Source organism: Mariprofundus ferrooxydans PV-1 (assembly GCF_000153765.1).
In the GTDB taxonomy this organism is placed as follows: domain Bacteria; phylum Pseudomonadota; class Zetaproteobacteria; order Mariprofundales; family Mariprofundaceae; genus Mariprofundus; species Mariprofundus ferrooxydans.
In genome coordinates, this window is the sequence record NZ_DS022294.1 from 1,357,720 (window position 1) to 1,414,120 (window position 56,401).

At 53.9% G+C, this 56,401-nt stretch carries 55 protein-coding genes, 1 tRNA gene and 1 other RNA gene (2 of these 57 running past the window's edge); 25 read left to right on the forward strand and 32 right to left on the reverse strand.

Annotation, left to right across the window (positions count from 1 at the left end; genetic code table 11):
- The 5 genes from SPV1_RS06200 to rho all read left to right on the forward strand — a co-directional run.
- Positions 1–372, forward strand: the final stretch of a protein-coding gene (locus tag SPV1_RS06200; protein ID WP_009850287.1) for a sensor histidine kinase. 1,149 nt of this gene lie to the left of the window's left edge; 372 of the gene's 1,521 nt are visible here — the last part of the coding sequence; the start codon falls outside the window, past its left edge; its stop codon occupies positions 370–372.
- Entirely contained in the window at positions 365–1,750 is a 1,386-nt protein-coding gene (locus SPV1_RS06205) for a sigma-54-dependent transcriptional regulator (protein ID WP_009850288.1), read from the forward strand. The genes SPV1_RS06200 and SPV1_RS06205 overlap by 8 nt, the downstream gene beginning before the upstream one ends.
- Complete coding sequence (locus SPV1_RS06210; RefSeq protein ID WP_009850289.1) at positions 1,747–2,517, forward strand: prepilin peptidase; 771 nt, start codon at positions 1,747–1,749, stop codon at positions 2,515–2,517. Before SPV1_RS06205 ends, SPV1_RS06210 begins: the two co-directional genes overlap by 4 nt.
- Positions 2,514–3,110: a dephospho-CoA kinase gene (gene coaE / locus SPV1_RS06215; protein WP_009850290.1), complete on the forward strand. Its 597-nt coding sequence runs from the start codon at positions 2,514–2,516 to the stop codon at positions 3,108–3,110. Before SPV1_RS06210 ends, coaE begins: the two co-directional genes overlap by 4 nt.
- Before the next feature lie 154 nt (positions 3,111–3,264).
- Positions 3,265–5,184 carry a transcription termination factor Rho gene (gene rho, locus SPV1_RS06220; protein WP_009850291.1) on the forward strand — a complete coding sequence of 640 codons (1,920 nt, stop codon included), beginning with the start codon at positions 3,265–3,267 and terminating at the stop codon, positions 5,182–5,184.
- Positions 5,185–5,347: 163 nt separating this feature from the next.
- Here rho and SPV1_RS06225 read toward each other — a convergent pair whose 3' ends face one another.
- Positions 5,348–5,974: a pyrimidine 5'-nucleotidase gene (locus SPV1_RS06225; RefSeq protein WP_009850292.1), complete on the reverse strand. Its 627-nt coding sequence runs from the start codon at positions 5,972–5,974 to the stop codon at positions 5,348–5,350.
- Between the two features lie 180 nt (positions 5,975–6,154).
- Between SPV1_RS06225 and SPV1_RS06230 the strand changes: the two genes are divergently transcribed.
- Entirely contained in the window at positions 6,155–6,574 is a 420-nt protein-coding gene (locus SPV1_RS06230) for a hypothetical protein (RefSeq protein WP_009850293.1), read from the forward strand.
- Positions 6,575–6,635: 61 nt separating this feature from the next.
- On the opposite strand, the gene ffs is transcribed toward SPV1_RS06230, so the two are convergent.
- The 20 genes from ffs to SPV1_RS06325 form a co-directional block, all read right to left on the reverse strand.
- An RNA gene (gene ffs / locus SPV1_RS14155) (signal recognition particle sRNA small type) lies at positions 6,636–6,732 on the reverse strand.
- Between the two features lie 248 nt (positions 6,733–6,980).
- A tRNA-Ser gene (locus tag SPV1_RS06235) sits at positions 6,981–7,070 on the reverse strand.
- A gap of 66 nt (positions 7,071–7,136) precedes the next feature.
- Positions 7,137–9,077, reverse strand: coding sequence for a bifunctional diguanylate cyclase/phosphodiesterase (locus SPV1_RS06240; RefSeq protein ID WP_040881529.1), 1,941 nt, complete (start codon positions 9,075–9,077; stop codon positions 7,137–7,139).
- A gap of 9 nt (positions 9,078–9,086) precedes the next feature.
- Entirely contained in the window at positions 9,087–9,776 is a 690-nt protein-coding gene (locus SPV1_RS06245) for a transglutaminase-like cysteine peptidase (RefSeq protein ID WP_009850295.1), read from the reverse strand.
- 202 nt (positions 9,777–9,978) lie between these two features.
- Positions 9,979–11,382, reverse strand: coding sequence for a flagellar hook protein FlgE (locus SPV1_RS06250; protein WP_009850296.1), 1,404 nt, complete (start codon positions 11,380–11,382; stop codon positions 9,979–9,981).
- A 24-nt stretch (positions 11,383–11,406) separates the two neighbouring features.
- A complete protein-coding gene (locus tag SPV1_RS06255) occupies positions 11,407–12,072 on the reverse strand; it encodes a flagellar hook assembly protein FlgD (RefSeq protein ID WP_009850297.1) in 666 nt (221 codons plus the stop codon).
- A 10-nt stretch (positions 12,073–12,082) separates the two neighbouring features.
- A complete protein-coding gene (locus tag SPV1_RS06260) occupies positions 12,083–14,611 on the reverse strand; it encodes a flagellar hook-length control protein FliK (protein WP_009850298.1) in 2,529 nt (842 codons plus the stop codon).
- Positions 14,612–14,834: 223 nt separating this feature from the next.
- Positions 14,835–17,687: a hypothetical protein gene (locus tag SPV1_RS06265; protein ID WP_009850299.1), complete on the reverse strand. Its 2,853-nt coding sequence runs from the start codon at positions 17,685–17,687 to the stop codon at positions 14,835–14,837.
- Positions 17,688–17,821: 134 nt separating this feature from the next.
- On the reverse strand, positions 17,822–18,508 hold the full coding sequence (locus SPV1_RS06270) for a MotE family protein (RefSeq protein ID WP_009850300.1): 687 nt from the start codon (positions 18,506–18,508) through the stop codon (positions 17,822–17,824).
- Between the two features lie 3 nt (positions 18,509–18,511).
- Positions 18,512–18,964, reverse strand: coding sequence for a hypothetical protein (locus SPV1_RS06275; protein ID WP_231288304.1), 453 nt, complete (start codon positions 18,962–18,964; stop codon positions 18,512–18,514).
- Positions 18,909–20,324 carry a FliI/YscN family ATPase gene (locus tag SPV1_RS06280; RefSeq protein WP_009850302.1) on the reverse strand — a complete coding sequence of 472 codons (1,416 nt, stop codon included), beginning with the start codon at positions 20,322–20,324 and terminating at the stop codon, positions 18,909–18,911. The genes SPV1_RS06275 and SPV1_RS06280 overlap by 56 nt, the downstream gene beginning before the upstream one ends.
- On the reverse strand, positions 20,321–21,016 hold the full coding sequence (locus SPV1_RS06285; RefSeq protein WP_009850303.1) for a FliH/SctL family protein: 696 nt from the start codon (positions 21,014–21,016) through the stop codon (positions 20,321–20,323). Before SPV1_RS06285 ends, SPV1_RS06280 begins: the two co-directional genes overlap by 4 nt.
- 11 nt (positions 21,017–21,027) lie before the next feature.
- Positions 21,028–22,032, reverse strand: a complete 1,005-nt coding sequence (fliG, locus tag SPV1_RS06290) for a flagellar motor switch protein FliG (RefSeq protein ID WP_009850304.1) — start codon at positions 22,030–22,032, stop codon at positions 21,028–21,030.
- A complete protein-coding gene (fliF, locus tag SPV1_RS06295; protein ID WP_009850305.1) occupies positions 22,029–23,672 on the reverse strand; it encodes a flagellar basal-body MS-ring/collar protein FliF in 1,644 nt (547 codons plus the stop codon). The genes fliG and fliF overlap by 4 nt, the downstream gene beginning before the upstream one ends.
- Before the next feature lie 12 nt (positions 23,673–23,684).
- Positions 23,685–23,990 (reverse strand): flagellar hook-basal body complex protein FliE, encoded by a 306-nt coding sequence (gene fliE, locus SPV1_RS06300; RefSeq protein WP_009850306.1) that lies wholly within the window; start codon positions 23,988–23,990, stop codon positions 23,685–23,687.
- A 10-nt stretch (positions 23,991–24,000) separates the two neighbouring features.
- Positions 24,001–24,447, reverse strand: a complete 447-nt coding sequence (gene flgC, locus SPV1_RS06305) for a flagellar basal body rod protein FlgC (RefSeq protein WP_009850307.1) — start codon at positions 24,445–24,447, stop codon at positions 24,001–24,003.
- Complete coding sequence (gene flgB, locus SPV1_RS06310; protein WP_009850308.1) at positions 24,447–24,848, reverse strand: flagellar basal body rod protein FlgB; 402 nt, start codon at positions 24,846–24,848, stop codon at positions 24,447–24,449. The genes flgC and flgB overlap by 1 nt, the downstream gene beginning before the upstream one ends.
- Before the next feature lie 63 nt (positions 24,849–24,911).
- Positions 24,912–26,273 (reverse strand): sigma-54-dependent transcriptional regulator, encoded by a 1,362-nt coding sequence (locus tag SPV1_RS06315; protein WP_009850309.1) that lies wholly within the window; start codon positions 26,271–26,273, stop codon positions 24,912–24,914.
- On the reverse strand, positions 26,270–28,195 hold the full coding sequence (locus tag SPV1_RS06320; RefSeq protein WP_231288305.1) for a tetratricopeptide repeat protein: 1,926 nt from the start codon (positions 28,193–28,195) through the stop codon (positions 26,270–26,272). The genes SPV1_RS06315 and SPV1_RS06320 overlap by 4 nt, the downstream gene beginning before the upstream one ends.
- A gap of 122 nt (positions 28,196–28,317) precedes the next feature.
- A complete protein-coding gene (locus SPV1_RS06325; protein WP_009850311.1) occupies positions 28,318–29,709 on the reverse strand; it encodes a sigma-54-dependent transcriptional regulator in 1,392 nt (463 codons plus the stop codon).
- Positions 29,710–29,937: 228 nt separating this feature from the next.
- On the opposite strand from SPV1_RS06325, the gene SPV1_RS06330 reads away from it, so the two are divergent.
- From SPV1_RS06330 to SPV1_RS06345, 4 genes are read left to right on the forward strand one after another with little or no spacing between them, the layout of a single operon-like run.
- Complete coding sequence (locus tag SPV1_RS06330) at positions 29,938–30,195, forward strand: hypothetical protein (RefSeq protein WP_018294033.1); 258 nt, start codon at positions 29,938–29,940, stop codon at positions 30,193–30,195.
- A 2-nt stretch (positions 30,196–30,197) separates the two neighbouring features.
- Positions 30,198–30,686, forward strand: a complete 489-nt coding sequence (locus tag SPV1_RS06335) for a response regulator (protein ID WP_231288306.1) — start codon at positions 30,198–30,200, stop codon at positions 30,684–30,686.
- Positions 30,686–32,281: an HD domain-containing response regulator gene (locus SPV1_RS06340; protein ID WP_009850314.1), complete on the forward strand. Its 1,596-nt coding sequence runs from the start codon at positions 30,686–30,688 to the stop codon at positions 32,279–32,281. Before SPV1_RS06335 ends, SPV1_RS06340 begins: the two co-directional genes overlap by 1 nt.
- Positions 32,274–32,846: a PilZ domain-containing protein gene (locus tag SPV1_RS06345; protein ID WP_009850315.1), complete on the forward strand. Its 573-nt coding sequence runs from the start codon at positions 32,274–32,276 to the stop codon at positions 32,844–32,846. Before SPV1_RS06340 ends, SPV1_RS06345 begins: the two co-directional genes overlap by 8 nt.
- Positions 32,847–33,056: 210 nt before the next feature.
- On the opposite strand, the gene SPV1_RS06350 is transcribed toward SPV1_RS06345, so the two are convergent.
- The 4 genes from SPV1_RS06350 to yhbY all read right to left on the reverse strand — a co-directional run bounded on the left by SPV1_RS06350 (position 33,057) and on the right by yhbY (position 35,332).
- Positions 33,057–34,292: a GGDEF domain-containing protein gene (locus SPV1_RS06350; RefSeq protein ID WP_009850316.1), complete on the reverse strand. Its 1,236-nt coding sequence runs from the start codon at positions 34,290–34,292 to the stop codon at positions 33,057–33,059.
- Positions 34,293–34,299: 7 nt separating this feature from the next.
- A complete protein-coding gene (locus tag SPV1_RS06355) occupies positions 34,300–34,680 on the reverse strand; it encodes a hypothetical protein (protein WP_009850317.1) in 381 nt (126 codons plus the stop codon).
- A gap of 104 nt (positions 34,681–34,784) precedes the next feature.
- Positions 34,785–35,057, reverse strand: coding sequence for a BolA family protein (locus tag SPV1_RS06360; protein ID WP_009850318.1), 273 nt, complete (start codon positions 35,055–35,057; stop codon positions 34,785–34,787).
- Positions 35,054–35,332 (reverse strand): ribosome assembly RNA-binding protein YhbY, encoded by a 279-nt coding sequence (yhbY, locus tag SPV1_RS06365; protein ID WP_009850319.1) that lies wholly within the window; start codon positions 35,330–35,332, stop codon positions 35,054–35,056. The genes SPV1_RS06360 and yhbY overlap by 4 nt, the downstream gene beginning before the upstream one ends.
- A 129-nt stretch (positions 35,333–35,461) precedes the next feature.
- Here yhbY and SPV1_RS06370 point away from each other — a divergent pair, with 129 nt between their 5' ends.
- The 6 genes from SPV1_RS06370 to ffh all read left to right on the forward strand — a co-directional run bounded on the left by SPV1_RS06370 (position 35,462) and on the right by ffh (position 43,036).
- Positions 35,462–36,361: a GGDEF domain-containing protein gene (locus tag SPV1_RS06370; protein WP_231288307.1), complete on the forward strand. Its 900-nt coding sequence runs from the start codon at positions 35,462–35,464 to the stop codon at positions 36,359–36,361.
- Complete coding sequence (locus SPV1_RS06375) at positions 36,339–37,856, forward strand: adenylate/guanylate cyclase domain-containing protein (protein WP_231288308.1); 1,518 nt, start codon at positions 36,339–36,341, stop codon at positions 37,854–37,856. Before SPV1_RS06370 ends, SPV1_RS06375 begins: the two co-directional genes overlap by 23 nt.
- Positions 37,856–39,043 carry a hypothetical protein gene (locus SPV1_RS06380; protein ID WP_009850322.1) on the forward strand — a complete coding sequence of 396 codons (1,188 nt, stop codon included), beginning with the start codon at positions 37,856–37,858 and terminating at the stop codon, positions 39,041–39,043. The genes SPV1_RS06375 and SPV1_RS06380 overlap by 1 nt, the downstream gene beginning before the upstream one ends.
- Position 39,044: 1 nt before the next feature.
- Positions 39,045–40,151, forward strand: a complete 1,107-nt coding sequence (gene ispG / locus SPV1_RS06385; protein WP_009850323.1) for a flavodoxin-dependent (E)-4-hydroxy-3-methylbut-2-enyl-diphosphate synthase — start codon at positions 39,045–39,047, stop codon at positions 40,149–40,151.
- A complete protein-coding gene (hisS, locus tag SPV1_RS06390) occupies positions 40,148–41,386 on the forward strand; it encodes a histidine--tRNA ligase (RefSeq protein ID WP_009850324.1) in 1,239 nt (412 codons plus the stop codon). Before ispG ends, hisS begins: the two co-directional genes overlap by 4 nt.
- A 294-nt stretch (positions 41,387–41,680) precedes the next feature.
- Positions 41,681–43,036, forward strand: a complete 1,356-nt coding sequence (gene ffh, locus SPV1_RS06395; RefSeq protein ID WP_009850325.1) for a signal recognition particle protein — start codon at positions 41,681–41,683, stop codon at positions 43,034–43,036.
- Positions 43,037–43,076: 40 nt separating this feature from the next.
- Here ffh and SPV1_RS06400 read toward each other — a convergent pair whose 3' ends face one another.
- Positions 43,077–43,505: an EamA family transporter gene (locus tag SPV1_RS06400; protein WP_407942743.1), complete on the reverse strand. Its 429-nt coding sequence runs from the start codon at positions 43,503–43,505 to the stop codon at positions 43,077–43,079.
- A gap of 209 nt (positions 43,506–43,714) precedes the next feature.
- Here SPV1_RS06400 and SPV1_RS06405 point away from each other — a divergent pair, with 209 nt between their 5' ends.
- A complete protein-coding gene (locus tag SPV1_RS06405; protein ID WP_009850327.1) occupies positions 43,715–44,212 on the forward strand; it encodes a F0F1 ATP synthase subunit B family protein in 498 nt (165 codons plus the stop codon).
- 31 nt (positions 44,213–44,243) lie between these two features.
- On the opposite strand, the gene SPV1_RS06410 is transcribed toward SPV1_RS06405, so the two are convergent.
- Entirely contained in the window at positions 44,244–45,275 is a 1,032-nt protein-coding gene (locus SPV1_RS06410) for a zinc-dependent alcohol dehydrogenase family protein (RefSeq protein ID WP_018294034.1), read from the reverse strand.
- 154 nt (positions 45,276–45,429) lie between these two features.
- Here SPV1_RS06410 and cimA point away from each other — a divergent pair, with 154 nt between their 5' ends.
- Positions 45,430–47,055, forward strand: a complete 1,626-nt coding sequence (gene cimA, locus SPV1_RS06415) for a citramalate synthase (RefSeq protein WP_018294035.1) — start codon at positions 45,430–45,432, stop codon at positions 47,053–47,055.
- 49 nt (positions 47,056–47,104) lie between these two features.
- A complete protein-coding gene (locus SPV1_RS06420; RefSeq protein ID WP_009850330.1) occupies positions 47,105–47,380 on the forward strand; it encodes a 4a-hydroxytetrahydrobiopterin dehydratase in 276 nt (91 codons plus the stop codon).
- A 49-nt stretch (positions 47,381–47,429) separates the two neighbouring features.
- On the opposite strand, the gene SPV1_RS06425 is transcribed toward SPV1_RS06420, so the two are convergent.
- Positions 47,430–49,748 carry a penicillin-binding protein 1A gene (locus SPV1_RS06425; protein ID WP_009850331.1) on the reverse strand — a complete coding sequence of 773 codons (2,319 nt, stop codon included), beginning with the start codon at positions 49,746–49,748 and terminating at the stop codon, positions 47,430–47,432.
- Positions 49,749–49,767: 19 nt separating this feature from the next.
- On the opposite strand from SPV1_RS06425, the gene SPV1_RS13915 reads away from it, so the two are divergent.
- Genes SPV1_RS13915 through SPV1_RS06445 form a run of 4 tightly spaced genes read left to right on the forward strand, consistent with a single transcriptional unit; the run spans position 49,768 to position 52,406 of the window.
- Positions 49,768–50,322, forward strand: a complete 555-nt coding sequence (locus SPV1_RS13915) for a GspH/FimT family pseudopilin (RefSeq protein WP_009850332.1) — start codon at positions 49,768–49,770, stop codon at positions 50,320–50,322.
- A gap of 1 nt (position 50,323) precedes the next feature.
- Positions 50,324–50,809, forward strand: a complete 486-nt coding sequence (locus SPV1_RS06435) for a prepilin-type N-terminal cleavage/methylation domain-containing protein (RefSeq protein WP_009850333.1) — start codon at positions 50,324–50,326, stop codon at positions 50,807–50,809.
- Positions 50,806–51,450 carry a PilW family protein gene (locus SPV1_RS06440; RefSeq protein WP_009850334.1) on the forward strand — a complete coding sequence of 215 codons (645 nt, stop codon included), beginning with the start codon at positions 50,806–50,808 and terminating at the stop codon, positions 51,448–51,450. Before SPV1_RS06435 ends, SPV1_RS06440 begins: the two co-directional genes overlap by 4 nt.
- The gene (locus tag SPV1_RS06445; protein WP_009850335.1) at positions 51,435–52,406 is read left to right on the forward strand and encodes a pilus assembly PilX family protein; all 972 of its coding nucleotides are present in this window, start codon (positions 51,435–51,437) and stop codon (positions 52,404–52,406) included. Before SPV1_RS06440 ends, SPV1_RS06445 begins: the two co-directional genes overlap by 16 nt.
- A gap of 5 nt (positions 52,407–52,411) precedes the next feature.
- On the opposite strand, the gene SPV1_RS14505 is transcribed toward SPV1_RS06445, so the two are convergent.
- Positions 52,412–52,894 carry a hypothetical protein gene (locus SPV1_RS14505; RefSeq protein WP_196795104.1) on the reverse strand — a complete coding sequence of 161 codons (483 nt, stop codon included), beginning with the start codon at positions 52,892–52,894 and terminating at the stop codon, positions 52,412–52,414.
- 314 nt (positions 52,895–53,208) lie between these two features.
- On the opposite strand from SPV1_RS14505, the gene SPV1_RS13920 reads away from it, so the two are divergent.
- Together SPV1_RS13920 and SPV1_RS06460 are read left to right on the forward strand one after the other, a co-directional pair.
- Positions 53,209–53,955: a hypothetical protein gene (locus SPV1_RS13920; RefSeq protein WP_050754714.1), complete on the forward strand. Its 747-nt coding sequence runs from the start codon at positions 53,209–53,211 to the stop codon at positions 53,953–53,955.
- Between the two features lie 185 nt (positions 53,956–54,140).
- Entirely contained in the window at positions 54,141–54,575 is a 435-nt protein-coding gene (locus SPV1_RS06460) for a hypothetical protein (protein WP_018294041.1), read from the forward strand.
- Positions 54,576–54,750: 175 nt separating this feature from the next.
- Here SPV1_RS06460 and SPV1_RS06465 read toward each other — a convergent pair whose 3' ends face one another.
- The 3 genes in view from SPV1_RS06465 to SPV1_RS14510 are tightly spaced (at most 55 nt apart) and all read right to left on the reverse strand, a layout consistent with a single transcriptional unit that may run on beyond the window.
- Positions 54,751–55,473 (reverse strand): competence/damage-inducible protein A, encoded by a 723-nt coding sequence (locus SPV1_RS06465; protein ID WP_009850338.1) that lies wholly within the window; start codon positions 55,471–55,473, stop codon positions 54,751–54,753.
- Positions 55,474–55,528: 55 nt separating this feature from the next.
- Positions 55,529–56,140, reverse strand: coding sequence for a zinc metalloprotease HtpX (locus tag SPV1_RS06470; RefSeq protein WP_009850339.1), 612 nt, complete (start codon positions 56,138–56,140; stop codon positions 55,529–55,531).
- Positions 56,112–56,401: the 3' portion of a M48 family metallopeptidase gene (locus tag SPV1_RS14510; RefSeq protein WP_009850340.1), read on the reverse strand. Its footprint extends 52 nt past the window's final position; the window shows 290 of its 342 coding nt (coding positions 53–342); the start codon falls outside the window, past its right edge; its stop codon occupies positions 56,112–56,114. Before SPV1_RS14510 ends, SPV1_RS06470 begins: the two co-directional genes overlap by 29 nt.

The following is a 56,401-nucleotide window of genomic DNA, read 5'->3' on the forward strand; positions in this document are numbered from 1 at the left end:
ACGCTGGAGCAGTTACTGCTGGATAGCGATCACTTTCGGCTGGTTCTGGATAACCTGCTGGCCAATGCTGTAGCGAATAGCCCGCCGGGGAGTCCTGTCGGTATCAATCTGGATGCTGTTGGCGATCAGTGGTGTTTGCGTGTATGCAATCAGGGCCATATCAGTGAAGAGATGCAGGAGAAACTCTTCGAGCCGTTTGTCAGCGGTCGCGCTACCGGGATCGGTCTGGGGTTGGCAACAGTTAAGCAGGTATGCGATGTGAATGGGTGGAGTGTGAGTGTGAGGCAGGAGGATGGGCTGGTCTGCTTTTGTGTGAGTGCAGTGATTGAGACTGCTGCAGATGAAACGGCTCGGGGGTTACTACATGGCTGACTTGCTTCTTGTTGAGGATGAAGCCAATGCCCGTCGTATTCTGGCGCTGGGGCTGGAGTTGCAGGGACACAGGGTTACAACATGCGCGTCGCCTGAAGAGGCTGAAGCATGCATGAAGTCGGCCACTTTTGATGTGGTGCTGACCGATTTGCGCATGGACGGACGCGATGCCGGGCTTGAAGTGATTCGTATGAGCCGGATCCTGCAGCCGGATGCGCGGGTACTGTTGCTGACAGCCTATGCCAGCGCGGAAACGGCGGTGTTGGCGATGAAGCAGGGGGCTTTCGATTATCTTACCAAACCGGTATCGGGTGAAGCTTTGGCGGCAGCGGTAGAGCGGGCGCTGTTTGATGCGGTGGATGATCGTGATGATACGGCTTTGGTTGCAACGCAGGCAGTACCTGTCGCAGATGGAGTTGATGACGACGGCATATTGATTGGCGAGTCCGAGGTGATGCAGCGCGTGCGTCAGCGGCTGCAGCGGGCGGGCCAGTCCCAGTTTACCGTGCTGGTAAGCGGTGAGTCGGGAACAGGCAAGGAGTTGGCCGCTCGTTATGTGCATGCTTGCTCGACACGCAGCACGGGCCCATTTACGCCCGTACACTGCGGCGCTATACCCGAAGGGCTGTTTGAATCCGAATTGTTCGGATATCGCAAGGGTGCGTTTACCGGCGCCGAAGCTGACCGGGTCGGACTGGTTGAGGGGACCAATGGCGGCACCCTGTTCCTGGATGAGATTGGAGACATGCCGTTATCGGCGCAGGTCAAGCTACTCAGGGTGCTGCAGGAACGTCGCATTCGCCGGGTGGGCGACGACCGTGAACGTGATGTCGATATTCGTGTGATTGCCGCGACCAATCGCGACCTGGAAGAGGATGTCAGGCAGGGGCATTTCCGCGAAGATCTGTTTTTCAGACTCAATGTGGTGCCTGTACACATGCCTGCACTGAGGCAGCGGCGAGAAGATATTCCGGCATTGGCCCGGGCGATTGTACGGCGTTGGAGCGAAGGGCGGGGACGCCTTAGTGACAGCTGCCTGAAGAGACTGATGACACTGCCGTTTATGGGCAATGTGCGCGAACTGGAAAATCTGTTGCAACGCATGCTGGCGCTGTCGGACGATTATGAGCTGGACGTACCCCTGCTCGATGAGATGTATTCCGGCCTGCAGGATAATCCCCAGATATCCCTGCAGGCAATGCATGACGCGGACTTGAATCTGGATACGTGGCTGGAGATAAATGAACGCCAGTTGATCGATCAGGCGCTGTTGAAAACCGGCGGCAATATTACGCGTGCGGCGGAAGAGCTGGGCATCAGCTTTCGCTCGCTGCGTTATCGCCTGAAAAAAACCGGACAGGGAGAAGATCAGGAGTGATAGCCCTGATACTGTTATCAGGATTTCTGGGGTTTCTGGTCGGCAGCTTTGCCAATGTGTGCGTCTATCGCATTCCGCGCCGCGAATCGATTGTGCTGCCGGCCAGCCACTGTCCGGCTTGCAATCATGCGATTGCTCCGCTCGATAATATTCCGATATTTTCATGGCTGATGCTGCGTGGTCGCTGCCGCTACTGTCACAGCCGGATATCATGGCGCTATCCTCTGCTGGAGGCGTTGATGGGACTGAGCTGGGCGGGGCTGGCATGGCATTTCGGCCCTGAGCCGCAGCTGGCTATGGCGCTGGTGCTGTTATTTTTGTTGTGGGTGCTAAGCTTTATAGACTTGGAAACAGGCCTGCTTCCGGATGTATTGACCCTGCCGGGCATTGCGCTGGGGCTGCTGTTTTCCTGGTGGCTGGAGCATGGCCTGGATGCGCTAATCGGAGCGATCGCCGGTTACGCTATTCTCTGGTCGGTGAACAGGCTATTTTTGTTGTTTACCGGTCGCGAAGGGATGGGCTATGGTGATTTCAAGTTGCTGGCCATGCTCGGTGCATTTCTTGGCTGGCAGGCATTACCGTTTATCATTCTACTCTCATCTGTCATCGGTGTCGTAATCGGTAGTCTGTTTTTATGGGCCTCCCGTCGCGGCTTGCGTGCGGAAATTCCGTTCGGGCCGTATCTGGCTGCTGCCGGTATGATCTGGTTGCTGTGGGGGGATGCTATTCTGGGTTGGTATATGACGACTGCCGGCATGCAAGGGTGAGCCGTTTGCGTCGTATAGGACTGACAGGGGGCATCGGCAGTGGTAAATCGACGGCGGCATCCATGTTCAGGGAACTGGGGGTGCCGGTACTGGATCTGGATCGGGTAGGTCATGCGGTGACCATGCCCGACAGTGAGGGCCTGAAGGCTCTGGTGCAGGCATTCGGAGAGCGCATATGTCATACAGACGGGTCGCTCAACCGCCGGGCTCTGGCCGACTACTGCTTTGCCGATGCCGAGCGTACAGCGCAGCTTAACAGCATCATTCATCCGCTGATATGGCAACAGGAAGAGCTGTGGCTGGCCCGTCAGCAGGCGGACTATGCCCTGATTGAAGCATCGGTGTTGCTCGAATCGGGTGGAGCCTCGCGCATGGATCAGGTGGTGGTACTGCTGGCCGATGAATCACTCAGATTGCAGCGGGTACTCAGCCGTGGCAGGCACGATAAGACGGCATTCAGGGCGATCGTAGCCCGTCAGTGCGATGATGCGATGCGTCGCAGGTTGGCCAGCTATATCATAGATAATAACGGGGATCTCGCTGCCTTGCGTGATCAGGTAGGGCGTGTGCACACGCAACTGCTACTCTGTTGAGCTATGCAGAACAGGTGTGAATAGATTTATAGTGTTGACATGGTTTGCCAACCTATTTAGCAATGCAAACTGTTGCCGGCGCTTTCCTCCGGCGTTCCGGTTATCCATCAGGATTACTCAGCTATCGACCCTTTCAACACAATGATCAGGCAGCATGTTAACCTGTCAGGTTTTTTTGGAGTTTTCAATGTCTCAAGAGATCGAAACACCCGTGGCGGTGAAAGAAGCAACCCCTTCCGTTGATGCAGGTCAGGCTGATGCCCAGCCGCGTAAACGGGGGCGTCCCCGTAAGGTGGTGGCTGAGAAAAACGTTGATGTTGCCCAGGCGGCGCCAGACACAGAAGCTCCTGCAGTGAAGCCGCGCAAGCCAGCGAAACCACGCAAGAAGGCGGCGGAAGCTGCGACTGAAACAACTGAAAAGGTAGCGGACAAACCTGTCAGCCGTCGGCGTCCGGCCAAGGCAGATCAGCAGGGCCAGACATCAGGCACTGAAGCCGAAGTGAAGCAACTGGAACGTAACGAACTCCCGGCTAAATCGGGGAAGAAGAACGATGCTCCAGCCTCTGGGTCACAGGGGGCAAAACCTGTCCGTCAGGCGTCTGCCGGCAAGACGGAGAATGGCGAAAACAATCATTCTGATACGCGTCAGGAAGCCCGAAACGCAGATGATAAAGGCAGGCAACAGTCTGAGTCGTCAGAATCCGGTCGTCGTGGCCGCTGGCGTAACAAGGGTGAGCAGCAACAGCGCCCTGAAAAACCACGCCGCAAACGCGACGATGCAGAAGAGAAGATTTCCGACGAGATGGAAGGTGTGACGCTGAACCTGAAAGAGGTCTCGGCAAGAACACCGACAGAACTGCTGGAGCTGGCCGACTCCTATGGTATCGAAAATGCTGCAGGTATGCGCAAGCAGGAGCAGGTATCGGCAATCCTGCGCGCCCACGGACTGCGCAGTGGTACTATTTACAGCGAAGGTGTGCTGGAAATCCTGCCTGATGGATTCGGATTCCTGCGCTCGCCCGATGCAAACTACCTCTCCGGTTCGGATGATGTGTATGTCTCCACCCACCAGATTCGCCGCTTCTATCTGCGCAAGGGTGATACTGTTGCAGGAGAAATTCGTTCTCCCCGTCGCGGTGAGAAATATTTCGCTCTGAAAACCGTGGATACTACCAACGGCGAACCGCCGGAGGTGGCGCGCACCAAGGTACTGTTTGATAATCTTACGCCACTCTACCCGAACGAACGGCTGAAAATGGAGATCGATGATCCGACGCATAAGGATATAACGGGCCGGATCATTGATATTGTATCACCGATCGGCAAGGGACAGCGAGCTCTGCTGGTTGCCCCTCCGCGTACCGGTAAAACAGTGATGATGCAGTCCATTGCCCACTCGATTGCCGCCAATCATCCGGAAGTTGTGCTGATGGTGTTGCTGATTGATGAACGTCCTGAAGAAGTGACCGATATGAAACGCTCGGTGAAGGGCGAGGTGGTCTCATCGACCTTTGATGAGCCGGCGCAGCGCCATGTTCAGGTCTCCGAGATGGTGATTGAGAAGGCCAAACGACTGGTAGAGCATGGCCGTGATGTGGTGATCCTGCTTGATTCGATCACCCGTTTGGCGCGTGCCTATAACACGGTAGTTCCATCTTCGGGTAAAATTCTGACCGGTGGTGTGGATGCCAATGCGTTGCATCGGCCAAAGCGTTTTTTCGGTGCGGCGCGTAATATCGAAGGTGGCGGCAGTTTAACCATTATTGCCACGGCTCTGGTGGAAACAGGCTCCAAGATGGATGAGGTTATTTTCGAAGAGTTCAAGGGTACGGGCAATATGGAGATCAAGCTTGATCGCAAGCTGACAGACAAGCGCGTGTTCCCGTCTATCGATATTGCTCCCTCCGGCACACGTAAGGAAGAGCTGCTGACACCGCGTGAAGATCTGCAAAAAGTATGGATTCTGCGCAAGATACTCTCCCCGATGGGTACGATTGATGCGATGGAGTTTCTGATCGACAAGCTGGGACCAACAAAAAATAATGCCGAATTCTTTGATCGGATGAATCAGTAACAGCTGATTTGGCACCCGAACAGGTGGGGCGAAAGCCCTGAGGGCTACGATAGCCCGAATCAAAGCGCCTCCAGCGCGCCGTTCTTCTCTACTCAAATATGGATGAGGCCGGAAGATCTGGAAGGAGGGATCAACAACCAGAACCCTCCTTTTTTCGACATGACTAGATGCCGAGAGAGTCGGGCAGGTGATGGAATGTCGGGATATGATAATCCCATTCACCACTAGCCTCATGGCATATATGCACCGTCTTGCAGCCGAGTTCGCGCGCAGCTTGCAGATTATCTGCCATATCATCCACAACCAGCGTGCGTGCAGGCAGCGCACCTTCGAGTGAAATCAGCCTGGCCAGTGTTTCTGATGACGGTTTCGGGATATAGTGATTGAATCGTATATCGTAGATACGCTGAAAGTGGTGGGCAATGCCGAGAGCTGCGAGAATACGCTCTGCATGCTCGCGGATGCCGTTGGTATGAATGACCTTGTGATAAGGCAGGCGTGAGAGCGCATCATCCAGCGCATAATCGACGGTCAATATCTGATGGGCATCCACATCGTGAACATCATGCAGAAAAGCTTCCGGCTCCATATCGTGATGCAGCATCATACCGCGCAGGGTGGTGCCGTACTCTTTCCAGTATTTCACTCGCAGGCGATCAGCCTCTTCCCTCTCTACGCCCAGCTCTCTGGCGACAAATGCGGTCATGCGCTTGTCCATACGCGCAAATACACCGCTGTCGGCGGCATAGAGGGTGTTATCCAGATCAATGACGGCTAAATCAAATGGCATGTGCTCATGCTAGCAGGGGTAGCGTAGTACAAATAGTGCGCATCTGGGGGGAAAAACGACGCTTGTGAGTATCTGGCGCTGATCACTATCCTCAAAATGGCTTGATAATTTCACCGGTGTTTACCTTTGCCTGTTGCCAGGGGCACTGTGTGAAATGATGCTGATGACAGGAGTAATATTATGGATGCCAAGATCAACCGTTCACATATCGGAAAGGAAATATTAACTACGATTGCTGCCAGCAATATTGAAACCCGGGTTTATGACGGACGCTTTGTAGAAGGTCCGCATGCGCAGGAATATGGTGCGGTGCTGCATGAACATACAGACATTTACCGCCTCTATTACAGCTTTCATGGCGTCGGTGTGGATATTATTGCACACAATATTCATCTTGTTCTTACGACCAGCGACTATGGTACACCGTTGCATGAGTATATGTGGCTGTTTATCGGCCAGTCAGCTGTGGGCAGAATATTCAGTGAGGAGGTGATTCCCGAGTATGCACGCATCATGATTTCACAAAGGATGCTGCATGAGCATCACCATCTGGCGCATGCATTCCTGCACCAGATCGATAAAATCATATGCGATGACTAAATAAAGGAAGTAAAAAAAACGGGTGGTTGCGGCAGCGTGTTATGTGCAAAAAATGCGCCGTCCGGGCCAAACTGAACCGCAACGCGTGTCATCCCGCTGCCGCTGCTTCCTTCCGGACCTGACGGGGTTCACGGGGGTTCACCGTGCGGGGCTCAACCCGGACGACACCTGGGTTCCACCTTAAGTGGAAACTGGTGGTGAGACAAAAGCCTCACGAAACTTGAGATATTGGACAGGCTGAGAGGGATTGATTCGGATCATCCATGATCCTCACCCTTTGGGCAGTCTGGCGACTGTCTAAATCGGCAATCGTGCCGATTTATCGAACCCTCAGCGAGTGTTCTCACACCCTCTATCTCAAGTTTAAATGAACGGGGCGCTACAAAAGCGCTCCGTTCGTTTAAACTGGCGGAGAGAGAGGGATTCGAACCCTCGGTACGCTTTCACGTACACACGCTTTCCAGGCGTGCTCCTTCGACCGCTCAGACATCTCTCCATATCCCTTTTTACGGGGCGGCGGATAGTAAGGTTCAACGCCCTGATCCGCAAGAAAGATTTAGTTTCACTCTTTCAGAGGTGCAGGCTCACCGAAGTAGTAACCCTGCATGGCATTGATCCCCAGAGCCTGCATGGTTTCAGCATCGGCCGCTGTTTCTATCTGTTCAGCGATGATTTCGATATCCAGTCCGTGGGCAATATCGGCCACTGTTTGCAGGAAGAAACGGTTGTCATTGTTGACGGTAATGTCGCGTGTATAGCTGCCGCTGAGCTTGATATAATCCACTTTCAGCTGACGCATAGTCTGGAATGAGCTGAGCCTGGTGCCAAAATGTTCCATGACGACCTTGCCGCGATGAGCATGTATCAGTGCGATGAAAGCCGTGGCCTGTTCGATTTGTTGCAGCAGACCATGCTCGCTGATCTCGAACAGTAGATGGCCGTCCGTATCGCCATGGTGGTTAAGATGATTTTCCAGCCAGCTAATGAATGACGGATTATTGATCGAGTGTGGGGAGAGGTTGACGGCCAGTGGCGACGTTGTGGCGTGACCGGCTTCGATCAGGCCGGTTGCCCGTGTGATGACAAACTGATCCAGTGTTGTATTGAGCTCCAGTCTGTCGGCCATAGAGGTGAAGACGCCGGGGGTGGCAAGTATGTTACCGTCCTGGTCCTGAATGCGAATCCGTAACTCTGTGTAGAGCACCTGTCGTTGCAGGTTGAAAACCGGTTGCGCTAACAGGTGAATATCGTTGTTGAGCATGGCCTTCTCGATGAGCTGTTTCCATGCGATATTACCCGGTACTTCGCTTTTTTTGCTTTGAATCACGAAGCCGTTTCCGCCCAGATGAGATGCTTCTGCAAGGGCTGCGTCGGCATCACTCATGATTTCACTCATGGTGCTGGTCTCATGAAATAACGCAATACCGGTGTGAGCCAGCTCCGCCATATCGATGGTGTTTGCCAACCGGTTTATCGCATTGCTTATGCTCTGCCCAAATTCAGCCGCCTTGTCGCTATCGACCAGCGGTAAAATAACGCCAAAATCAGTATCTGTGATACGAGCCGCAGTGGACATGTGGTAGGCGTTAGCCGTCAGGCTGATTTTTTTCGCGATATCGATTAGTAAATCATCACCGGCCTGAATGCCATGGAGCCGGTTATAATCGGCAAAACCACTGATCCGGATGACGGCAAGTGAACCTGTCCCACCCTGTTCCTTGTCATGGATGATATTCTCCAGCATGGCATTAAATGCCCGGCGATTTGCCAATCCGGTCAAGCTGTCGTCAAGCGAGTCCCGGCGCATCTGTTCTGCCTGAGTGGTCAGTTCATTGATGATTCCCTGGACTTTGGCGGACATTTTGTTCATAGCCAGTACCACGCGCCTTAACTCGCGTGTGCGTGGAAGATGCTCCTGAATCGGAAAACCTCTTTCACAGATAGCCATAGCCTGTTTCTCAACGGCATTTAATGGGCGAAGAATGGTTCTGAGAATCAGCAGCACAGCTACCAGGGATGCCATAAATGCGAGCGATGACCATAACAACGTTTGCAGCGTGGTTTCCCATAATTTTTGGTAGGCAAATCCCGGATGGGCGACAAGGGTGAGGCGACCGGCCTGGGCCCAACCCGTGGTAATGAGTGATTCTGCCTTTGGTGTTTGCAGGCTCAGATGATCAATAAACCACTGTGGAACCCCTTCAATGTGCGATGTGTTTTCGCGCGAAATCAATACCTTGCCGGTCATGGTGGTCAGCAGAAGCGATTTGTAATAGCCGCTGTCAAAAGCGGCACTGACCATGGTGTCCATGGCCGCTATATCTCCGTGCTGCATATGGGGCACGAGCGACAGACCGAGTGAATCGGCTGCATTTTGTGTCTGTGTTGCCAGTTGCAACAACAGATAGGAGCGGGTGTTGTCCACGGAGATCCAGATTGTACCTGAGAAGATCAGAAATACTGTGATGGAGATAAGGGTCATGAGTTGACGGGAGAGTGTCATAATCGACTCCTATTGTGTCATGCTTTTGGCAGTATAGCTACGACCACGTTCGCGCTGCTGCATACGTAAATTCAGATCGCGCCACAGGTTGATGCGCTGAGAACCGCCGGTGACCAGGCGGCCTTGCCCCCGCTCCTTGGACATCCACAGGTTGCTACCGTTGAAACTGTAAACAGGCAACAGGTCGGTACGCCGGGATGCCGGTTCAATGTCGGGGATGAGGTTGTCAAGAATCAGTGGGTCGCTTTGCGGGGTTTCATACCAGGCGAGCACCATATGAGCCTCATTCAGGCGCAAGGCTTTGACATAGGTGATACGCAGGTGATCGTCAGGTACGCCCATCTCGCGCAGGGTAAAGTACTTGGCGATGGAAAAATCTTCACAGTCACCGCCATTGGAGGCCAGAAATTCAACCGGTGTGGCCCAATAATCCGTGCGATGCCAATGCTGAAGGTCTGAGACAAAGGGTATATGGTTGAAGAAATCATTGACCGTGTGAATGCGATCCCGCTCGCTGGTATGATGTATCTGGGCGGACTCAATCAGATGTTGCCAGTCAACCACCCGCTCTTTGGCGCTGTTGCCGTATTTCTGTGCTATCTGAGCGAGAAACTCGGGTGTGAAAGTGTCATTGTCGGCCGTTGCAGCCGTTGCTACGAGTACCATAACCAGGAGCAGGAGGCGGTGAACGCAGCTCATACGAGTGACGAGCAGGTATTAGGCATGACATCAGGCATGGGCGGGTTTGCATGTATGCCCAAACACAGCTGATCGAGGCGTTGCCTTAGGCTGCTTGAGATATAGCTGGAAGTGAGTCATAGGATGAAGCATATATGAAAATATTGAGGGTGAAAGCAGTGTGCCTCCACCCTCAATATTTAGATTATGCAAAACTCAAGAATCAGCGCTTGAGCTGCATTAATGATGAAAGCATCTGATCCGTGGTCAGGATGGTCTTGGAGTTTGCTTCATAGCCACGCTGAACAACGATCAATTTCACGAATTCGGCAGCCAGATCCACATTGGATTGCTCCAAGCCGTACGGCGTAATCGTGCCCATGCCGCCGTTGCCGGGTTTTTCCAGTACAGGGGAGCCGGACTGAATGGTTTCCTGCATCAGATTCCCGCCGACATGGTTGAGTACGGCATCATTGGGGAATTTGGCCAGAGCGACCTGAAACAGGGCACGGCGCTGGCCGTTAGTGAATGTGCCGGAAACGGTTCCGGAGGAGTCTGTGGTCAAGGTATCCAGGAAGCCAGCAGCATAACCGTCTTTTGACACTTGTCGGGTGGCAAAAGCGCCTGCCATCTGTACCGTGGCATCAAGACCGGTGCCTGTAATGCCCTGGGAATCGGCCGTTGCGACAGGGTAGAGTGTGCCTTGACCTGCAGCATTGCCGAAGTTCAGTGTGATGGTGCTGGCTGCGGAGCCCGACCAGTTAAACGTAGCCGGAGGGGCATTTTCCTGTACCAGTTCGCCGGCCGGGCCGAAGACTAGCGTCTGTGTGCCGATGGCTGTGACGGTACCACCGGCACTGACGGTCGATGCGGTGGGGGCGCCTACTTCGGTGGGGGTACCGGCTGTGCCGCCGACAATTTCCTTACCATCGACAGATGTATGATAGTCCCAGACATTATTGCCGGCTGCATCCTGTCCCATGCGTGTGAACTGCTGGCTGACGACATGGGTGGCTCCCAATGCATCAAATACGGTCACGTCGGATTTGAAATGGAATGTGGCTGGGTCAGCTGGGTTGAAAACGGTGCCGGTCGGTAGCACTGGTGCGGTGGAGTCGAGCGTGAGTGACGAGGTGACATTGGCGGTTGATTTTGCCTGGGCTGCCAGATTGCCGAATGAAAGGTCAGTGGCGCTTCCAATGGCTTTCCCGGAGAGGGGGTCGATAGCATAGCCCTGAACAATATTGCCACCGCCATCAATCAGGTTGAAGTTTTTGTCCAGCTGGAAGGAGCCGGCACGGGAGTAGCTGGTCTGATTGGTAGCCGGATCCCGCAAGGCGAACAGGCCATTGCCGTTAATAGCCATATCCGTTGCACTGGATGTGTTCTGAATGGATCCCTGCATCTGGTTACGAGAGATGGTGCCGATTTTGACACCATTACCGACTTGTTGAGAGCCCGTGCTGGACACACCAATCGTCTGGGACAATACGTCCGTGAAGCTGACGCTTTGGCTTTTGAAGCCGATAGAGTTGACGTTGGCAATATTGTCACCTACGACACGCACAGCCTCGCCGAATGAAGTTAAGCCACTTGCGCCTGAAAATAATGCATTATAAATACCCATGATAGTCTCCTTATAAGTCCTTTTTTATAGTCTGATTTCAGTGATGTTGGCTTGTGAGCTGGCAATGCCGCCAATGATCATTGTTGTGCCATTTGCCGAGAAACGTACGGCATCGACAGTGCCGGATTGTTCGATATGAGATGTGACTGCTGCTCCCTGAGCATCGGTTGCCTGAACATTAATGGTGTATTTTCCCTGTGCGGCTGCAGCGCCACTGTCGGTGATACCATCCCAGCTTAAATTACTGCCACCTGCAGGCAGGTTCTTCAGGTTAATGGTGCGTACCGGCGTGCCGGTGCTATCGGATACGGTGATCTGAGCTTGTGCCGCAGGGTGATCGGTAACAACAGAGAAATTCGATGCTGTACCGGTATAGTTAATCTGGTCTTGTTGTACTGTGACGTTTTTGCCAAGGTAACTGGCACCATTGCTGGATGTTGCCTTCTGCGTGCTGCTTGCATCTACCAACTGCTGAAGCAGAGCATTGCTGCTGGTTTGTTGCTCAACCATATTGAACTGAGCCAGCTGGCTGGACATCTGCGTTGGATCCTGCGGTTTGAGCGGGTTCTGATTCTGCATCTGGGCCACCAGAAGTTTAAGAAAAATATCTTTTTTACCCAGATCATTTTGTGTGGTTCTTGTTGTCTGGGCAGCCTGGCCGGATGCGGTGGCGGCTGTAGGTGTGAGCATATATATCCTCCTAGATGTGAATGCTTAGACCGCTGTCGCTATGGAAGGCGGAGTGGCGGTTAGCTGCGATGGGTGATGTTTTTACGTTATCAGTGCTGTTTTTATCCGGTTGTGAGCCACCGGATGACTGGCGATCGCCAAAGCCGGATGAGGCTTGTCCCCCATGTGATCCCATGGAGAAGCCCGAGAGGTTCAAACCCTGCTCTGCCAGTGCATGCCTGATGGCCGGTAGTTGCTGATCCATTGCTGTTCTGGTTCCCGACTGATCGACAATCATATGGATCTGAATCTGTTTGCTGGCATCTGTTTGCAATGAGATGTGGATTTTTCCGAGGTTGACGGGATCCAGTTGGATTTCCAGTTTGGTCTGACCATTTTTTGCCGATTGGGCAATGTGTTGGATGGAATCAAACATGGTCATGGTGGGGGTCGGGCGGTGGTTTAAATATTGTTGAAAGTGGCTGGCCGAGACAGATGCTGAGGCAGGCCGGTTATCGGCAGAGGTGACCTGAAAACTGTGGGGCTCCTGATTACCTTTGTCGCCCGACTGCTGTCCGCTATCGCCCTGGGCAAGTCCCTGCGTTAAAGCTTCGGCTGTGGATGTGCCGGCTGCTGCTGGGGGCTGCGATGGTTGCTGTGTTGTGACATTGTGCAGAGCCACCGGACTCACGCGTTCGGTTCCGGCATTTTGTTTGGCTTCGCTGGCATGTTTGACTTTTTCATTTTTTGCCAAGCCAGCAGCTTGTTTCTCACCCTTGACTGATGGGATGGCCCGGCTAAATACGGTACTCTCAGGTGCCTGCTCCGATGTTTGCGGGCTGTTTTGCATTGCTGCTGCTGTGGATACAGTAGCACTGCTCCTCGCCGTCATTACTTTATCTTCGGCGCTGCTGCCTGCCTGGGTGCTAGGTGCCTGTTTTGCAGGCTGACTCTGTTTGCCTGCTGTGAACGCTGTTGCCGCTGCCGCAAGCTTCGTTTGACTGTTGAATTTTGGCTGCTCTGCATCATCCCCTTTAGTCGCGATCTGGATAGAAGTCTCTTTGGCCTGAGCAACAGGCGTACTGAATTGCTTGCCGCCAGCAGTGGCTTGCACGGGGCCAGCTTTGTGGGGGCCGGCCTGTAATGCTGCAGCTTTGGCGCCAGCAACAGGTGTGTTGATCTGTTTGTTGTCAGGGGCTTGCAGTGGTGCAGCTTTGGCATCAGCAACAGGTGTGTTGATCTGCTTGCCGTCAACGGTTTGCACCGGGGCTGCTTTGTGAACTTCAGCCTGCAGCGGTGCAGTAGTTTTGGCATCAGCAACAGGTGTGTTGATCTGCTTGCTATCAACGGTTTGCACCGGGGCTGCTTTGTGAACCTCAGCCTGCAGTGGTGCAGTAGTTTTGGCACCAGCAATCGGTGTGTTGACCTGTTTGTTGTCAGGGGCTTGCAGTGGCGCAGCTTTGGCATCAGCAACAGGTGTGTTGATCTGCTTGCTGTCAACGGTTTGCACCGGAGCTGCTTTGTGAACCTCAGCCTGCAATGGCGCAGCTTTGGCATCAGCAATCGGTGTGTTGACCTGTTTGTTGTCAGGGGCCTGCAGTGGCACAGCTTTGGCATCAGCAACAGGTGTGTTGATCTGCTTGCCGTCAACGGTTTGCACCGGGGCTGCTTTGTGAACCTCAGCCTGCAATGGCGCAGCTTTGGCATCAGCAACAGGTGTGTTGATCTGCTTGCCGTCAACGGTTTGCACCGGGGCTGCTTTGTGAACTTCAGCCTGCAGCGGTGCAGTAGTTTTGGCATCAGCAACAGGTGTGTTGATCTGCTTGCTATCAACGGTTTGCACCGGGGCTGCTTTGTGAACCTCAGCCTGCAATGGCGCAGCTTTGGCATCAGCAACAGGCGTGTTGATCTGCTTGCTATCAACGGTTTGCACTGGGGCTGCTTTGTGAACTTCAGCCTGCAGCGGTGCAGTACTTTTGTCGTCAGCAACAGGCGTGTTGATTTGCTTGCCGTCAGTGGTTTGTAACCGTACTTCTTTAGTATCAGTAGTCTGAGTATTACCCTGCTTGTGTCCGTGAGCTGCCTGCACTGATGTGTCTTTAGTTGATGTGACGGGTACTGTTTTATTCTGTTTGCCTGAGTTGCTGCCGAAGTGGATTGTCTGCCTCTTCCCTTCCGTAGTTTCATCAGGGTTAAACTGGAAGGCTGTAGACTTCGGAGTTGTGGCATGCGGCTGGCTTAATATTTGTAGGGCTACGGCCTGAACGGTTGAGCCATCTTCGGAGTTGTTGATCTGTGGAGTGGCGAGCTTTGTTGCTGTGGCTGGTCCGGTCAACAGCTCTTTCTGTATTGATTTCTGTTGTCCCAGTGTGATGTGCTGTACAATAGTAAATTTCGGCTGCTGGTTGTCGGCGGGAGATGCGTTGCCTTCACTACCCTTACCTTGTTTGCCAAGTATGGCCATAAGTTTAGCAAACAAGCCCGAGGCTGCCTGTTTGCCGGTGCTGGCGCTCTTTTCTGCGATGCCGGATGAGCCGGGTCCCGTCACTTGTTCTATCATATCATTGACAGAGCAGGATGGGGGCCATATTAAAAACCTATATTAATCAATTATTTACAGTTTTCGTCGACCATTCTTTCCGGAAATAAGTTCCCATTCGGGGAAAAAGTTTCCGCTAGGGATTGTGCAGTTTGTGCCGGCGATTATGAATCAGTAAGGATGGAAAATGCAGATGCAGGCGCGAGCGCCTGCATCTGTGGTCAGCCAAGGAGAAAAGAAGTAATCAGTCAGGCGAACTCTGGCCGATGACGATCAACTCAACCACCTCCTGCCGGTACTGTGTCCATGAGTGACGGGATACCGGGTTTCCGAATGGGTTGAGAATGATCTGGAACTGTCTGAGACAGGAGAAGTCCTCTTCGCGCGGGAATATTTTGCGAATGGCATCCTGCACAGGGTCTGACCATATGAAGCTCTCCTGCAGCCGGTAGCCGATCCAGACGTAACCCTGATTCAGCAGGGTAGCAAACAGGGCTTCAGCATCTTCGGGTAACTCCTGTTTTACTTCCAAGGCGAGCAGGTTCATCTCATCGGAATCGCCGACATCACCCATCATATCATCAATGATATGGCGCAGTACGCGTTGCAGCTCATAGGAGCCCTCGTTTTCCGATGCATACATGTGAAAGCTGGTATGGGCCAGATAAGTGCCGTAGAACTCATCAGGCACGGTGACGTGAATCTCCATAGGGAAATCGAATCGCTCCAGCTCCTGCTGCAGCAGACGCGCCTGTTCACGGTTTTCCATGACAGGAAAGATGTCAGGGGAGCCATTCTGTTCCCGGACAATAGTGACCAGGTGTGACAGGACGGTTGCGATACTGGCATAAGCTGCCGTCGCCAAGTGTAGCGGCCGTGAAAGCAGGATGCGATCAGCACCCAGCACATAAGGGCGCAGGAAATTCATATCAGAGAAATCCCAGTGTATGATTTCGGCGCTAATACGCCCGTTGGCTCCCGGTGTTTCATCGAAACGTCTGCGCAGATAGCTTAACTGCTCTTCCCGCTCATCCGGGCTGAGGTCATCAATCAGAGTGACTTTGATCTGCTCGAATTCAGACAGTAACCGTTGTAACAGTAGCGGCAGGCTGCCGATCCAGCCGGTAATCAGCAGGTTCAGTGTTTTACCGTGGCTGGCTGGGCGGATGCTGCTTGTATCGAGCACCTGTTCAGGCAGTGGGAGGTGATTCAGTCGTTTAACAGTGTAATATGCCTCTGCATTGAGGGCATTGGCATTGATGGCAATACCTAGCATGGAGGGAATGTTCAGCGGTAACTTGAGCTGGTTGAGTTTGTACAACGGGTGAGCCTGGCCAGCCTCATCCACCAGCGCCAGCAGCGTAGCTCCCCGCACAAGCAGGCGAGCTGCCAATGTGGTAGTTTCCATGGACGCACTGTTGTCGGGAAGAAACAGATGAATGGCACCGTCAACATGATCGAGACGCCCTCCCCATTCGCTGATCTGCAGGGATGATTCTTCGGTGCGCTCGGGAATCATCAATCGCTCCATCACCTGATCGAAATCCCGATAAATCAGAATGTTGCGGAACATATTTGCACGTACATCTGCCTGGGAGTGCACCACGGTAGGCTTGTTGTAAAACGACTGCGTATCCCAGCCAATCTGTAGCATATGCTGATGTGAGTTCAGATGAGGATGGGCCATTCCCGGTGTAGCATAGTTCAGGTAGATATCGGGGTTGACCTTGCGAATTGCAATCAGTGAGAAGGTGGCTAATGCCAGATTCTCGGCGCTGCTGTGGCCCTCCGGAATCGATATGATCGCCTGTCTGGCATGCGCCAGGTTGACTCGCTGTAAGGATGCAACCTCCTCCAGGTTTCCCCAGCGATAGGATACCCATGTATGCTCAATGAGTTCTTCAGGCATATGTTCGCTGTTATGCAGAATCACCAGCTTCAGTTTGGAAAAGCTGCGTTCCGAGATAATTTTTAACTGCGACAGGATAAACGGAGAAACAGCCGACCAGCCAAGCATGACCATATGATTGGTAATATTCAGCCGTTCATTACGTAATTTGGCCATTAAGCCGGAAACAATGCTGGCACCGATGCCGATAAAAAAGGCGAAAATAAAGACGCCGAGTATGACGGCGAGTACCGAGATGAAGGCGATTTCAGTATTGTCCGGATAGTAAATGACATTGCCCGGGTCAGTGAAAAGGCGGAAGGCGAACCAAATTGGCGCCAGCATGCCCTTGTCTTCCGGGTTCAGGTGGCCATTCTGATCGTAATCAAAGTCGGCCATGGTGAAGTGACCGATGACACCGCCGCCTATTGAGAGCACGCCGAGCAGCAGCACGATCAGGTTGATCTCCTGCATGAACTGACCTTCTCGCATCACGTCTTTGAGGTTGCGGAGAATCACCATCCATGGTCTGAGCAGGCGGATCAGGCGCAGCATACGCAAGGCTCCACCGTAAGGGATAAAAGCAAAAGCCGGAATCATGACGATGGTGGCGACCAGATCCACTGTCCAGTAGAACCATTCGGAAACCTTGTCACGTTTAGTTTCGAATTTGATGTTGCGCATGATCAGGAAGCGGATTGCCAGCTCCACACTGAAGAAAATGATGATAATCCACATCATCGTATCCTCAGCAAAAAACGACATCAGAATGATCAGCGAGATCAACATGCCGTAGGTTGGTGAATACATCGCGCTTTGCAGGTCGATATAACGGAACATGCGAAGTGTTCGCAGCAGGTAGACGGCGCGCAGCAGGCGTGCGGCAGCTATGTTTTCAGCATCAAGCGGGATATTGAAAATGGTAATCAGCAGAGAAGCGATACCGATCAGATCGAGCACCAGAAACAGTGCATCAATTTTTTGGTTCAGTGATGAGCGATACGGGTTGGTGCGCCGTTTGTTCAGCATGATGGCAAAGCGCAAGCCCAGTTCGAAAGAGAAAAAGATAAACAGGGCTGTGGCAAGCAGGCGGTTATGGCTGAATGAAAGTGCAATCAGCCCCATCATCAGAAAGCCGAAGCGAGGATGCATCAACACCCATTCCATGTGATGATAAAACAGTGGACGGTCACTGAACACAGAATTCATAATGTTAAACCTCGATATAATATAGTGATGGACGCTGTCATGATGTCTGACAGGTCAACCCGAATGCATGCAGATGTTGCTTGCACATCATGAGCGGCTGCTGGATGATTCATGATAGTGAGGCAATGTGCCGGTTATTTGACGGTACTGATCTGGCGCGTCAACGCCTGGCTGATCTGTACAGCCTTGTCTGCAGGCAGAAAGGAGAGAATTTTTCCTACTTTCTTTTCATCCATCAGGGAAAATATTTTGACCACCGTCGCCAACTCCATTTCGGCAATGACAGGGGCGGCCTTGTCGGCCTTCATGCCTTCATAGACTGAAGTGAGTCGTTTGATTTTTTTGGTCTTGATACCGGCCTCATCTTGCAGGCGTTGCTGAATGCTGGCTTCCAGTTGTTCCAGTTCAGTAACCCGCTGTTGCAGCCTCTCTTCTGCCCGCTGCAGGTTGTTGCTGCGTTGATCGAGTTCGTTTGCACGCTGATCCAGCGATGCTTTGTAGGCTCGTAAAGTAGCCAGAGTTTTATCCTCTTCGGCAGGTGCTGTCGCAGTTTGGCGGGGTGGGTTGCCTGCCGCACCGGCATCGGGAATCAGCAGGGTCTCCAGCAACGCCAGTGAGTCCGTCTCCGGAGAGGTTGTTGCCGGCTGCGAAAGGAGGGCTGCTTTCGCAGCAACTTGTGATGTGGCTGGCGCTGTTGTCCGTGCCTGCTGCTCAGGCACGGTGGCGGTAGCTTGCAGTTCAGGTGAGATCAGATGAGTGGCTACCCTGACCACCAGCAGCAGGGTAATAGCGAGCATCAGGGTCCATGTACGCCGTGCCATGGCTCAGGCGCTCCCGGCCGCACGATGTGCTGCGGCACGACGTCCAACAAGGTCATCCAGCTCTCGTTGGGTCTGTTGTTCCTGCTCCCGCTGGAGCCGGTGCTTCTCTTTATGGTGCGCGGCTTCATAGCTATGTTTGGTGCGGCATGCCGTTTTCATGCGATCCAGTACTTCATGTTTCAGTTGTGCAAGCTCCGCAATAGCCGCGTTTGTGATAGACAGCAGTTGTTGTTGCTCACTCATGCATGCATTCAGGTTTTGCAGGAGGGCCGAGTTGTTATGTTGCTTCATGATTTGATCCCGTTGCCGGTTTAATTGCTGAATATGCTGGCTGGTCTGTTCCTGTTGCTGTTGCATGTGTTGGAGACGCTCGTTCAGTTCGGCCAGCTCACGCTCAATGTCACTGCGTTCCTGATCGCTGAGCTGAACCAAAATTCTGGACGTTGCGAGCTTCATGCATGTTCTCCCCGTATGACATCTTGCTTACAAGCTCTAGCAATCGTTGTGCCGAATCTTCCCGAGCAGAACATGAATTGGATGTTTGTTGCAAAAAACCTTTTATTTCCTGCAGGTTGTCGATGATATTATCCAGCTCCGGGTTGCTTCCCTGTTCGTAGGCACCTATAGAGATCATATCTTCCATGCGTTCGAAGATTGACATCTTGCGGCGCAGCATTCGTGCAGCCTGCATCTGCTCATTGTTCATCAGCTGGGTATCAAGGCGGCTAATACTGCGCAGTACATTGATGGCTGGAAAATGACCTTGTTCAGCCAGTTTTCGATCAAGAAGGATGTGGCCATCAAGTACAGACATCGCCGAATCTGCAATAGGATCGGCTCGCATATCATCGCCCTCGACCAGCACAGTGTAAAATGCGCTGATATCGCCTCCCTGGGCGGTGCCGGGGCCTGAACGCTCCAGCAGTTCGGCCAGTATGGAAAAGCAGGATGGGGTATAACCCTTGCTGGCCGGCGGTTCACCAAGCATCAGCCCGATTTCACGTTGCGCCTGAGCTACGCGGGTGAGACTGTCCATCAATAACAATACGCGTTTACCCTGCTCCCGAAAGGCTTCGGCGATGGTGGTAGCCATATGGGCGGCTCGTACCCTGAGGACCGGTGGCATATCGGAGGTGGCAACAATGACCACGCTGTGCTGTAGCGCTTCGGAACCGAGCGCCTGATCGAGAAACTCCCGTACCTCCCGGCTGCGCTCTCCGACCAGTGCGATAACATTGACCTCTGCATCAGAATTGCGGGCCAGCATGCCCAGTAGTGTACTTTTGCCTACCCCCGCGCCGGCAAACAGACCCATCCGTTGTCCCCAGCCCATGGGCATGCATGCATCAATGGCGCGTACGCCCAGTTGCATCGGAGCGTCAATCGTATGACGGGTAAAAGGATTCAGGCGGGTGCCATGCAGAGGGAATAACGTGCCGAGGTTGCTCAGTGCGTATTCGTCCATCGGGTTGCCCTGTGCGTCGAGTACTCTGCCGAGCAGATGCGGGCCTACGCGAATTGATGGGGTTGTCGACAAGGGTTCAATGGGGTCTCCCGGGGCGATGCCGCGGGTGCTGCCAACGGGCATTAATAGCGTATGTTCTCCGCGAAATCCGACGATTTCCGCCTCAATGCTATGCCCTATGCTGCAGCAGATATTGCAGGCATGTCCGATGCTGGCTTTTAAGCCGGTTGCTTCCAGCATCGGGCCCAGAACCTTGTACACTTTTCCACGAACCGGAAACAGGACAGGTTTGTGAGCATCTTCCAATACTTTCCGGCGCTGTGTGCTGTTCCACAGCGCGATGTCAGTCATGCTCCTGTGTCCTTATTGGCGGGTGATTGAACCTGCCCCAGCAGTAATGGCTGCAGTTGAGACAGATAACCGGCTACAGCGCCAACCGGGTCGATAAGAATATCCTGATCGGCAGAGATAACGCGGCATGTTCCAGTTGTGACAGTGGGGTCGGCACGTAGAACTGCGGTTGTATCATCATCATCCAGCATGCGTTTGAAGGTAGCATAGTCATCTGCAGAAACCGCGATGTGCAACTTTGAAGTGTCGGGCAGCTGGTTGGCAGCTTGTCGGGCAATATCGAGCAGCGCAGATCTGTCGTGTGCAAGTGAGCGGCCGATAATCTGCTCTGCAATATGTTCGGCTACGTCCATGGCGGCCTCGGCAAATGCTGACCGCAATGTAGCAATGTCACGCTCAGCCTCTTTCAGGCTGGCTTGCACTGTCTCGAGAATTTGTTCGCCGCGTTTTTTGCCCAGTGTCATGCCTGCCTTTTCACCGGCCAGATAGGCTTTGTCATAGGCTTCTTTCTCTACAATTTCGGCGCGGCCCTGAGCTTCCTGCAGCATCTGCTCGAGTTGTTGCATCCTGTTATCGGCCACGCTGCTTGCATGTTGACTTGTTCTGTTTGCCGGGGTGAATGGAAAGGCGGCTGCGTGTTGTGTCGCTTCACGTACATCGGCAGGAAAGATGAGTGGTTTGAGTTCAGACATGGCGGTAGCTGTTACACCATATCATCGCTGCTGCCCAGATTGACAGCACCTTCATCGTCCAGCTTGCGGATGATTTTCAGTACGCCCTGTTGCGCATCCTCCACATCGGCGAGCTTCATCGGCCCCATGACTGCCATATCTTCCTTCATGATTTCAGCAGCTCGCTGCGACATGTTACTGAAGAATCGCTCAGAGACCTCATCTGTTGCACCTTTCAATGACTTCACCAGATCGTCGGACGAGATATGTTTGAGGACGGTTTGAATATCGCGATCGGACAACTCTTTCAGGTCCTCAAATATCAGCAACAGTCTGTCCACCTGTGTAAACAGGTCGGCATCCTTGTCCCGCAACTGGTCAAGAATGGGACGGGCAACCTCTTTTTCCAGTCCTTTGAGGATATCCACAACACTGACCATACCATCGAAGCTGATACCCGATTCGCCCTGCATATCGGACAACTCCTTCTCCAGTGTCTCTTCGATGTCCCGCACCAGTTCACGCGGCACCGATTCGATTTTTGACATGCGCATGACCACGGATAGACGCATCTCCTCCGGCAGAATAGCAATCACCCGGCTGGCTACGGAGCTGTCGATGTTGCCCAGGATCAGGGCGATGGTTTGCGGGTGCTCATTCTCAATATAGCCGGCAATCATCTCGGGTTTCAGGCGAGAGAGTTTTTCCCAGATCGTGAACTTCTTCGGAGCATTTAGCTCGTTAACCAGACGGTCTGCACGATCACTTTCGATAGCGAACTTGAACAGCGTGACGACATCTTTATGGGTGGAGCGCAGAAGCGGGTCTTCAGACTGATGTAGCTTGAGATACTCTTCAGTCACACTGTTAAGTACATCAGCATCAATTTTACCCAGATCCGCCATGCGTCGGCCCAGTCGGGTCAGCGTTGCATCATCAAGCGCCTCAACCAGTGGGGCGGATGCTTCAGGCCCGAGTGCGAAGAGCAGAATGGCTGCTTTGTCTTCTCCGCTCAGCTGTTTTTTTATCAAAGTCATATCGGATCGACCCATTCACGCAGTACCTTGGTGGCCCGTTCAGGTTGCAGCTCAATGCTGCTTCTGACCTGCTCCATATTAGCCAGCCGCTTGTAGGTGCTATCGGACAGATGGAGGGGCGTGACCGGCGCGGGTTTGCCTGCAGTCTGATCATGAGGGGTGGAGTCCTGAATGCGTTTTGCCAGTGGTCGCAAGACGAACCAGCCCAGCAGCATCAGAGCAAGTGCGGCAATGCCATAGCGGGCTGCTTTCATGTAAAATACACGGGCTTCGGCTTTATCCAGTGCGGCAGTGTCCGCACTGCTGGATATATCCATCAGAGGCATGCTTTGTACGGTGACCGAGTCTCCTCGGTCCTCATCATAACCCATGGCGCTTTCAACCAGTTTCTGGATCTCGGCCAGTTCTGCTCGGCTGCGCGGGACGAATGTTTGTACGCCCTTGGCATCGGTTTGCATGTGGCCGCCGACAATGGCTGCGACTGACAGCTTTTTGATGTTTCCAAACGGAACCACACGGTGCTCGCTGGTACTGCTGATTTCATAGTTATTTACATCTTCATTGCGCTTTGCCGTATTTCCCGGCTGTGATGGCGCAGCTGCAGTCTTGTTGCTGGTGGCCGGGTTGCTGCCGGGGGTGTTGGAGGCCAGCCCCGGTACGCCCATAGCCCCACTCGAGGATGAGGTGTGCGACTCCACAATCGATTTGCGACTGCGTAAGACCTGCTCATCAGGATTATAGCGGGTGCTCTGCTGGTCGATAAACTCCCGATCAATATCAGCGGAGACGCGCACGACTGACTGCCCCTCGCCGACAATTTGTTCAAGCATGCCGGTAAGTCGCTGCTCCAGTCGCTGCTCCAGCTTACTCTGATACTCCTGCAGGGTTTGGCCTTCGCTTGAGGGAGTCTCTTTTTCGCTGCTGGAGAGCAGGGTGCCGGAAGCATCCACGACCGTGACATCGGCGACATTCATTTCGGCGACGCTGGATGCGACCAGGTTTTGAATAGCCAGTACGGTATTTTTGGACAGGCGTTGCGAACCTGAGAGTTGCAGCATGACTGAGGCTGTTGCTTTGCGATCTCTGTCTGCAAATGCAGACTCTTTGGGCAGAACCAGATGCACGCGTGCTGCCGAGACCTGTGGCATGACTTCGATGGTGCGGGCCAGCTCGCCCTGCATGGCGCGCTGCAGATTGATTTTTCGGGTGAAGTCGCTGAGTCCGAACTCATTGCTCTTGTCGAACAACTCATAGCCACTGGTGCCGCGAGGATTTATTCCCTGCCCGGCTAGTTTCATGCGAACTTCATAGACCTGATCCTCCGGCACCATGACGGTGCCGCCTCCTTCCAGACGATAAGGAATATGTTCTTTTTGCAGCATTTCAACAACGGTAGCTGCATCTTTCTCCTCCATGCCGGCATAGACAGCACGATAGGGTTTTTCCGATGACCAGAGAACCAGTCCGATGAAACCGGCCAGCATCAGGCTGGCTGCGATAAACAGCATCAGTCGTCGATATTTAACCAGCATTTGCGGGATATGAATGCTGGCACCGCCGGCGGCGCCTGTTTCAGTGCCGGCTTCGATCGGAGAGGGGTTCATTCCCATCGGGGCGCGGGGAGTCAATTCATCGGCCATGATAAGCTACTCCTATACCTGCATGCGAGAAATTTCGCGGTAGGCATCAACCAGCTTGTTGCGTACACCCATCATCATCTGGAACGAGAGATCTGCTTTCTGTATAGCCAGCAAGGTTTCTGATGTGTTGCCGCCTTTGCCCAGTGCCAGGTCCTGCGCGGCGCTATCTGCTACCTTATGGTCATGATTCACCTGTTGGGTATAGCTGTTGAGCAGTGCCGCAAAATTACCGCTGCCTGCTGTTGTCGTTTTGCCAGCATCGGATATTTTTGCTGACTGACCGATACCGGGTAATGGGGCGTATCCGTGAATGTTCATTGTTGTCTCCTTAACGCAGCAGTTCCAGTGACTTCAGAAACATGCGTTTGGATGCTTCCATGGTTGTAACATTTGCTTCAAAACTTCTGGCCGCGGAATTCATATCAACCATCTCCTCTACCGGGTTGACGTTGGGCATCTTGACGATGCCACGGGCATCGGCATCGGGATGAGAAGGGTCGTATACTTCGCGAAATGGTTTTTTATCCTGGGCGATATACGCAGCCTTAACCGATTTCTGCCCTTCGCTTTGAAAGCTACTGTTGAAGACTTGTGAAAAGGGTTGTGCCGGAGAAACCGCCTGAAAGATCACCTGACGGCGACGATAGGGACCACCTTCACTGGTGCGCGTAGATCCGGCATTGGCAATGTTTTCAGCTACGATATCCATGCGTGTACGCTGGGCGGACATGCCGGATGCACTGATGTGCATGGAGGATAACAGATCATTTGCCATTAGCGGCTACCCTCCTTGATGGTGTTGGCCAGACTGCTCAGGTCACCTTTGATCAGGCGCATGGTTAACTCGTACATCAGTTGGTTTTCACTCATGCTCGCCATCTGCTGTTGCATATCGACATTATTGCCATCCATACTGGCGCTGGGTTGCTGTCCGAGAATGCTGCCGGAGAGGCCTGGTTCGTTGGTGTCGGAGATATGCATCGGGTTCGTGGTTGTTGCAGCTCCGATACTTTTCCCCGTCTGCAGTTCCGACAGAAAATCGGAAAACGAACGTTTGTCGGCATGAAAATTCGGGGTGTCGGCATTGGCGATATTGCTCGCCAATACACCTTGCACCTTTTCTCTGGCGATCAGGGCTGATTCAAGTTTTTGAAATCCGCTTCCTAACATATCCATCTCTGCTCGACCCTCCTGTGCGCAACTCTGTGGTATCTTTTTATGACATGACTGTGCTTGGTGTTACTCAGCAAGCGACATGCCAGATTCATAGGCATGCAGTTTATTGCGTAGCGTGCGGATGCTGATGCCGAGCAACTGCGCGGCTTCGGTGCGGTTGCCCTTGACATGTACGAGTGTTTTTTCGATCAAAGCCCGCTCCATATCGCGGATGCTGAGACCTGCAGCGACAGCTTCGCCGGACTGCCGCAAATCCGTTGTTACCTGTGGGCTCAGGGCTTCCAGACAGAGGTGCTCAGGTCGAACAGGTTCATCCACGGCCATGAGGAAGGCCCGGTGCATGCAGTTTTCCAGTTCGCGTGCATTGCCCGGCCACGGGTAATACTCAAGGTTGCCAACGGCCTCATCACTAAGTGCCGGAGCACGGCGGCGATACATATCGCTAAAGCGCTGCAAAAAGTGCCCGGCCAGAGGCAGGATGTCACCTTTGCGCTCGCGCAAGGGCGGGAGCTGGATAGTGACGACATTCAGACGGTAATACAGATCCTGCCTGAATGCCCCCTCCTGTACGGCCTGAGTGATGTTTCGATTGCTCGTCGCGATCACGCGCACATCGATTTTGACAGGCTTGCTGCCGCCGAGCCGGTCTACTTCGCCCTCCTGCAGAACACGCAACAGTTTGGCTTGCAGGTGAACGGGCATTTCAGTGATCTCATCGAGCAGTAGCGTGCCCTCATGGGCCAGCTCGAACTTTCCCGGACGAGCGCTTGTGGCACCGGTAAAGGCGCCTTTTTCATGGCCGAACAGTTCGGCCTCCAGAACACCTTCAGGAATGGCGGCGCAATTAATGGCGATGAAGTTTTCATCCTTGCGACTGGAGCAGGCATGTACAAATCGGGAGAGACGTTCCTTGCCGGTGCCGGATTCGCCGATAACCAATACCGATGCATTGCTCGGAGCAATCAGGGCAACCCGATCCAGCAGGCGACGAGTTTCGATATCCTCGGTCACAAAAATATTTTTTGTATCTTCCGGCGCAGGTCGTTGTGCGCTGGCTTGTTGAGCCAGCGCACTCTGGTGGCCGCTTTTACGAATATAAATTTCCAGTACATCATCAGGTACCGGAATCAGGCGGTAATCCATCGCCCCCAGATGCATCAGGTCAGCGGCGCGCTCACCATTGCCGTTATCAGTAAGGATCACAACATTGGCTTGCGGCGCACTGTCAAACAGACGGCGAACCAGAGCAGGGGAGGTCATGCTATCCCAAATAAGGATCAGCCCGTCTTTCCCTTCGATGCTTTGCGGGCTATTTGCCATCCGGGTCTCAATGCGTGTCTCCGGCAGCAGTTTGCCAAGTTGAATGCGCAGCTCAGCCTCTATATGCGGAGGGAAATCGATCATGGTGATATGTGACAGGCTCATGGTTTTGCTCCCAGTAGTGAGCCAGCCTGCTGGTTTGCCAGCTCCAGCTTGGCCAGTGTCGCAAAGCGCCCGGCACCTTTGTCGGCTGCGAGGCCCTGCAATCGCTCGGTTCCTTGTTTTACTGCTCCGGTATTGAGTTGGCATCGGCCTACATAGTACTGCCAGGCAGCATCACGCCGCTCATCCGGGATCTGCATGAACTGCTTGTAGGCCTCTGCAAACTCCGACGCAGTGAACAGTGCATCTGCCTCATTCAGCAAGCCCTGTACCTGATCAGCGCCGGAGCTCTTCCGGTATTGCTTCCAGTTGCGCGCGGCAGTGTGCCATTCCTTCATAGCTGCGGCGATTTCGGCCTTAGTGAGCCAGAAGGAAGCTCGTGACTCCGTGGCGAGGGCATCAGCACTGACTCCTGAAAGCATTTGCCGTGCCAGCTCGGGTTGTTTCTGATTCATGCGGATGCGGGCAATGATCAGAATCATTTCAGGCCTGTAGATGCTCAACGGATTGCGGTTGATCCAGGACATGATCTTTTTTACGCCGTCATTATCCTGACGATCCATCCAGAGTTTTGCCATCTCCACCATGATCTTCTGACCACGGATGCTGGTCTTGTTGCGGGCATATAGGTTCTGCAGCATATCTTCTGCGGCATCGAACAGCATCAGCATGCGCATGGCATGGGCGACACTGAACTCCAGATCGGGCGCCTTGCCTGCTGCCGGTTGAAGTTGCGGGTATTTGCGCCATATGGTTACCGTTTCCAGCCAGTGGCCGGCTTCCAGCTGAGTATTCAATTTCGACTGCAACCAGCGTGCTCCCTCGCTGTTGGCAGCTTTGGCAATACGTTGATCCGTGGAAATGGCGGCATGAGCGTAGGCCTCCAGTGCCGGCGCATGCCCCGTATTGTTATGCACGGGTGAGCTGATACGCGTCCACAATCTGGCGAGATCCAACATGGCTTCATCTTCCAGTTTCGACAATTGGTTGCTGTCGGCGACTTTTTTTAGTGCGACCATAACCGGAAGCAATTTGTCGCGCTGACTCTCGTGTCTGTTTTCCAGCATCAGCTTGCGCATGAAGGCACGGCGGCCGACACCGGTTTCGGCCTGTGAGTCGGCCAGAATACCGTACTCCTTGATTGCTGCCGGGATGTTTGTTTCTTTTTCGCTTATGATGTCTGCATGGATCAGCCGAATGTCGGCTGCCAGTTCCGTGTCGATATAGCGCCGTATAAAATCTTCAGAAAGATGCAGGGCCTGATCATTGTGGTTACGTTCGCGAAGTAGCTTGATATAAGTGGAATATAACAGTGGCTGGTCGCTCACTACTGCAGGCCAGTGTCTGAATACGGTTGCCAGGTTGGTGTAGGATGCATCACTGCGGCCTTCGCCTTTGTCCACAATGGCCATCCATGCCATACCGACAGCCTGCTCACGACTTTTCTCATTAACCTGCAATCCGTATTGCAACAGGTCGCTGCGTGCATATGCATAGTGTCGCTGTCCGATATGAATGCGAGCCATCATCAGCCAGGCCCTGCGCAAATTACCCGGTTGCTGGTCTTTGGCGATAATTTCGCGCAGTGTGGTCATTGCTTGTTTGTTGTTGCCGGATTGTTGCCACAACCAGGCGCGATTCCAGCGGTATTGTGCTGCCTGCGGGAGGGCGGGGAACTCATGCAGCAGTGCGTCAATAGACTGGATTGCTATATCGACCTGTTGGAAGTGTTGGTGTGTAGTGCGCATATACTCGGCATCGGCAATGAGGCGGAGTAGCTCGCGTTGCTCATCTCTGCTTAAGTTTTGTTTTTTCAGAAGTTTTTCGGCAGTACGTACCGCCTGATCAGGATTGCCGTTGGCAAGAAAGATGCGTGCGGTTTGTACGCGATCGCTGCTGGCTGCCATGGATAGGCATGGCGACATGATAAATAAAGTGGCGATGACGAGTAGTAGACGGAGCATAGCAGGTCAATCGCAAGATTCATGCCGAATATAATCCAGCTGATGTTAATTGCAGGAGACGGCAGTAAGGCCCGCTTATTAGCCTATTTGGTAGGTTGCAGGCCCTTCTTTTTAATTTTCTCTACCAGCGTGGTTCGGTTCATTGCCAAAAAATTGGCGGCCTGGTTTTTGTTCCACTGAAAGCGCTGTAAGGCCGATAGAATCAGATGGCTTTCGAACTCATCTACGGTTGACTTCAGGTCAATGCATTCGGCATTCTCGACATCCATCCGGAAGCTTTGCAATACCCGTTCCTTGTCGCTGATCATGCGGGAAGGCAGGTCTTCAAGCTCCATGATGCCGTGGCGTTTCAGTGTGGTGACGCGCTCGATCAGATTCTGTAGCTCACGCACATTCCCCGGCCACTGGTAATTGAGTATAATTCTTTTTACCTCATCCGATACGCCCGTGATATCAGCCTTTTTTTGCTGGTTAAAACGGGTAATGAAATGATCGGTCAGTAGCAGGATGTCATCACCTCTCTCTCTGAGGGGCGGTAGTGTCAGGGGAATGACATTGAGGCGGTAATAGAGGTCTTCGCGGAAGCGGCCTGCAGCTATTTCCGCTTCCAGATCCCGATGAGTGGCAGCGATAACCCGGACATCAACATGAATGCTCTGCTGGCTACCCACAGGTTCGAAACAACGTTCCTGCAGCACACGCAGTAGCTTGACCTGCAGTTTGGCGCTCATATCGCCGATTTCATCCAGAAATATGGTGCCGCCGTTGGCGATTTCAAAACGACCGGGCCGGGCTCGGACAGCGCCGGTAAAGGCACCCTTTACATGGCCGAACAGTTCGGACTCGAGGAGCTCCTCAGGAATAGCACCGCAGTTGATTGACACCAGTGGCTTGCCTGAGCGTGAGCCTGATTTATGCAGGGCTTTGGCCAGGACTTCCTTGCCGCATCCCGATTCGCCGGTAATCAGTACGGTGCTGTCGGAATTAGCCAGCAGGGAGACAGTTTCCGTCAGCTTCTGTATTGCCGGACACTGTCCGATCAGCCCTGTATTCTGATCCTGACTGCGCACCAGCTCGCGCAGGTTTTTGTTGTCGGCTTTTATTTGGCGGGTTTTAATCAGCTCGTCGATGCGGACCAGCATTTCATCAATGTCAAAGGGTTTTTTTAAAAAATCATTGGCACCGAGCCTTACTGCATCAACGGCTGTGTCAACTTCCGCATAGCCGGTCATAATGATGATCCCCATGTCAGGGTCGCTATGGCGAAACTCACGCATCAGTTCAATGCCGTTGCCGTCTGGCAGGCGCACATCAAGCAGGGAGAGGTCGAATTTTCCGAGCGTCATGGCTTCGCGCGCGCGCATGGCATTGGCTACTGCTGTAACATGAAAACCAGAGCGCTCCAGCGCCTCCTGAAGAATCAGACGAAAATCTTCATTGTCTTCGACCAGTAAAATAAATGCAGACTGCTTCACGCCCCGTACTCCCCTTATACCAGCAAAGTCAAAATAATGACGGAGTGCGAGCCAAAAGCAAGCACTTCTGCATCAGGGACGGACTCATGCCGGGGAGCTGAATCTGCGTGTGGGGTTGGAGGGCTGAAGTGACCTGTCTGATGATTGAAAAATTTAAAGTCGGCTATCTTTGAGCCGATAGATGTAGGTGCATGGGTTTATCCGGGCACTTGCAGAGGAGGTATGAATATGGCGATTATTAGTGCGCAACCCGTCGATGGATTGATCTACCGCCTGCTGCAGCAGAACAGTAAACCTTCAGCCACAGTGCGCGCTCAGACGGCCGGCATGGCCGGTGACAGCGCGACCATCTCTGCACAGGCGCGGGATCAGCAGCCCATGCATTCGGTCGAGTCACAACTGCATGTCTCTGTTGGGAGCGGAGGGCGCTCTTTGGAATCACACTTGCTAAGCCTGTATAAGTCGAACGACTTGATTGGAGGCTGATTGTGGATAGTAGCCGCTTGTTGCTGGCGGAAGATGATGAAGCTCTGGCATCGCTGTTGGAGGAGTACCTGCTGGAAGCGGGTTATTCTGTTGTTGTATACAAGCGTGGCGATACGGCGCTGGCAGCGCTGCAGCAGGGGTGTTTTGATCTGGTTTTAAGTGATGTTGTGATGCCGGGGGCTGACGGCCTGTCATTGCTGGCTTATGTGCAGGAGCAAAAGCTGGATACACTGGTGTTACTGATGACAGGTTATTCCGGCATAGAAGATGCCTTGAGTGCGGTGGAGCAGGGGGCGTACGATTTTGTCAGTAAACCATTCCAGTTGCCCGAGATACGGGTTCGCCTGGATAATGCAGCCAGATACCAGCAGCTCATGCGTCGGTGGAGGGAGATCAATGGTGAAGTTGTCATAACAAGCGAATCGAAAAACAGTAACGGGTTGGCGGCCGTCAAGGCTTATGGGCGACAGAACAGCGGAGGGTGGCAGTGATGCTTCGTTTACTGATAGTAGAAGATCAATCTGCCGTACGTGAGGTGGTGGCTGAAATTGCCGGGGAGCTGGATGTTGGAGGCGCAGGCACTGACGTTGAGGTGATTCAGGTCGCCAGTCTGGAGGAGGCGAAGCAGGCGCTCAGTTCCGGTCAGTGGCAAGGTATGATTACCGATATGAGTCTGGGCGATGGAAATGCGCTGGAAATGATTGCGCAATTGCGCGCGGATGGTGTGACTATGCCGCCTGTTATATTGATGTCGGGCTTTCTTACGTCAGCCCGAATGACGCAGGCGGTGGAGCTTGATATCGAACATGTGCTGTCCAAGCCGTTTGCTCCCGATGTGCTGCTGAGTTGCCTGAATAAGCTGTTCTGCTCTGTCGGTGATACAGGGGCTGAGAAGCAGGCATATCGCACGGCACGATCCTCTGATCGTTTGCTGCCGGAAATGTTTGATATGGATCGTCGACTTGGGTTGGTCTACCGCATGTTTGATGAAATGCCGGCCCATCATGATGTATCCGAGATATGCGCCAGCGCGCTTGGGCTGGCTATGGAAGTGGTGCATGCTGATGGCGGCTATCTGGCGCTGTTTGAGCGCCAGCGGCAGAAGCTGGTGCAGGTCGCCGCGCAAGGCATGGGTGAAGAGATTGGCGGGACATGCGCTCTGAATGATACCTGCTTCCAAGCTATGATTGATGGCGATGAGGAATTGCTGCAAGCGGGTGCAGACGGTGTGAACGGGCTGTGCTGGCCAGGGATATCGGAGGGCAGCTTTGTGGCGGTTCCTGTGCGTTTGCAGGGCGTATCGATGGGCGTATTATGTCTGCTGCGTCCGGGCGAAGTGCCGCTGAAAAGCGAAACGCGCCAGATTCTTGGTCTGCTGGTTAAAAAGCTGGATACCTTGTTGGATAACCGGGCTGTGCATGCAGCATTGGCGGCAAATATGCGCGATACACTGATCGCGCTGGTGCGCTCTCTGGAGGCACGTGATCGATATACGCGTGACCATTCGGCCCGGGTAGGAAACTTGTCGGCAGTTCTGGCGCGTGATCTGGGGCTGGACAGTGATCACGTCGACCTGATTCGTACCGGAGGGTTGTTGCATGATATAGGAAAATGCGGTGTGCCCGATGCAGTGTTGCTCAAACCCGGTCGCTATACCGATCAGGAATTTGCTATTATGAAAGCACATCCGGCGATCGGAGATAATATTCTGGCGAATATGGATACCATGGTACGCGAGCGCCTGATGTTGCGGCATCATCATGAACGTTATGACGGTTACGGGTATCCGGATAAGCTGGCGGGTGAGCAAATACCGTTCAATGCCCGGATTGTATGTGTGGCGGATGCGATTGATGCGATGACCACGCACCGTGTTTATCGTATGGCGAGGCCGTTATCATTTTGTCTGGAGCAGTTGAAGAATAATTCTGGCACGCAATTTGATCCACTGGTGGTAGAGGTTGCCATCGCTGCTGTTGAATCTGGTGAGGTAAGGACACAGGCGGAAGACTGCCATCAACCGGATGGGGTAATGCCATTGTCAGCTCTAATATCTGTTAAGACAGAGGTGCGTAAGTATGCCTGAGCCAAAAGCGGAGCATGGAAGACAGGATTTTCGTATTGACGATGTGATACCGGTCAGTGACAAAAAATTGACAAACGAACAGTTTGAGCTGTGTAGAACGAAGGTTGGTGTGCGCTCCCGGCAGAACAGTATGCTGCAACAGATGGTCGGCAGGGATATTTTTGCCGGTGACGAGCACGCGGGGCTGAGTGCAGAGGTGGCAGTGGCGCTGGAGTCACTGGATGCCAAGTTGAACTACCTTATCGGCGTGAATATGCTCAATGATGCCAGTCATTCGGAGATGCAGGAGCGGCCGGTGAACCTCAGTGTGACCGGTATCAGCTATGTTTCTGATTGTTCTTATCAGGCGGGTGATTATGTGGCGGTGAGTTTGATGCTGCCTTCATTTCCGCCAACGATCATGGAACTGGTAGGTACGGTTGTGCGTGCTTCCAGATTAGCAGACGGGCAGATGAAGATTGCCATCCGCTTTTATTATCGCTGCGATGATGAGGGGGATACCATCTCCAAATATGTCTACAAACGGCACAGGGAAATGATCCGTACCGAGAACAGGAACGAATAGAATAAACGTTCCATTGCTCCGGGGAGTCCATAGCGAATGCCGGTTGTAAACAAAACATAGCGTAAGATTTTCACAGGAGAGCATATACTATACAGAAGCAGGAGATGCGGCAGTCAGTGTGTCCTGGTTTTTACGATAAGAAACAGCAAAATGCTCTCTCGGCTCGCCGGGTCTGACAAAAGGGCGCAAGAGATGTATGAATAATCCGGACTACTCTTGTTCTGCTACGCTGACCTGATTGCGTCCGTTCTCCTTGGATTGATAAAGTGCTTTATCAGCGGCCTTGAAGGTTGCTGCATGGTTTTCGTCCTCTTTGTGAGGGGCAAGGCCGATACTGATGGTGACCGCAATGTCACCCGCGGCTGTTTTTAGTGGTTGCAGGTCGACGGAATGGCGTAGTGACTCGGCCATGCCAACACAGCTTTGCAAGTCGGTATCGGGGAAAACAATACAAAATTCTTCACCGCCGATGCGTGCAGCAAGGTCTGTGCTGCGGGTGCTGCCCAGCAGTATGGCGGCCAACTGTCGCAGGATTTCATCGCCTGCATCGTGACCATACGTGTCGTTAATGTTTTTGAAATTATCAACGTCGCAAATTACAACGCAAAAGCTGTTTTTGCCAAGAGAGTTGAGAAATTCAGCCAGATGTCTGCGGTTGGCCAGACCGGTCAGCGGGTCGTTACGCGCATCCAGTTTTGCCCGCGCAAGGTTGTCGGACATTTCAGTCAGTTTTTCCATGTTCTCCTGAATATTGCCGTGCAACTTCTTGCTGGCACTGGCAAGTTTGTTGCCAGCTTGCACAATGCAAAGGCGAGCCTGCTGGAGCAGTTGTTTGGCTTGTTCGGCATCATCCGGCAGATCCTTCTCCAGCAGCAGTTTGACCTGTTGTAGTTCCGGGGAGTCTTCTCCCGCCTCTTGTAATATTGTGGAAAAGGCGTCCAGTGAAGGAGAGAGTGCTGTAATGAGTTGTTGCAGCTCCTGTCGAAGTCCTGAATTATGTTTTATGTGTGTCTGCAGGTGCTTGCTCAGGTGGCGAGCCTTCTCCTGTACGGTTGTTTCAGTGGTAGGTTCCTTGCCGATGATGATGCAGCATTGATCCAGCATGCGGCGTGCAGCCGGAATGCTATGCAGGGCTTCCAGCAGCAACGACTGGCGTTGTTCGGTGTGATTCCAGATCGACTGACGGGCAGGGGGCGGTATTTCCCCGTTATTTTCCGGTCGCAACAGGGCGCCGTGCTCTGCATCAAGCAGCCTGGCTGTAATCTGGCTGAGCCATAGATAGGTGGTGGCGGGTACGGATGGCTCTTGTTGCATACTCTCCAGATCTGCAATCATGCGGCGGGTCGTAGCGCGCAGCGTCAGGTCTTCCGGCATTGCGGCGATAACGATGGGGCGGATAGTGTCCATATCCTCCAGCAACTGCTGAAGTATCTGTTGTTGATCCATGGTCGGGTCAGGACTGCAGGGCGCGCATGCGTTCGACTTCGACGGCCAGCAGGATTTCCGCCTGTGTCAGGTCCCGTGTATCGCTGCCGGAGGGCAGTTGCTGGTGCAGAGCGGTGCGTAGTTGGTCAATGCTGTCCACCAGCTGTTGTGTCGGGGCCTGGCCTGACTCCAGGCACTGCATAGCTTCATCCAGCAGGAAGACGCTATCTTCAAGGGCTCTCCAGGCCTGATCCTGAGAGTTGCGTTCATCCGGTGTCTGCTGCTCTCCGGTTGTCTGCACGTCAGCAACTTCAGCCTCGAACAGGGTATGAAATACGCTGCCGGAACGGCTTTTTCCGGATTTTCTGGTCTGATTGCCATTTATCGGCAGATTATTATGTATTTTCATATCACCCGTTCCAGATGCTGCAGTCTTCGTTATTTATCCACCTGTCTAACATATAAAAAAACGAGCAAGAAATAGGCCAGTGCGGCGCCCCTGCTGATAACAGTCTACTTTGCACTCCGCGAGGCTATATCAATACTAAGGGCGTGGATGCTTTTCGGGAACAGACTGGCGAGGGCCTGATGAACCATGCGGTGGCATTGCAGGCGTGATTTGCCGGCAAAATGTTCCCCTGTAATGCGTACATGATAATGTCCGCCGCCATGCTCTCTCACTCCGGCATGACCGGCATGTTTCCACGATTCATCTTCAATGCTCAGAGAGTCCGGTTGGAACGCTTCGGTGAGCAGTTGCTCGATGCGCTCGACAGTGTTGCTCACGACTGTGTCTGCTGCTTGCGGTACAGGATCGTTGTTTTGCCGATATGATCAACGACTTCAGCATGGCTTTGCCTGGCCAGCTCCAGGCCGCTGGCCTTGCATTCGCTGCCGTTTTCTCCGGCAATATGCACCTTGATCAATTCGTGGGTGTCCAAAGCCTGTTCGGTTTCCAGAACAAGGTTTTCAGTGATACCTTTCTGCCCGATACGAATGACAGGTTTGAGGTGATGTGCTCGCGCTTTAAGTTCCTTGCGCTCTTTGCTGCTTAAGGCCATATTATCCTCCGACTGCGAATCATAGCATTCGTTGGTGGAGTTGGTATATCATTTGCTGTTTTAATCTCTGTGAATTATCTCTATGGATAACTGACATAAAGGGCGGGGCATCAAGTTGGTGAGAGGGATATGAACAAGTTACGGGAAGACCCGCACCGGGCGGTCATTCTTGGCGCAGGCCGAGGTGGCACTGCAATGCTCGAAATGTTGCTGGAAGAAAATCTGGTCAGTGTGGTGGGTATGGTTGATATTAATCCTGACGCGCCCGGCCTTGCTCTGGCACGCGAACATGGTATTGCTATTTACAATAATGCAGAAGAGGCATTGCGTGCCTGTGCGCCCTGTGTGTCATTCAATATGACGCACAATGAGATGCTGGAAGAGGTCGCATCCGAAATTTTGGGTGCTGGCGGAATTGTTGGCGGACTGGAAGCGAGGCTGATCTGGCGCATTATCTCAAATATGAAGGATGCTCAGTCAGAGTTGCATTTTCAGGCCAGTCATGATGTGTTGACCGGTCTGTACAACAGACGCTATATGATGGAGCAACTGTACCAGGGCGTGTCTCAGGCGACGCGTTATCGACACCCCTATGCGATTGTGGTGATGGATCTGGACCGCTTCAAGCAGGTGAATGATATCTACGGGCACGCAGCCGGAGACAAGGTGTTATCGACCATGGCTGGAATCCTGCGCGAGAGTGTGCGTGATGCCGATATCGCCGGTCGCTGGGGTGGGGAGGAATTTCTCGTGTTGCTGCCTCACACCGATCTGGACGGAGCAAGGCAGGCAGCAGAGCAGTGGCTGAAACGGGTGCTTGCTACACCGCTGGGTGTGGGTGGTGGTAAATCCATCCAGGTCAGTTTTTCCGCCGGCGTTGCGATGTTCGATCCGGTAAATGGTAGGCCAGCGGTGAAACAGGCGCTGAATATTGATCAGCAGGTTGAAACATTGCTTCATCTGGCAGATAAACGTATGTATCTGGCCAAGGATAGCGGCCGTAGTTGTGTTGTCGTTAGCGGAGATTAAAAGCAACTTTACCCCCTTGCGCATCCCTATTCGTTGGCGCTGGGCTATGCTGGTGGGTTTTGCCGTTGCTATCGCGGTGGTGGTGCTATTCTTTATTATTCTGGATATTGAGCGCGATGCATGGTTGCAAAGCCAGGCCATGCAGGCTGAACTGCAGGTGGATCGTCTGGCCGATGAGTTGAAGCTGCCGCTGCTCTCCGGCAGTAGTGCCGAGACAGATCTGGTGGTGCAGAAGTTTCTGGAAAAAGTACCGACTGTGTTGGGTGCGCTGATCAGGCATATTGATGGCAAGGTCAAAACATACAGGGATACAGGCGCTGTCGATGCCGTCATGAAGGTTAATGTAGGCAGTGTAAAGGTGCGTCGCATACCGGGGAAATCGCTGTGGTACGCCCGTTCGGTGATGTATTCAGGTACGCCGCTGGCAATGGTGGCTGTTCGCTTTTCCGGACAGGAGTGGGCTGATATTGCCGGCAAACTGGTGCAGAAGATATTCATCGCTGCTGTGCTGGTGGTGATGTTTTCATCTATTCTGGTGCTCTGGATATCGAGACGCATGTCCCAGCCGATCGAAATGCTGGCCGAGGCGGCCCGCAAGGTGGCTGATGGTGATTACAGGGTAACATTACCCGTGCGCGGCAATAATGAGATATCAGATGCAGTTTCTCAGTTTAATGCCATGACGCGCGAGCTGGCTCATAAAAAGGAGCTCAGGGCGGTATTCAGCCGTTACCTCAACCCCAAGCTGATCTCCGATGTGTTTGCCGGTGGTGATGCCGATATGGAAAGCCACCGTCAGGCCGTATCCGTACTGTTTGCCGATATGGTACAGTTTACCTCCTTTTCAGAGTCCAGTGAGACGGAGGAGGTGATTCAGGTGTTGAACAAGCACTTTGAGGTATTCCACCGGCTGGTTACCTATTACGGAGGCCATGTCGACAAATATATCGGCGATGCATTGATGGCTGTATTTAATCATCCGATCAATGATCCCGGGCATGTGCGCCACGCTGCCATGGCTGCGCTGGCCATTGATTCAGCCTGTCACAGGTTAAAGGTAAGACGCAAGGATGGAGAGACCATTACCTTCAGGCTGGGGCTTAATTGCGGTCAGGCCATTGTCGGCAATATCGGTGCCGCACAGCGACTGGAGTATACCGTGATCGGTGATGCTGTGAATGTCGCCTCCCGTATGGGGGGGCTGGGACGCGGCCGGGAACTGATCATGCCCAGAGAGACGTTTGAGCTGCTTGGTGACGGCTTTGATTTTGCGCCTGTCGGTGAATGTGAAATCAAGGGCGTCAGCCGAAAAATTGAAGCAGGTGTGGTCACGGCTGTCAGTGCACCGTTGCTGTTGGATATCGATGCTGCAGTGAGTTTGGCATTTGATGACGATTTGTCCCAGCATGGGCCCCGTATCGTCGGCCAGTCAGGCACAGTGGAACAGGCTGTGGGGGCAGCGGACGAAAGCGATAAAGCCACAGGAGAGAGCTGATGTTCCGTTGTCGTCATCTATGCATTGTTGTCAGTCTGCTGGCTGCCTCCGTGCTTGCCGGTTGTGCGCAGGGCGGACATACGCTGACGATACCCGACAGCCTGATCTCGGATGGCGCCTACATTGGCCTGATTAATTCATATACCATGATTCGGCAGGATTTTGACAGTGGCCGCATTATGCGGGCGCGAGCCAGAGTGCTGGCCATGAAAAAGGACCATGCTGATTATGCACGGGCGCGAGCCTTCCTGAAGAGCACGATAGAGCCGGCCCGTCTGCGTATATTTCTCCACTATCTGCATATGGCACAGCATCTGGAGGCCGACAAGTTGTGGTCGGAAGCGATGTGGGCCTATGATCAGGCAGCGTCAGTGACGATCAAGCCGGAACGTATGCAGGCCAAGCGGGATGAAATGGAAATCAGGATGCGTCAACTGCGTCTGGACAAGCTGATTGTACAGCGGCGATGGTTGGACCGGCTGCTACTGGATGGTGTGCGCCACTATAATGCGCCGCGCGGGCTGGATGCGAATGATGAAACCTTCGCACGTTTGCGTGAACAGTATAATGACCAGCTGGAAGGGCGGGCATCGCTGGCAATAAGAGAGGCCCGAAGGCAGTTGCATAACGGGTTGCCTGAAATTGCCTATATGGAGATTGAGTCGTATTTGCGCATGCAGCCGGATGCATCCGGGGCCAGGGTGTTGCGCGACGAGATCGTGGCAGCCATACCCAAGGGTATTGTGATTCCCCCGCTCTCTGCCAAGGAGAAGTCGGTCGAAGAGGCAGTGGCTGCAAGACAGGCCGGAGCAGGCGCGGTTGTGACCGAGGAGCAGATTAAGGCGGCCCTGAAAAAGGATGACCTGATCAAAGCCAGAGCGCTTGTGCATCAGTTCCGCCGTAACGGGGGCAGTGGTGCGGACAGATTGCTGGCGACTGTTGAGAAAAAACTCGATGCGAGCGCAGCCAGCCTGTTTGCCAAAGGCAGTGTTCAGTTTCGCCATGAACATCTGGCCAGCGCGATCGATTACTGGCGTCAGGCTGTTGCTCTGAATCCGGATGAACCGGAATATGTTGAGGCACTGCGCAGGGCAAGGCAATTGCAGGAGCGTTTAAGCCTGTTGCGCGGCAAGCTCGGTGATGAAAAAAACGGCCAGGGCGGTAACGACATGCCAGAAAGGGAGTAATATGCAGGATGTAATTGTAGCAGCACGCAGAAAGACAAGGCAGGTACAGGTAGGCAGCGTCGCCGTGGGTGGCGATGCGCCGGTGGCTGTGCAATCGATGACCAATACGCTCACTACTGATATTGATGCAACGGTTGCACAGATCCATCGCCTGGATGAGGCGGGGGCCGATATCGTGCGTGTTTCCGTACCGGATCCCGACTCGGCAGCTGCGATGCCCGAAATTCTGGCCCAAACCAATGTGCCTCTGATCGCTGATATCCATTTCAGTTATAAAATGGCGCTGGCCTCGCTGGAGGCAGGCGTACACGGACTGCGTTTGAATCCGGGTAATATCGGTAGTCGTGATCGTGTCGAGCGGGTGGTCAAGGCTGCCGCTGAACGGGGCGTTTCCATCCGGATCGGTGTCAATGCCGGTTCGTTGGAGAAAGAGCTGAATGAGAAGTATGGTGAGCCCTGCGCTGATGCGATGGTGGAATCTGCGATGGGGCACATCCGGATTCTTGAGGATATGGACTTCCATGATATCAAGGTTTCATTGAAAGCCAGTAATATTCCGATGACGGTCACTGCCTATCGCAAACTGGCGAAGCTGGTTGATTATCCGCTGCATCTGGGTATCACCGAATCAGGCAGCCTGTTTGGCGGTACGGTGAAATCCTCGATCGGGTTGGGGCTGCTACTGGCTGATGGCATAGGCGATACCATTCGCGTTTCTCTGGCGGCAGAGCCGGAAGAAGAGGTGAAGGTTGGTTTCGAGATACTCAAGTCGCTGGGCCTGCGTCATCGTGGCATTAACCTGATTGCCTGCCCCAGTTGCGCGCGACAGAAGTTTAATGTGATTGATACCGTGGCCGAACTGGAGAAACGCCTGGCCCATATCCATGAAAACATGGATGTTGCGGTGATCGGCTGTGTGGTTAACGGTCCGGGAGAGGCCAGAGAGGCGAATATCGGTATCACCGGAGGCTATCCGGTACATATGATGTACCGTGACGGCGAAAAGTCTGAAAAGATCAAGAGCGGCGATATGGTGGATCAGCTGGTGGATGAAGTGGAAAAACGGGCTGCAGTGATACGTGCAGAGCAGGAGAAAAAATCAAAATGAGTGCAAAGAAACTGCAGAGTATACGCGGCATTCATGATGGTCTGCCGGGTGAGGTGGCCCGCTGGCAGCGGGTGGAGCAGGCGGCGCGTAAGGTGTTCGGAAGCTATGCATTTTCCGAAGTGCGTATGCCGGTACTGGAGCCTGTTGAGCTGTTTGTACGCTCGGTCGGTGAGGATACCGATATTGTTTCCAAGGAGATGTATGCCTTTACCGATCAGGGTGGTGATCACATCTGTCTGCGTCCGGAGGGTACAGCCGGTGCGGTACGCGCGTGGTTGCAGGGCGGTTTGACCCGGGCAGGGGCACAGCGGTGGTATTATATAGGGCCGATGTTCCGGCGTGAACGGCCGCAGAAAGGGCGCTTGCGCCAGTTCCAGCAGATCGGTGTGGAGATGTTTTCCGCTCCCGGTCCGATTGAGGATGCCGAGATTCTGGCGATGGCCCATGCCTTTTTGAGCGAGCTTGGCGTTCCCGAGTTGAAGATGGAGATCAACTCGCTCGGATGTAACAGTTGCAGGCCGGGTTACCGGGACAAGCTGGTGACATACCTGCAGGCGCGTGCCGATCGCTTGTGTGAAACCTGTGTAGAACGGATCACCCGCAATCCGATGCGCGTGCTCGACTGCAAGGTTGCATCCTGTCAGGCGGAGCTGGGCGATGCGCCGGAGATGGTGGCAAACCTGTGTGATGCGTGCGACAGGCATTTTACCGATGTGCAGAAGGGGTTGGATGCGCTGGCGATCCCTTACAGTGTGAATCCCCGTATTGTCCGCGGCCTGGATTATTACAACCGCACAGCTTTCGAAATTGTTACAGACAAGCTGGGAGCACAGGGCACAGTGCTTGCCGGCGGGCGTTATGACGGTCTGGTGGAAGAGCTCGGTGGTCCTGCTACCCCTGCCATCGGTTTCGCCGCAGGGCTGGAGCGATTGGCGATGCTGCTGGATGATGATGAAGCGACAGGGCCCGATATGGCGGTCGTGGCGTTGGGCGAGGCTGTGCAGGGCTATGCGCTGGCGCAGGCAGATCTGTTGCGCAAGGCGGGCTTGTCGGTGGTGCATTGCGGCGGCGGCAGTGCCAAACGCCAGTTTAAAATGGCGGATCGTGAAGGCGTGCGTTTTGTCGCGGTCATCGGAGATGATGAGATGCAGGCTGGTACGGTGATGTTGAAAAACATGGCCACGGGTGAGCAGCAGTCGGTAGCCACGGCAGCTGTTGCGGGTTGTACCGGATAGCGGGCACAAGAAAAAGGCCCCGGTAAAAACCGGGGCCTTGATACTTTTGGTCGCTAATACATCCGGAGGGATCAAAGGGAGGGGAGGGAGGAGTTCCTCTCCGGACAGGACGAAACTTACGGAGATGCCGGTTAGCTACCCGTGAACTTTCTGTGAAAACATATTCACTTTTCACAATAATACTGTCGATGGCGCAGTGAGAGCAAAAAAACCGGTGATTGACCCCATGCGCGGGGTTCACAGAATGGCTGACCCGTTTCCGATACGGGTCGTATGCATGGCAGGAGTGATGGAATGTTTAACCGTTTGAGTGAAAAGCTGGGAGATATTGCGCACAAGCTGCGCGGTTCAGCACGTATTTCCGAATCCGATCTGGATGACACGCTGCGTGAAATGCGTCTGGCGTTGCTGGAGGCTGATGTGGCCTTGCCGGTGGTGCGCCATTTGATGAGTGAGGTGCGCGAACAGGCTCTGGGCGCAGAGGTGGCCAGGAGTCTGCAACCGGGGCAGGTGATCATCAAAATCCTGCATGATGTGCTGGCCGATGTGTTGGGCGGGCAGCGGCGCGACCTGGACCTGAGCAAGATTCCCTCGGTGGTTCTGCTCTGCGGTTTGCAGGGTGCAGGTAAAACAACCACTGCCGGTAAACTGGCGAAACTGCTTGCCTCACAGGGTAAGAAAGTTGCGCTGACCAGTGTGGATGCAACTCGTCCGGCTGCACGCGAGCAGTTGCAGGTGCTCGCAAGTCAGGTGGACGTGCCTTATATCGAAGGGGCCGGCGCTACGGCGGCGGCAATGGCGGCATCAGCTGTCAATGAAGCCGGTCGCAGCGGCTATCATGTACTCATTCTCGATACGGCTGGTCGTCAGGTAGTAGATGATGCCCTGATGGAAGAGATTCGCGAGGTGGCAGAGCAAGTTCGTGCCAGCGAGCGTTTGCTGGTGCTCGATGCGATGACCGGTCAGACGGCACTGTCGATTGCCGAGCAGTTTCATGCGGCGGTCACTATGACCGGTTGTATTCTGACCAAGACCGATGCGGATGTGCGCGGCGGTGCCGCTTTGTCGGTGGCCCGCAGCACCGGTGTGCCTGTACGTTATATCGGTACCGGTGAGAAAATCGATGCATTCGAAGCCTTCGACCCGGATCGCATGGCCGGTCGTATTCTTGGGCAGGGTGACGTGGTTGGCCTGGTCGAAAAGATTCAGTCCTCTGTTAATCAGGCTCAGGCTGAGAAAACGGCTGCCAAAATCAACAAGGGTCAGTTTGATCTGGGTGATTTTGCCGAGCAGTTGGGGCAGATGCAGAATATGGGTGGTATGGCGGGTATGCTGAAGATGCTGCCGGGTGTGAAGCTGCCCCAGGAAGCACTGGCTCAGGTGGATGATAAACCGATCAAACGGATGCAGGCGATGGTCAGCTCTATGACGCTGAAGGAGCGGCGCTATCCGCGTGTCATTAACGGCAGCCGAAAAAAGCGTATTGCCGCCGGCTCAGGCACATCGGTGCAGGAGATCAATAAAATGCTCAAACAGTTTGCCCAGATGCAGAAAATGATGAAGAAAATGAAGGGTTCCAAGGGTAAACGTATGATGGCTCAGATGGCCGGGCGCTTTGGTGGCATGGGCGGCGGCATGCCGAAAATGTAGAGAGCTGCGTTTATGTGGTTAACGGGCAGGTCATGCCTGATCAGGTCGCGAGAAGCAGTGCGCCGGTCGCGACGAGGATGATGCCGATCCAGTTGCCTGCAGAGAGGTGTTCGCTCAGGAACAGTACGCCGAAAATGGCTACCAGCACTACGCTGAGTTTATCGAGCGGAGCTACCTGAGAGGCGTTGCCCAGTTTCAGAGCACGAAAATAGCAGAGCCATGATGCGCCGGTGGCCAGTCCCGAAAGCGTCAGAAACAGCAGTGTTTTTCCGGATATCTCATGCAGCGACTGGAATTGATGCGTGCTCCAGACAATCAGCGACAATGCCAGCAGGATGACAATGGTGCGCAGCAGGGTGGCAAAGTCGGCATTGATGTCGGCCACACCGACCTTGGCGAAAATGGCCGTCAGGGCGGCAAATGCAGCCGATAGCAGCGCCCAGAACTGCCAGGATTCGAGAATGTTCATATGCATGTTTTCTCCGCATGGTATTGATACGAGAGCAATGGTGGCATGTATTCCTCCATCCGTCGAATTGCTGATGTTGTCTCTGTAAGACCATGTGCTTAAGGAGAGCATCGCCCTGCTATACTCGGGATATTGTTATGCCCGTCGTTGCTTTTCAGGAGGCAGATGAAGTGGTGCGTCATATAAGAGTTAAGTGATCGGAGTATTGTATGTTGAAAATCGTATCGGTATTGATTTTATTTATCATGCTTTACCTGTTGCTCAAGCGCCAGGTATTGCCCCGGATCTTATCCGGGCTGGAGAGGCGCACCCGGCAGATTGAACAGGAGATGGAGGGGGCACGTCAGCAGCGCGAAGTGACCGAGCGGATGAGAGAGGAGTCTGCAGCCCGACTACTGCAGGCTGATCAGGAGACACAAGCGATGCTCGATGCATCCGGGCAGCGTGTGGTGGAGCAGCGAGAGCAGCTGATGCGGGAGTGGGAGCTGCAGGTGGAGAGTCAGACGCAGCAGTTCAGGGAAGATGTGGCGAGATCACGTCGGCAGGCGATACAGGAAATACGCGCACAATCTGCCGATCTGGTTGTTGCGGAAACGGAAAAGCTACTGCATCAGCAAATGGATGCGGATGATACAGATACACGGGTTGATGGGGCAATCGAATCGCCGGGCAATGATGATGCCGTGCCGCCGAAACGGCACAACTGATTGTCAGTATCCGCTTCCGCAGTAGGTACTACTACTCCCGGACAGCCTCCTGGTCGTCGTGTGTGGCGCCAGCCTCAATATCCAGCACCAGTTTGCCGCTCATTGATCCGGCCTCAATGCGACGATGCGCTTCGGCAGCCTGCTCCAGTGGCAGCACATCCGAGACAAAAACAGAGAGCTTCCGCTCATCAAAGAATTGTGCGCATTGCTCGAGGATATCGCCATGGTGTTCGGCTGCTTCATGCAGCCCCAGCACCATCGGAGTCAGCATTAATTCATGCGATATGCGGATATTGCGCAGTCTGATCGATTTCCAGTCGGCATCATCAGGCACTTGCAGAATCGTAACGATATCACCGTAAACGCGGGTGGCGGGAACCAGCTGGTTGAAGGCTTCACCACCGACCGTATCGAAGGCAACATCAACGCCCGTGCCATCGGTCCAGGCCAGCAGGGCTTCTGCTACATCCTGACTGCGATAGTGAATGATCAGATCCGCCCCGAGCTCGCGCACCACATCAGCCTTCTCATCCGAGCTGACACTGGTGGCAACATGGCACCCCGCCAGTTTGGCCAACTGGATTGCCACATGGCCGACGCCGCCGGCGCCACCGGCAATATACACATGCTGGCCTGATTGGATGTGGGCGCGATCAAACAGCGCCTCCCAGGCGGTGATCAGGACCAGCGGAGCTGCCGCGGCATCCATAAAATCCAGACTGTCGGGTTTCTGCGCCACATAGGGCTCCGGTACCGCAATATATTCAGCATAATTTCCGGCAGTCTGTCCGAGACCGCCATAACAGTAATAGACGGCATCGCCCGGTTCGAAGCGGCTGACATTTGTACCGATAGATTCAACGATGCCGGCGCCATCACAGCCGAGTATGGCAGGCGGTTTGCCGCAATAGAGGCCGCGACTGCGAAGCTTGGTGTCGACCGGGTTGATGCCTGCTGCGATAATCCGAACCAGCACCTCATCCGGGCCACAAGTCGGAGGCTCCTGCTCACTGAGGGTTAATACGTCCGGTTCGCCCGTATCTTTCATGATGACTGCGCGCATATCTCTCTGCTCCTTTACCAAAGGCACCATTTCAGCACAGTTTACGCTTGCTGAAAAGGCATTCTGAAAAGGCGTTACAGATTTGCACGAGAGGCGTATTATAGCGATTCCTCCGTGGCGGGGGGGTGAGAGAATCCGCAAGGGATAGATGATCATGACGACCGATGTGCGCAGAATCCAGCTCTATGATACCACCTTGCGTGATGGCGCACAGTCAGCCGGAATCCATTTTTCCGCTGAGGACAAGAAGCGCATTGCCCGACGCCTGGCTTCTTTCGGTATGGACTGGATCGAGGGGGGGTGGCCTGGCGCCAGTCCGACCGATGATTGTTTTTTTGAACTGATGCGTGATCGTGCCTGGTCGCACAGCAGACTGGTCGCCTTTGGCAGTACCGCCCGCCCCGGCCATCCGGCGTCTGAGGACCCGGGGCTTGCCCGTCTGGTGGCTTGCGGTGCGGATGCGGTATGCATTTTCGGTAAAAGCTGGGATCTGCATGTGACGACAGGATTGGGTATTGATCTGCAGACCAATCTGGATCTGGTACGCGAGTCCGTGGCATGGCTTAAGTTGCATGTGGATACGGTGCTCTTTGATGCCGAGCACTTCTTCGACGGCTATGCCGCCAACAGGGATTATGCCATGCAGGTGCTGGCGGCGGCAGCGGATGCAGGAGCTGATTCGCTGGTGTTGTGCGATACCAATGGTGGCAGTCTGCCGGAGCAGATTGGCGCCTGTGTTCGACAGGTGGTCGCTCGCTATCCGGATCTCACCATTGGCATACATGCCCACAATGATTCGGAAATGGCGGTGGCCAATGCGGTTTCCGCGGTCAGTGCGGGTGCATCCCATGTGCAGGGCACGATTAATGGCCTTGGCGAGCGCTGTGGTAACACCAACCTTATTTCGGTTATTCCCGTGTTGAAATTGAAGATGGGTGTGAATTGCGGAGTCAGCACGGAGAGTCTCAGAAAGCTCAGGCGGCTCTCCACCTTCGTTAATGAAATGGCCAATCAATTGCCGTGGCAGCATCAGCCGTTTGTCGGGCAAAATGCCTTTGCTCACAAAGGCGGTATCCATGTGTCTGCTGTGCGCAAGGCAAGTCATCTGTATGAACATATTGACCCGGCCAGTGTGGGCAATGCGCAACGCGTACTGGTCTCCAATCAGGCGGGTCGGAGTAATATTCTGGCCAAATTGCAGCAACTGGAGCCCGATGCCATAGTGGATGACGCTGCGGTGGTGAGAGCCGTACAGCGCATCAAGGAGATGGAGGCGACGGGCTACGCATTTGAGGGGGCGGATGCCTCTTTTCAGTTGCTGCTGCGCCGTGCGACAGGGCAGTTCAGGCGGCATTTCGAGTTGGTCAGTTTTCGGGTCTATGATGAAAAGCGCGGGCATGATGAGGCTCCGGAATCAGAGGCGACCGTGCAGGTTCGTGTCAATGGGCGCCTGTTGCATACCGCAGCGCTTGGCAGCGGGCCGGTCAATGCTATGGATAAAGCACTCCGGGCTGCACTGACAGGCGCATATCCGGGGTTGGAAGATATGCGCCTGACCGACTTCAAGGTGCGTGTTTTATCTACAAAAGATGCGACGGAAGCGGCCGTTCGAGTGCTGATCGAGTCATCCGACGGTGTGCGCAAATGGAATACAGTCGGTGTTTCAACCGATGTGCTGGAAGCCACTTACCGGGCGCTCAATGATGCGATTGAGTATAAGCTGGTGATGGATCAGGTGGCATCAGAGGGTGAGCAGGTTATAACAGATGGTTCTCTCTGACAGTTTGCGGAATAAAAAATGCCTGCCTTGTCAGGGCGGAGTTGCGCCTATGGAGGCCGACGAGGCAACGACGCTTCTGGCGGCTGTTCCCGGCTGGGAGCTGACGGGTGAAGCCCGCAGGCTCAGGCGTACGTTTGTCTTTACCGATTTTATGCAGGCGCAGGCTTTTGCCGTACGGGTTGGTGAAACGGCTGAAGAGGAGAATCACCATCCGGATATCAGCTATGGCTGGGGTTATTGTACGGTGGTGTTTTATACGCACAAAATCGGCGGGTTACATCAAAATGATTTTATCATGGCAGCCAGGGTAAATGGCTTGCTTTAAGGTGTAAGTGTCAAAGCCCCTTAAGGAGCTTTACATCACTTTCAACCTATCATTTGCCCAGTCCGAAAAAGCCGGAGTCTTTCGCATCGGCGGGAATTTCCCCTTCGTTGGGTGGTGTCTCTTTTGTCGGAGCTGTGCCAGCGCGGAACGCTTCAAGTGTGATTTTCTCACTGTCCGGGCCGGGCAGTAGTCCGCTTTTTTCATCAATAGCAACCCATTCAATGCCCGGCGGCGGGGTGAATGATTTTTTCTCTTTGCCCTGATGAAATGCCTTCATAGCGGCCAGCCAGGTAGGCAGGGCTGCATGGGCACCGGTTTCTCTGCGGCCCATCGTGGAGGGGGTATCCCGTCCTGTCCATACACCGGTCAGAATCTGTGGGGTGTAGCCCATAAACCATGCATCGACCTGCTTATTGGTGGTGCCGGTTTTGCCGGCAGCCGGCCGGTTCAGGGCGCGGGCGCGGCGGCCTGTACCGTGCTGGATCACGCCTTCCATCAGGTTGGTGATCAGAAACGCATTGACGGGGTCAATTGCCTGATCGGCAGGCCGCATGTGTTCATTCACCGCCATGACCGGGTCGGCATGGCATATCTGGCATCGGTGACCGGCAACAGCACGGTAGACCGTTTTGCCGGTGCGATCCTGTACCTGCTGTATGGAAACAGGTTTCCATTTCTGACCGTGGCTTGCCAGTACGGCATAGGACTCGGTTAATGCCTCCGGCGTTACCTCTGTGGCGCCAAGTGCCAGCGCCAGCTGGGCAGGGAAGGTGCGCTGCAGGGGGTAGACTTGCAGGTCGCTCAAAAAGTGCTGGATGCCGACGTTTTGTAATAATTTGATTGAGGCGAGATTGCGCGAGTGCTCAAGTGCATTGCGTAGCGTAACCGGGCCGGCAAACTTGTTTTTATAGTTTTCCGGACGCCAGAAGCTATCGCCGCTTTGCCCGTCAAACACGACCGGAGAATCCATGATGATTGAGGCCGGGGTATAGCCGCTGGCCAAAGCCGAGGTGTACAGAAATGGTTTGAACGCACTGCCCGGCTGTCGCTTGGCCTGACCGACACGGTCAAAGCCACTGGTCTGATAATCATAGCCACCTACGCGAGCCAGTACGGTGCCTCGTTCCAGGTCAATGGCATAGAGTGCGGATTCAATCGACGGCTCCTGTGACAGGCGTACTCCCTGTTTTCCATCCCCCTGCAGCCGGATTTCATCACCGGCAATCCATGTGCGAGGATGGTGTTTCAGGATGGCCATCTGCGCATCAGTGGCCCCCTCTTCCCGGTAATCATCTAGCGATTTCCACGACCACTTTGGTTTCTTTAACTGCCATCTGCGGAAACCGTCATTGACGGTGAGATCCCCTTTTGCCGACACCTTTTCCACCAAAGCGGGAAACACTCCGTCGCCTGCCAGCGAGGGTGCGGTGTTATCTGCCTGTTCGCGCCAGTTGGAGAGCAGGGCACTCCAGTCTGCGCGTGGGTGATAGGTTGGATAGCGGTAGTGCTGTCCTCTCTCAACCTCCAGCACGCCGTGGCGTAAAGCACTGATGGCGGCCAGCTCCGCTTTGGGATCGTAAGGGATCACAATGGTGAGACCCTGATTGCGCAAGGTTTTCAGGCCAAATCGGTGAATCAGTTCGTGATAGACCTGATCGGCATAGGCATCGACCAGCTTGGGCTCTTCCAGCGGTTGGATCTTGAGCGGTTCCTTCAGGGCTTTGGCAACGGCCTGCTTGTCGGCCATGCCGCTGCTCCGCATCAGTTTCAATACCGTGTTACGGCGCTGCAGTGCCTTCTCAGGGTTGATATGCGGCGCATACTTGCCCGGCGCTTTTGGCAGCCCTGCCAGTACGGCGCATTCGCTCAGGGTCAACTCATCCAGCGACTTGTGAAAGTAACGCCATGCCGCAGATGCAACACCGTAGGAGCCGCGCCCCAGATAAATCTGGTTCAGATACAGATAAAGGATATCCTCTTTTGAAAATGCCTGCTCAATTTTGTAGGAGAGAATCGCCTCGCGAATCTTGCGGGTGTAGGAACGCTCATTAGTCAGCAGAAAGTTTTTCGCCACCTGTTGCGTAATGGTCGATCCGCCCTGTACTGTGTGGCCGGCTCGCAGGTTCGCCAGGGCAGCGGAGAGGATGCGGGCGGGATTGATGCCGGGGTGTTCGTAGAACTGCTGGTCTTCTGCAGCCAGAAAGGCGTTGACAAGCTGCTTGGGGATTCTATCAAACGGAGTCAGGATGCGGTGTTCATCGGCGTATTCCGCCAGCAGTTCGCCGTCGGTATTATATACGCGGCTGACCAATGGCGGCTGGTACTCTGACAGGGCGGAGAGCTTGGGCAGGTTGCTGGAAAAAACCATATAGCCTATGGTGAGCCCTATGGCGGCAAGGACACTCAAGGAGATGATGATTTTCGCGATAAGAGAAAAGATGCGCATGTACCCGAATCCAACCGCAAATGAGGCAGGCAGGCAAGCCGGAGTATCAGCGCGGCCCGGCTCGGGCATGCGTCAGTGCGGTTTTACTTTGCTGGAGCTGTTGATTGTCATCACGATTATCGGTGTTCTGGTGACGATAGCCGTTCCTGCTTTTGCCAGCTGGCGCGAAAATCAGGCGGTGCGCTCGGCGACACAAACCCTGCTTGCGCAGCTGAAACAGGCCCGTGTGTTGGCCATGAGTGAAAACAGGAGTGTGAGCATCACATTTACCGGCACCTCCTATGTCTTTGATGCTGATACGAGCGGGAGCGGTGCATGTGACCGGTGTCGAAATGAAGCTGTAGACCTGAGCAAGTTTTCAACCAGTCTGTCTGTCTCACCGACAACCACCCGCACGTTCTCCAGTCGGGGTACATCCAACTCCGGAACCATTACGCTGACTGCCGGCAATGCCAGTCAAACGATCACCCTCAATGTGATCGGCAGGGCCTACTAGTATGGATATGCAACAGGAGCAGGGATTTACCCTGATTGAGATTCTCATTGCGCTGGTGGTGGTGTCAGTGGGCGTGCTGGCGCTGGGGGGATTTTCGGTTTCGGTGATGAGTAGCGGACAGACTTCCCGCGAACGATTGACGGCGGTGCATCTGGCTGAGCAGGTGCTGGAGCACTGGCAGCATGATGCCAACGATTACGCGCCGGTTATCACGACATCAACCTGTGCGCTGAGTGATGCTGGCAGCGCTCCTGCTTACCCTGTAACGACGGTATGCACCTCTTCAACCGGTGCAGGGACCAGTTTCACGGTGATGGTCAACGAAACTCAGGCAAACGGACCTTTGCCGGCGAGTTTGTCGACGCTCACCGCGTTTACCCAGCAGGGCTATGCAAATGTGCCCAAGACCAAGGTGGTATCTGTCTCCTGGAATCGTAGAGGGGCATCTCACCAAATTTACCTGACACATTTGTCGCAGGCGAAATGAGTATGGAAAAGGCTTTTCACAATCGCGGCGGGGAGGCGGGCTTCACGCTGATTGAGCTGATGATCAGCATGGTGATGGGGTTGATTATCATTGCCGGTCTGGCCTCGGTCTTTGCGACCAATGGCAGGGTAGTCAGTGCGGTGACCTCCCGTACGGAGCGGATGGGGGATCTGTACCTGGCTTCCCAGTTGATGCAGGCGGGGTTGCGTGAGTCCCGGAGTACGCCGGATGCGACGACTTCTGTGCTGACCGACCTGAGTAACCGGGGTATCACCTCGCCTTCCGGATATCCCGCCAGTGATGCTACATTTGCTTCATTGCCCTATTGGGATGCAGCCAGTAAGACGCTCACCTATCAGGACCTGGATGGGCATGTCGGCATTTTTCAGTATCAACGCCCCAGCAACAACTGCCCGAACAATGGTGCAGGCTGTATCTATTGGCTGCGCCCGTTGGCTGCAGGTGTCTCCGGTTCGTCCACCTTTCAGGAGATGTTGCGGAACTTGGACACAACGAACGGCATGGTTGCCTCCACATCAGCTGCTGGCGGTGTCAGTGTGGCGCTGCAGTCCAGATATACGAATGAACAGCGCCAAAGCAGCACGTTGTCACTGAGTTTTAAGCTATGGCCGAGGAACTGAATGTGAGGAATCATCAATTGTCGCATGAGGCGCAGAGCGCGCACAGTCAACGTGGTTTCGTGCTGGTCACCGCGCTGGTGATGCTGGGGTTGCTGACACTGATGTCGCTGGCCATGTTTTACTCAGCACGCATCGCCACCCAGACCAGTGGCACAGCCCAGAGTTCGACGGAAGCTTATTATTATGCTGAAACAGCTCTGCATTATATGTCCTGGGCGCTGGCCAATGATGCGGAGTTCGATAGTCATACTTACTCCGGGACCTATATTCATGCGCCGTTTGGTGAGCCTGCAACGTCTGGCAATCCTGTGCCTGCTAATGCAGCCTCGGTTGGAGATTACAGTGAGCTGCAGGGTTACTTGTGGAGTCCCGGCCCGACAGCGATCAGTGATACACTGGCTGCCGGTGTCACCGGGCAGTTGATGTATTTCGATAACTCACCGATGAGCAGTCGTCATCTATGCCTGCAGGATGCTGCCCTGTTTTCAAACTGTGTGGACGTCACGGTTGATCCGACCAGCCGGGTGGAGCCTTCGATGAACAAGATCAGCGCTCAACTGCCGCGTTATATTCGTCTGGATATTGCAGCCGATGGTTCAATTACGCCTTCAATCCCGTCGCTGCCTCACCATACAACGCCGGTTGTCGGAGAGGATATTCCGAACAATGGTGCGATTATCTGGCTAACAGCAGGCGATCCGACCAATGCAAATCACGATATCGAGATATTTCCTCTCGACCCGGCCAATGTTTATAGTGGAACATCGCCAACGGCCTGTATCGGCGGTACTTTGCCGAGCTGCCCGTGTGATTCCGGAGCCGCGGTCTCATTTGCAACGGCACAGGCCTGTGATGCGAATAGTGGCCAGTGGCTGTCCTCTTACAGTATTGTGGCGTATGCAATTGGTTATGTGAACGGCAAGCCCAGTCATATGTTGCGGGCCGTGATTCAGTAAGACGTTCACTGTGCCGCGGGCGCACACCCCATGGCGATTTTGTTTGACCTGGGCGGGTTGATCGATACTGTGCAGCCTTTTATTCTCGGGGGGATTTTATGCGGAATATGTTTTTGATGGCCTTTTTCGGGCTGTTTATGGTTGCAGGCTTCACGACCCAGCAGGGCGTGTGTGGCTTGATGATGGCGCCTGCGTTTGCGGGTGATGACCACGAAAGTAACAGCAGCCATGAAGATAGAAACAACGGTGACGAGCATGCTGGCAACAACGACAGTAATAGCCACCATGAAGACAGCAATAAGGGTAACGAGCATGCTGACAACAACGACAGCAAAGACAGCAAAGACAGCTCTAATGACAGTGCCAGCAAAGACAATTCTAATGACAGTGCCAGCAAAGACAGTGGCAGCAGTGATGATCAGGCCAGCACGGCCTTTCACTGTCCTGCGGGCGTCACAACCTGCTACAGCGCTGATGGTCAGAAACATACAGATCTGAACAATCTGCCTGCGACGGCAGCCGGCCCGGGGTCGACTGGTAGCGGAGCAGCTCTGATGCCGACCCACATGCGCTCCTTATAAGTAAACTGTTTTCTGCTTCACAATGGCGTCTGCTTCGGCAGGCGCCATTTTTTTTATACTTTAGGTCGTTACGTTGTCGCCGATAAATAGTTCTGATAGTTTCCTTTGTCATGCATCTGCCGTTTCTGTGGATGAGAAAAATGTGACGCAGGTTACATCTTCAGGTAACCAAAGGGGATTTACTGGCACCATTGGTTTATGAACCGAAGAAGGAGATATAGATGAAGAAAAACACACTGTTTATTATCATGTTGGCGGTCATGTTCAGCTTTGCTTTTACAGCTGAAAACGGCGCGTTGTCGTTCGGGGTTTCATCCGCACTGGCGAAAGATGACCACAACAATGACAACGGCAACAAAGATGACCACGGCAATAACAATGACAACGGCAACAAAGATGACCACGGCAATAACAATGATAATGGCAACAAAGATGACCACGGCAATAACAATGATAATGGCAATAAAGATGACAACGGCAACAGCAATAAAGTGACTATTTGCCATGTGCCGCCCGGCAACCCGTCGAATAAGCAAACTTTGAGCGTCAGCCAGTCAGCTGTTAATGCGCATATGGCGCATGGAGACTCCATGGGGGCTTGTAGGGTAACTATTTGCCACTTTACCACGAGTACGAACAGCAGCTCAAACAATGAGAGCGAGAACAAGAACGAAGACAAGAATGAAAACAAAAACAGTAACAAGAACGATGACAGCAATGGCCATCACAGCGCTGCTGCTAGCAGCAGCGTGACTGCCACTACAATTGAAATCAATGAGTCGGATCTTAATGCGTATCTGGCGCAGGGAGATACTCAGGGTGCGTGCTCGCCTTGTGCTCGTCCATCGGTGTCAGGGATTGTAGATGCATCCAATGCCACTTGTACCCGTGCAGATGGTACGCCGGGAGTTCGTTCAGGTGCTAACGTGACTACGCCAAGCAGCGTGCGGGAAGTCTTCGGCAACTAACTGACTCTGGTTGTGCAGGGTTAGTGATCGCAATGACGGCGTCCCGATTGGGACGCCGTTTTGTTTGGTGGCAGGATTGTTGAGATATCAGGGGGTAGTATGGACGACTGTGAACGGCAGGTGTCTGGCAGCTGATGATATTTCCGCTACACTTCAATGTTGGTGTGGTGGTTAAAGGAGAGTATATGATAAAATACACATGGTTTGTTTTTATGCTGGCGGCGATGCTGGGGTTTTCCTTCAGCGCCGAAAAGGGCATTGTCTATGTCGACATCCCGTCCGCCTTGGCCGGTAGTGAAAACGGTAACAAGAGCGATAATGGCAAGAGTGATAACGGCCATAAAAACAATGGCAAGAGTGATGATGAAAAAAAGGTGACGGTTTGCCATTTTCCTCCCGGCAACCCGAAGAATGCCAGCACAATGAGGGTGAGTGAGTCTGCGCTGCATGCGCATCTGGCCCATGGGGATACCAGGGGCGTATGCGGACCTTGCGCCTGTCCGACAAATGGCGGCGTTGAGACGCCTGAATGTTACTGTGCCAATGGCATGCCCGGAGTCGTTCCCGGCGTCAATTCCACCACGCATCCGAATAATGTGAGGCAAATTTTCGGCAATTAAACCTGCCCGTTACTGAGTCAGGTTTATTCGGCGGCCGCGTCTGTGCATCCATGCGTCTGGTTCATTTAGCTATCGTTGCTCAGGGGGTGCCGAGCCTTGCTCCTGCACGTCACAAAAAGCGCAGAGGAAAGTTACCAGCCGCAGGTGCGCCGGGGCATGATTACCTGTGACTATGTTATTTGTTTAACGTATCCAGCATGCGTTGAACCAGCGCATGTGCCTGTTGCAGGCGTTCCGGCTGCTGGCTGGACAGGCATATCTTGCCACAGGGGCTGGGGCCGCAGCGACCGGGGTAGGAGCCGATCTCCACGTCGTCGAACTGCAACTGAATGGCCTCCAGGCCGGCTGCGAACATGCTTTCGGGCAGAGTGACCTCTATTTCCTGTCGATGGAACGGAGTGTCTCCGAATTCGTCCAGAATTGCGCTTAGTTGGGATGCAAAAATATCGGGTACGCCTGCCAGTATATAGACATTGCCGATATGGGCGCCGGGGGCGATGGTTTTCTCGCAGCGAATCAGGTGAGCGCCGTCCGGTACACGAGTCATGCGGCGCCTGCCATCATTCAACCCGTCCTTACCGTAATATTCGGTCATGGCCTGCACAATAAAGCGGTGCTCAATCAGAGGGACACCAAATGCATCGGCTATGGCTTCCATGGTGATGTCATCGTGGGTAGGGCCGATGCCGCCGGATGTGATGACGGCATCATATTGTTGTCTTAGCCGGTTGAGTGTGCTGACGATGGCTGCGTGTTGATCCTGTACAACGGCAATTTCAGCCAGTTTGCAGCCGCGCTCAAACAGCGATTGTGCTGCCACCCATGCATTGGCTTCGCGGGTGCGGCCGGACAGCACCTCGTTACCGATAACCAGAATGGCGGCTGTTTGATGATTCATGGGTGAAGGGTCAGGGGTGAGAGGAGATGAGTCAAGCGTCACTCCTCTTTACGCCTTACATATTTCTGAGCGCCTGGATACGTGCTTCTGTCGAGGGGTGTGATGCGAACAGCGCCATCAGACCATCGCTTGTGCCGTGGATCTTCATGGTGGCCAGCGCATCTTTCGGAGCCAGTATGGAACTCTCCTCCTCGTCCGGGGAAGCCGTGCGCTGCGACAGTGCCTCAATCCTTTGCAGGGCGCGAATCATATTCTCGGAGCCGTAGGCACGGGCTGCATAGGCATCTGCCTTGAACTCGCGGTGGCGTGAGTGCCACATAACAACCACAGAAGCGAGGATTGAGAACAGGATCTGCAGCACCATATTGACGATAAAATAGAGCATAATATTCATCTCTCCGTCACGGGAGCCGGCACTGGCGATCAGGCGGGCAATCATGCCGGCCAGAAAATAAACAAAAGTGTTCATCAGTCCCTGCAGCAGCGTGGTGGCGACCATATCGCCGTTGTCCACATGCCCCATTTCGTGCGCAAGCACCGATTTGAGCTCATCTTCCGTCATGGCCATAGCCAGTCCGGAGGAGACGGCTACCATGGCACTGTTGCGCGTGGGACCTGTGGCGAATGCGTTGGGGGCATCATCCCAGTAAACCCATACTTCCGGCATCTGATGCCGCCCGTTGTGACAGCTCTTTTACGGTATTAAATACGAGATGCTCTTTGGGTGTACTGGGATTGGTTACCTGTTGCATCTTGTACATGCGTTTGGCCATCGGCTTGGACATCCACAGCGAAATGAACGCGCCGCCAAAGCCGAATACCATGGCCCAGGCGAACTGATAGGTGGCAACACTGCCGCGCAAATCAATGCCGAAAGCGGGCAAAACAAAGTTAATCAGGATCGAGCCGCTGATCGCCAGCGTCAGAA

Bases quoted from the DNA above. Each gene is read 5' to 3' on its own strand.
- SPV1_RS06205 (WP_009850288.1), top strand. From the start codon at position 365: ATGGCTGACTTGCTTCTTGTTGAGGATGAAGCCAATGCCCGTCGTATT.
- rho (WP_009850291.1), top strand. From the start codon at position 3,265: ATGTTAACCTGTCAGGTTTTTTTGGAGTTTTCAATGTCTCAAGAGATC.
- SPV1_RS06225 (WP_009850292.1), bottom strand. From the start codon at position 5,974: ATGCCATTTGATTTAGCCGTCATTGATCTGGATAACACCCTCTATGCC.
- SPV1_RS06230 (WP_009850293.1), top strand. From the start codon at position 6,155: ATGGATGCCAAGATCAACCGTTCACATATCGGAAAGGAAATATTAACT.
- SPV1_RS06240 (WP_040881529.1), bottom strand. From the start codon at position 9,077: ATGACACTCTCCCGTCAACTCATGACCCTTATCTCCATCACAGTATTT.
- SPV1_RS06245 (WP_009850295.1), bottom strand. From the start codon at position 9,776: ATGAGCTGCGTTCACCGCCTCCTGCTCCTGGTTATGGTACTCGTAGCA.
- SPV1_RS06250 (WP_009850296.1), bottom strand. From the start codon at position 11,382: ATGGGTATTTATAATGCATTATTTTCAGGCGCAAGTGGCTTAACTTCA.
- SPV1_RS06255 (WP_009850297.1), bottom strand. From the start codon at position 12,072: ATGCTCACACCTACAGCCGCCACCGCATCCGGCCAGGCTGCCCAGACA.
- SPV1_RS06260 (WP_009850298.1), bottom strand. From the start codon at position 14,611: ATGATAGAACAAGTGACGGGACCCGGCTCATCCGGCATCGCAGAAAAG.
- SPV1_RS06265 (WP_009850299.1), bottom strand. From the start codon at position 17,687: ATGAATTCTGTGTTCAGTGACCGTCCACTGTTTTATCATCACATGGAA.
- SPV1_RS06270 (WP_009850300.1), bottom strand. From the start codon at position 18,508: ATGGCACGGCGTACATGGACCCTGATGCTCGCTATTACCCTGCTGCTG.
- SPV1_RS06275 (WP_231288304.1), bottom strand. From the start codon at position 18,964: ATGAAGCTCGCAACGTCCAGAATTTTGGTTCAGCTCAGCGATCAGGAA.
- SPV1_RS06280 (WP_009850302.1), bottom strand. From the start codon at position 20,324: ATGACTGACATCGCGCTGTGGAACAGCACACAGCGCCGGAAAGTATTG.
- SPV1_RS06285 (WP_009850303.1), bottom strand. From the start codon at position 21,016: ATGTCTGAACTCAAACCACTCATCTTTCCTGCCGATGTACGTGAAGCG.
- fliG (WP_009850304.1), bottom strand. From the start codon at position 22,032: ATGACTTTGATAAAAAAACAGCTGAGCGGAGAAGACAAAGCAGCCATT.
- fliF (WP_009850305.1), bottom strand. From the start codon at position 23,672: ATGGCCGATGAATTGACTCCCCGCGCCCCGATGGGAATGAACCCCTCT.
- fliE (WP_009850306.1), bottom strand. From the start codon at position 23,990: ATGAACATTCACGGATACGCCCCATTACCCGGTATCGGTCAGTCAGCA.
- flgC (WP_009850307.1), bottom strand. From the start codon at position 24,447: ATGGCAAATGATCTGTTATCCTCCATGCACATCAGTGCATCCGGCATG.
- flgB (WP_009850308.1), bottom strand. From the start codon at position 24,848: ATGGATATGTTAGGAAGCGGATTTCAAAAACTTGAATCAGCCCTGATC.
- SPV1_RS06315 (WP_009850309.1), bottom strand. From the start codon at position 26,273: ATGAGCCTGTCACATATCACCATGATCGATTTCCCTCCGCATATAGAG.
- SPV1_RS06320 (WP_231288305.1), bottom strand. From the start codon at position 28,195: ATGTCGCCATGCCTATCCATGGCAGCCAGCAGCGATCGCGTACAAACC.
- SPV1_RS06330 (WP_018294033.1), top strand. From the start codon at position 29,938: ATGGCGATTATTAGTGCGCAACCCGTCGATGGATTGATCTACCGCCTG.
- SPV1_RS06340 (WP_009850314.1), top strand. From the start codon at position 30,686: ATGCTTCGTTTACTGATAGTAGAAGATCAATCTGCCGTACGTGAGGTG.
- SPV1_RS06345 (WP_009850315.1), top strand. From the start codon at position 32,274: ATGCCTGAGCCAAAAGCGGAGCATGGAAGACAGGATTTTCGTATTGAC.
- SPV1_RS06350 (WP_009850316.1), bottom strand. From the start codon at position 34,292: ATGGATCAACAACAGATACTTCAGCAGTTGCTGGAGGATATGGACACT.
- SPV1_RS06355 (WP_009850317.1), bottom strand. From the start codon at position 34,680: ATGAAAATACATAATAATCTGCCGATAAATGGCAATCAGACCAGAAAA.
- yhbY (WP_009850319.1), bottom strand. From the start codon at position 35,332: ATGGCCTTAAGCAGCAAAGAGCGCAAGGAACTTAAAGCGCGAGCACAT.
- SPV1_RS06370 (WP_231288307.1), top strand. From the start codon at position 35,462: ATGAACAAGTTACGGGAAGACCCGCACCGGGCGGTCATTCTTGGCGCA.
- SPV1_RS06380 (WP_009850322.1), top strand. From the start codon at position 37,856: ATGTTCCGTTGTCGTCATCTATGCATTGTTGTCAGTCTGCTGGCTGCC.
- ispG (WP_009850323.1), top strand. From the start codon at position 39,045: ATGCAGGATGTAATTGTAGCAGCACGCAGAAAGACAAGGCAGGTACAG.
- hisS (WP_009850324.1), top strand. From the start codon at position 40,148: ATGAGTGCAAAGAAACTGCAGAGTATACGCGGCATTCATGATGGTCTG.
- ffh (WP_009850325.1), top strand. From the start codon at position 41,681: ATGTTTAACCGTTTGAGTGAAAAGCTGGGAGATATTGCGCACAAGCTG.
- SPV1_RS06400 (WP_407942743.1), bottom strand. From the start codon at position 43,505: ATGAACATTCTCGAATCCTGGCAGTTCTGGGCGCTGCTATCGGCTGCA.
- SPV1_RS06405 (WP_009850327.1), top strand. From the start codon at position 43,715: ATGTTGAAAATCGTATCGGTATTGATTTTATTTATCATGCTTTACCTG.
- SPV1_RS06410 (WP_018294034.1), bottom strand. From the start codon at position 45,275: ATGCGCGCAGTCATCATGAAAGATACGGGCGAACCGGACGTATTAACC.
- cimA (WP_018294035.1), top strand. From the start codon at position 45,430: ATGACGACCGATGTGCGCAGAATCCAGCTCTATGATACCACCTTGCGT.
- SPV1_RS06420 (WP_009850330.1), top strand. From the start codon at position 47,105: ATGGAGGCCGACGAGGCAACGACGCTTCTGGCGGCTGTTCCCGGCTGG.
- SPV1_RS06425 (WP_009850331.1), bottom strand. From the start codon at position 49,748: ATGGTTTTTTCCAGCAACCTGCCCAAGCTCTCCGCCCTGTCAGAGTAC.
- SPV1_RS13915 (WP_009850332.1), top strand. From the start codon at position 49,768: ATGGCGGCAAGGACACTCAAGGAGATGATGATTTTCGCGATAAGAGAA.
- SPV1_RS06435 (WP_009850333.1), top strand. From the start codon at position 50,324: ATGGATATGCAACAGGAGCAGGGATTTACCCTGATTGAGATTCTCATT.
- SPV1_RS06440 (WP_009850334.1), top strand. From the start codon at position 50,806: ATGAGTATGGAAAAGGCTTTTCACAATCGCGGCGGGGAGGCGGGCTTC.
- SPV1_RS06445 (WP_009850335.1), top strand. From the start codon at position 51,435: ATGGCCGAGGAACTGAATGTGAGGAATCATCAATTGTCGCATGAGGCG.
- SPV1_RS14505 (WP_196795104.1), bottom strand. From the start codon at position 52,894: ATGTTTCTGACCATCAGCGCTGTAGCAGGTTGTGACGCCCGCAGGACA.
- SPV1_RS13920 (WP_050754714.1), top strand. From the start codon at position 53,209: ATGAAGAAAAACACACTGTTTATTATCATGTTGGCGGTCATGTTCAGC.
- SPV1_RS06460 (WP_018294041.1), top strand. From the start codon at position 54,141: ATGATAAAATACACATGGTTTGTTTTTATGCTGGCGGCGATGCTGGGG.
- SPV1_RS06465 (WP_009850338.1), bottom strand. From the start codon at position 55,473: ATGAATCATCAAACAGCCGCCATTCTGGTTATCGGTAACGAGGTGCTG.
- SPV1_RS06470 (WP_009850339.1), bottom strand. From the start codon at position 56,140: ATGCCGGAAGTATGGGTTTACTGGGATGATGCCCCCAACGCATTCGCC.